Consider the following 57,671-nt stretch of genomic DNA (forward strand, 5'->3'; position numbering starts at 1 on the left):
ACCGGTGTCGTTGCCGCCTTCATCCTGCTCGGCGATCTGCGCCGGCAGTGGTTCACCGGCCCCCTGTTCAAATGGTTTCAGCGCGTGCTGCCGCCCATGTCGGCCACCGAGCGCGATGCTATCGAAGCCGGCACCGTGTGGTGGGATGGCGAGCTGTTCAGCGGCAAGCCGGACTGGGACAAACTGCTGGCCTATCCCAAGGCCAGACTCACCGAAGAAGAACAGGCCTTCCTCGACGGCCCCACCGAAGAACTCTGCGCCATGGTCAGCGACTGGCAGGTCGGCCAGCAGATGGACCTGCCGGAAAAGGCCTGGCAGCACATCAAGCAGCACGGTTTCTTCGCTCTGATCATTCCCAAGGAATACGGCGGCAAGGGCTTCTCCGCCTATGCCCACTCACAGGTGGCGATGAAACTGGCCACCCGCTGCGGTGACCTGGCCTCCACCGTGATGGTGCCCAACTCCCTCGGCCCGGCCGAACTGCTGCTGCACTACGGCACCGACGAACAGCGCCAGCATTACCTGCCGCGCCTGGCCAGCGGTGAAGACATTCCCTGCTTCGGTCTCACCGGCCCGTTGGCCGGCTCCGACGCCGGTGCCATGCCGGACAACGGCATCATCTGCAAGGGCCAGTGGAACGGCGAGGAAGTCATCGGCCTGCGCCTGAACTGGGAAAAGCGCTACATCACCCTGGGCCCGGTGGCCACCCTGCTCGGCCTGGCCTTCAAGGCCTATGACCCCGACCATCTGCTGGGCGACAAGGAAGAGCTGGGCATCAGCCTGGCGCTGATTCCCACCGATACCCCCGGGGTGGAAATCGGCCGCCGCCATCTGCCACTGGGCGCCGCCTTCATGAACGGGCCGAACTGGGGCAAGGACGTGTTCATCCCCCTCGACTACCTGATCGGTGGCCAGGAGTACCTGGGCAAGGGCTGGATGATGCTGATGAACTGCCTGTCGGTGGGCCGCTCCATCTCGCTGCCCGCCGTCGGCACCGGCGCCGCCAAGTTCACCAGCCTCACCACCGGCCAGTACGCCCAGTTGCGCGAACAGTTCAACGTGCCGCTGGCCGCCTTCGAGGGCATTCAGGAAGCCATGGCGCGCATCGGCGGCAACGCCTGGCTGATGGATAGCGCGCGCATCCTCACCGCCAATGCCGTCGACCTGGGCGAGAAGCCCTCGGTGCTCTCGGCGATCCTCAAGTACCACCTCACCGAACGCGGCCGCGAGTGCATTGGCCACGCCATGGACGTACATGCCGGCAAGGGCATCATCATGGGCCCGAACAACTACCTGGCCCGCTCCTGGCAAGGTGCGCCCATCTTCATCACGGTCGAGGGCGCCAACATCCTCTCGCGCAACCTGATGATCTTCGGCCAGGGCGCGATCCGCTGCCATCCGTACGTGCTCAAGGAAATGGCCCTGGCCGACCGTGACGACAAGGATCAGGCCCTGGCCGAGTTCGACGAGTTGCTGATGGGCCATATCGGCTTCGCCGTCGGCAATGCCGCCAGCAGCTTCCTCCTCGGGTTGACCCTGGGTCGCCTGGGTGCCGTGCCTGGCGACGACCTCAGCCAGCCCTACTACCGTGCCCTCAACCGCCTGGCGGCGGCCTTCGCCCTGTGCGCCGACAGCAGCATGATGCTGCTCGGCGGCGACCTGAAGCGCCGCGAGCGCCTCTCCGCGCGCCTCGGCGACGTGCTCAGCTACCTCTACCTGGGTTCGGCCGCGCTCAAGCGCTACCACGACCTGGACTACCCGGAAGCCGTTCGTCCGCTGCTGCGCTGGGCCATGGAGGAAAACCTCCACCAAGCCGAAAACGCTCTGGCCGAGTTGCTCAGCAACTTCCCCAACCGCCTGTTCGGTTGCCTGCTCAAGGTGCTGGTATTCCCGCTGGGCCGTCGCCATCGCGGCCCCAGCGACGCCCTGGACGCCGAAGTGGCCGAGATCATCGGCCGCCCGGCCGGCGACCCGGCGCTGGAATCGGTGCTCGAAGGCTGCTACCGCCCGCAGGACGAACAGGATCCCGTGGGCGCGCTGCAGCATGCCATCAACCTGGTACAGGCCAGCCAGGATGCACGCAAACGCCTGCACCAGGCACTCAAGGACGGCAGCCTGCAACCGGCACCGGGCCAGGATGCCATCGAAGCGGCCGTGGCCGCCGGCATCCTCGACGGCGAACAGGGCCAGCGCCTGCAAGCTGCCGAAGCGGCACGTCGACGGGTGATCGACGTTGACGACTTCGCCAAGGAAGAGCTCAAGCTCGGTCGCGGCAAGGTACGTTGAAACCTGGGGGGCAATCCGCAATGGATTGCCCCCTGCTGATCCCCTGTAGGAATTCATTCGCGATAGGGGGCGGGCGCGGAGCCCAAACGCTATCGCGCCGCACGGGGAAATCAGCCTTAACACAGGACTGGCAAGTTTGTGTGCTGATGGGTGTTCTGGACGCCGCTTCGGTGTATTCAGAAGCTCCTTGTTTCGCCCCCTCGGGCGACTCACTTTTCTTTGAACTGCGCAAAGAAAAGTAAGCAAAAGAAACGCACCCCCGCCATCCGGGTCTCGCTTCGCTCGACTCCCCTCACTTCGGCACCGCTCCGGGGTCGGCTTGCAAGGGCCATCCCTGGCCCTTCAAGCCTCTCGCGGCATCCATGCCGCTCGCCCCCTGCGCAATGCCTACGTTCGGCCTCCTGAAGGGGGAGTTAGCGCGCCTGAACGTACATCAGTTCCGGGCATGCCCGGCGTGCTCTGGTAGCAGTGGAACCATGACGTGGCCGCTGGGTTAAACCAAAACTTTCATTCGCGTAGTTTCATTCGCTTGAATAGCTTGCCGGCCTGCAGCCGGCATTCCGGTCAGCCCTAAGGCTGACTTCATGTGCAACCACTCCGCACTACTTCTGGGTTACCTCGGGTTCAGGCGCGTGCAGAGCCCGCCCAGGAGGGCGAACGGAATCGTCGTGGAAGAGGTTGAGCGGCATGGATGCCGCGAAAGCCACGATGGGCCAGGGATGGCCCACCGTGGCGGGCCTCTGGAGCGGCGATGGAGTGAGCGAACCCTCGCGCAGCGAGGGCCGGATGACCGGGCGGAGGGTTTTGGTTACTTTTGCCCTACAAAAGTGACTCGCCCGGGAGGGCGAAACCAAAAACATCAACAAAAACGCGGCAATTCGGAACAGACCAAGAACAACCAACAAGCCAACACACAAACTTGCCAGTCCGGTATCACCCCTAGAAATGCGATACCCCATAAATTCGCACTTATGCCTTTGAGGCCCCCTGCCCCTGCTAACCGAACAACTCCAGTTGCTCCTGCCGCCCCCGCAGATCATGCAGGCGCACGCCAACGCCGAGCAGGCGCACCGGCTTGTCGCCGCGGGCATGGGCCAGGCTGAGCAACTGCCGATAGCTGTCCAGGTCACGGCTGGCGCCGGCCTGCTCCAGGGTGGTCTGGGTGAAATCGTGGAACTTGACCTTGACGAAGGGTTTGTCCGGCCGGTAGCTAGCATCCAGCCGCTGCAGACGCTCGTTCATCTCCTCCAGCAACGCTGGCAACTTGTCCAGACAGCTTTGCAGATCCGGCAGATCCTGCTCGTAGGTGTGCTCGACACTCAGCGACTGACGGCGGCTGTCCACCTTCACCGAGCGCTCATCCAGCCCCCGTGCCAGGCTCCACAGGCGCTCGCCGAAACTGCCGAACTCACGCACCAGAGTCAGCTTGTTCCAGTCACGCAGATCCAGGCAGGTGCGTATGCCCAGGCGCGCCAGCTTCTGCGCGGTGACCTTGCCCACCCCATGCAGCTTGCTAACCGGCAAGGCCGCGACGAAATCCTCCACCTGATCCGGAGTGATCACGAACAGGCCATCGGGCTTGCGCCAGTCACTGGCGATCTTGGCCAAGAACTTGTTCGGCGCCACCCCAGCGGACACCGTGATGCGCAGCTCCTGGGCCACACGTCGGCGAATCTCCTGAGCGATGCGCGTGGCGCTACCGGCGAAATGCGGCGATTCGCTGACGTCGAGATAGGCCTCGTCCAGCGACAGCGGCTCGATCAGGTCGGTGAACTGACGAAAGATGCCGTGAATCTCCCGCGAGACCGCGCGGTACACCTCGAAACGCGGTTTGACGATCAGCAGATCCGGGCACAGCTTCAGCGCATGCCGCGACGACATCGCCGAGCGCACGCCATAGGCACGCGCCTCGTAGTTGCAGGTGGCGATCACCCCGCGCCGCTCGGCCGAGCCTCCCACCGCCAGCGGTCGGTTGGCCAGGCTCGGGTCATCGCGCATCTCGATTGCGGCGTAAAAGCAGTCGCAGTCAATGTGAATAATCTTGCGCACGACACCCTCGAAAGCCTTGCCCGGCCTGGCCTGGAGCACTGAAGTCTAACAGGTGTTTGAGGCTAAGCATCTGACTTGAAAACACTTTTATCGCAATCGACGGTTGACAGATGCGCCGCTGACTGTAGAATGTCGCCCCACAGACGCGGGATGGAGCAGTCTGGTAGCTCGTCGGGCTCATAACCCGAAGGTCGTAGGTTCAAATCCTGCTCCCGCAACCAGCTTCATGAAAAGACCACTCGATCGAGTGGTCTTTTTGTTTGGGCGAAAATTAGTTTTTTCGATCAAAAGCAAGAAATCGATTGACAAGGCTTTAAGCAAGCGTAGAATTGCCGGCGCGGGATGGAGCAGTCTGGTAGCTCGTCGGGCTCATAACCCGAAGGTCGTAGGTTCAAATCCTGCTCCCGCAACCACCTTCAGAAAAAGGCCACTCGATCGAGTGGCCTTTTTCGTTTCCGCTGTCGGCGCTCATTGCACCGGCCGCATCCCGGCAGTAGCCTGACCCTCCCCCTATCCGCCAGGGAGCCCGGCATGCCCACTCACGAAAAGATCGACTACGTCGAATACCCCAGCCGCGACCTGCCCGCCACCAAGGCTTTCTTTGCAGCAGCCTTCGGCTGGCGCTTCAGCGACTATGGCCCGGACTACACTGCCTTCAATGGCGAAGGCCTGGATGGCGGCTTCTTCAGCGCCGACGTTGCCGCGCGTACGGAAAACGGCAGCGCACTGATCGTTTTCTACAGCGACGATCTGCAGGCAACCCTGGCCAAGGTCGAGGCCGCCGGCGGCAAGATCGTCAAGCCGATCTTTTCCTTCCCTGGCGGCCGGCGCTTCCACTTCATCGAACCGGGCGGCAACGAGTTCGCGGTTTGGTCGCAGCCGTGCGCAGAATAAGCGCCTAACTGTATCTGTCAGCACCCAGGCAAGCGCGGCATGCTGATGGTTCCCTACCAGCGAGCCAGCCGCCATGCAACGTCTCGAACACCTGCGCCAGATGGCCAGCTACAACACCTGGATGAACGCTCGGCTGTACGAGGCGGCGCAGACGCTGCCCGATACCGAGATCAGCGTCGAGCGGGGGGCCTTCTTCGGTTCGATCCTGGGTACGCTCAACCACCTGGCAGTGGCCGACCTGATCTGGCTCGGCCGCTACACCGGACACCCGGCGGGATTCGCCGCCCTGCAAGCGCTCGACAGCCTGCCCCGGCCCAGCCGGCTGAACCAGCCGCTGGCTGCGGATATCCGTGAACTGGCCGACTTACGCACGCGCCTGGATGCCTGCCTGGAAGCCCTGGCCCAGGAGATTCGCGAGGAGCATCTGGATCAGGCGCTGAGCTATCGCAACACTCAGGGCGCGGAGGCGCGCAAGAACTTCTTCGCCCTGCTGATGCACCTGTTCAACCACCAGACCCACCATCGCGGCCAGGCCACCACGCTGCTCATGCAGGCAGGCGTGGACATGGGCGTAACCGATCTGCTGGCGCTGATCCCGAACCACCCCTGAAGCGTCAGGCCTGCTGCCGGGCTACCATGGCCGCGATCAGGCTGCCGGCTGGCGGACGCTCGCGGAAGTAGCCCTCGACACCGGCGAAGATGGCTTCGGCCACCTTGCGCTGATGACGGCCCTCGTGCAGACGCTTGCAGTCACCGGCATTGGAGATGAAACCGGTCTCCACCAGGATCGAGGGCACGGCAGCGGACTTGAGCACGGCGAAACCGGCCTGCTCGACCCGCGACTGATGCACGCCTGCCACCGCGCCCAGGTGCTGCAGCACCTGATGGCCAAGATCCAGGCTGGTGGAAATGGTGGCCGTCATCGACATGTCCAGCAGTACGCCGGCAAGCATTGGGTCGCTCTGCTGCATCGCTGCCGGCAAACCGCCACCGATGAAATCGGCCTCGTTCTCGCGCTGCGCGATCCAGCGCGCCATCGATGAGGTGGCGCCACGCTCGGACAGGGCGAACACCGAAGCGCCGGATGCCGAGCGCCGCGGCGCGGCATCGGCATGCACCGAGACGAACAGGTCGGCATTCAGGCGCTGGGCCAGCTCAGCCCGCTTGCGCAGCGGGATGAACACGTCGCTGCTGCGCGTCAGGCGCGCCTTGTAGCCCTTCTGCCTATCGATATGTCGCGCCAGCAAGGTGGCGATCTGCAGGGCGACGATCTTTTCCTTCTCACCCTTGGCGCCCACGGCGCCAGGATCCTTGCCGCCATGGCCGGCGTCGATCACGATCAGCAGGTCACGATTGCTCGGCCGCCCCGGCACAGGCGGCACAGCGGCGGCGACCGAGGCCAGTGCTGACGACACGGGCAACTGCAGGCGCAGGTCGTGTCCGACCTGCTGCATGGGGGGCATGCTGGCCAGCAGTTCGGCCGAGACCAGATCCAGCACGATGCGCAGATCACCCGACGGCGTCAGCCCGCTACGGATGGCATTGATCGGCGTACCGGCGAGCGACAGGCCGTCGAGCGAGGCAGCCAGCCTGGCATTGTGCAAATCGATCACCAGGCGTGGCGGCGCGTCCAGGCTGAAGCTGTTGGCCTTGACCGGTCCACTGAGCTCCAGCGTGAGAATGCTCTTGCCGCCTTGCTGGGAGAGGCGAACACGGCGCACCGACTGGGCCGCCTGAGCACTGAAGGAAGCTGGCAGGGCAACGCCAGCGACCAGCAATTGGAGAAATTTTCGTCTGTCCATGCGAGTTCAAAGCCGGAATTGCGGAGGCAGTAAGGCGACCGGATGAGAACCACCCGCACCGCGCAAGCGCTACTTTATAACATCTTGTTACCGGATCGCGACAAGTCCAGCCTGCTAAAGCCCGGCCAGCCTTAGCCAATGGGTATAGAAGCCGTCGGCCACCTGGTTCAGCGCCTTCACTTTCTGCGTGATTTGCTCGCGCATCACGGCAGGTGTCTGCTGGCTGGGCTGGCTCGGGTCGAGCAGATGCGACCAGTCATCGAGCCACTGCTCGATCAGCGCCTCGGTCATCTCCGGGTGGCCCTGCAGCGCCAGCACCTTGTCGCCCCAGGCGAAGGCCTGATTGGCGCACCAGTGGCTGGCCAGCAGCGGCTGAGCCCCTGGCGGAAGCGCGAAGGTGTCGCCATGCCATTGGAAGATCTCGAAGCGCTCCGGCAGATGCGTCAGCCAGGGGCTTTGCCCGGCGCCAGGCAAGCGCTGCATGGCCTGCCAACCCGACTCGGTGTAGGGCATGCGCGTAACCGCCGCGCCCAGCGCCCGGGCAAGCAACTGACCACCCAGGCAGTGCCCGATGATGGGGACGTCACGGGCGATCAGGCACTGCAGCGCCGCCACTTCTTCGGCAACCCAGGGCAACGCATCGTTGACGCTCATCGGCCCGCCCATCACTGCCACGGCCTTGGGGCGCTGCAGGTCGTAGCCTTGCAGCTCGCCCAGGTCGACGCGCAGCACGTCATGGGCGATGCCCCGCGCGTGCAGCACGTCGGCCAGGTGCGCGGGCGAGCAGTAATCGATATGGGTAAGGATGAGCACGTCTGACATGGCGCGCAGTGTGCGCGATGCCAGACGGCAAGTCGAGGCGGCGTGAACCGGCAGGGCCGATCCACGCCATATCGCTAGCTGGCTACTGCCTGTAGGTCGGCCTTGGTCGGGCGGACTTCCTGGGTGACGCCCCAGCCATCGAGCATGCCGCCAAGCGGTACGACGATGGACTCCAGGCTCTGCTCGAAGGCACCGATACCGGCCTGCGTGGCGTACATCACCTTGCTTACCTGCAAATGCCAGATACCGTCCTCGCGGGGGGTGATCTGGGCATTGAGCGATTCGCCACGAAAGTTGCTCGCCGCCATTCTGGCCCGCTCCTCATCGGGGAATATGGCGTAGAACTCGATGGGGTGGAATTGGGCGAAGTCGAAACCGCCCTCCTTCATCCGGCGCAGCACCGAGGTGCTGGCATCGTCATGCAAGGCTGTGCTCATGAAACGACCTCCTCTCCTGCGATGGATGGATTAACCGCTTTCCCATTGCAACCGTTTCTATCGAACGGTGGCACGGCAACCCAAGGTGCCGCGCCGAGAATCAAGCGAGCTTGATACGTGTTCCGAAGCGCAACGACGACCGCCCCAAGAACGGGGCGAACACCTACAGGCTAGACGCTTTTGTGACACTTCGCTCGTTTACTTGCACAGGGCACGACAGGCGGCTCAAGGCCGGCTCAACCAGGCCATCAACGCTCGGGTGATGAAGGCCGGGGTGATCTGCCCGAGGCCATACAGCAGGCGAAACTGCAAGCCGACCGGGCGATGCACACGGTTGACCTGCGCCTGTTGCCAGGCGGCCTCGGCAATGTGCTCGGCCAGCAGGCGCACCCCCATGCGCCGAATGATCGGCGGGCGCTGGGTTTGGCTAGCCACCATCGGCGTGTCGACGAATGGCGGCATGAGGTCACCCACGCGGATGCCATGGGCCCGCCACTCCAGCTCCAGGGCTTCGGTCAGGCCACGCACGGCGAACTTGCTGGCCGAGTAGCTGGCCATCAGCGGCACGCCGTACAGGCCGGAAGCCGAGCCCATGTTGAGCACCTGGGCATCGGCCGTGGCCTTGAGATAGGGAAAGGCCAGATGGGTGAAGGTCAGCAGCCCCTGCACGTTGATCTGCACCAGGCGCAGGTGCTCTTGCAGCGCGATCTGCTCGAAAGCCCCGGTACGCAGGATGCCCGCGCAATTGAACAGCAGGCGCAGGCGCCCTTGCTGCAGGGCACAGAACGCATCAATGGCCTCGCTGGCGGCTGCCACATCGGTAACGTCCAAGGCACGATGCCAGGCACCACCGAGCTCAGCGGCCAGGCTCGCCAGGGCCACGCCATCCACATCGAGCAGCCCGACCTGCCAGCCGCGCGCATGAAACAGGCGCGCCGTGGCCGCCCCGATGCCGGACGCCGCTCCGGTAATCAGAATGTTGTTCATCACCACCCCCGCACGCGTAGAAAGTCGACGACTCGGCCTATGGCCTGATCCGCCGCCTGCAACAGCCCGACATGGGCCTGGAATACATGCCAGAGCTGCGGATAGCGCTCCAGACGCACATCACCGCCCGTCGCTCGCACCCGCTCGGCCAGGCGCAGGCTGTCATTGCGCAACAGCTCATCTTCGCCCACCTGCAGCAACAATGGCGGCAGCCCGGCCAGGTCGGCATACAACGGTGATAACGAGGGGTCACGCTCAGACAGATGGGCCGGCCGATAGAGTTCGACCGCCTGCTCCAGCCAGCGCGGATGCAGCAGCGGGTCGCCGGCAGGAGGATCGTGTCGGCTTGCCCCGGACAAGTCAGCAACGGGCGACAGACACAGCAGCGCCGCAGGTGCGGGCAGCCCCTGTTGCTGGGCCTGCAGGCAAGCGACCAGGCACAGATTGCCACCGGCTGAGTCGCCGGCGAAGGCAATCTGCGCGGCGTGATATCCGCGCTCCAGCAAGGCGCGATAGGCCGCCAGCACATCATCCCGAGCGGCCGGAAAGGGATGCTCCGGTGCCAGGCGATAATCCAGCGCACACACCGCAAAGCCACCGCGCTTGGCCAGGCTGGCGCAGATACCGCGATGGGTATTCGGCGCGCCGATCATGAAGGCGCCGCCATGCAGATAGAGCAGCACCCGCTCATTCTGGCCGGGTGGTCGGTGCCATTCGCAGAGCACTCCGGCCAATGTCTCGCGGCTGCGCAGCACTCCGCGCGGCACCAGGGTGACGGCAGTGAGCGCGCGCAGGATCAGGCGCTGGGCGGCCACCGGCATGGGCGGTCGGATCAGCCCGCGAAACAGCACTCGCAACAGCCCACGCAGCAAGAGGCGCAGGGCTTTTTGCCCAGGCACGGGCGCGACGAAATCAGCGGATGCAGTCATAGTCGGCAAGCTCCGGGGCACGGGTCTGCTGGCGATAGGTGAAGGTGAAGCCCGGCCAGTTGTTGGTGTGCTTGCCAGCGGCCGTCTGATACCAGCTTTGGCACCCCTGGGCCCAGATGGTGCGCTGGGTCTGTGTCTGCAACGCCTCGTTGTAGCGGCGCTGGGGCGCGGCCTTCAGGTCGAGGTAGCGCAGCCCTTGCTCGCGTAGCGCCTGCAGGCAACCCAGAACGTAGGCGAACTGGCTCTCCAGCATGTAGAGAATGGAGTTGTGCCCCAGGTTGGTATTCGGACCATAAAGCAAAAACAGGTTGGGGAAGCCACTGACGCTGATGCCCTTGAAGGCTTCGGCGCCGTCCTTCCAGGCCTGGTTCAGCTCCAGCCCGCCGAGCCCGCGAATCTGCATCGGTGCGAGGAAATCGCTAGCGGTGAAGCCCGTGCCATAGATCAGCACATCGCAGGGATGCTCACGGCCATCGGCCGTTACCAACGAATGTTCACGCACTTCGAGAATCGGTGAGTCGACGATCTCCACATTGGCCTGCGCCAGTGCCGGGAAGTAATCGTTGCTGATCAGGATGCGCTTGCAGCCCATGGGATAATCCGGCTGCAAGCGGGCGCGCTTGTCGGCATCGGGCATCTGCCGCTCTAGATGCTGGGTGAAGATGCCGCGCAGCAATCTCATCAGCCAGGGCCAGTGCACGAAAGCCAGGGCCCGCGCCTCGTGATGCAGATACTGCAACAGGCGCACACCGCGCTGCAGAAGTGGCAAGCGGCGCATCAGGGCGATCTCCCAGGCGCGGTAGGCACGGTCGGGCTTGGGCAGAACATAAGCCGCCGAGCGCTGAAACAGGCTCAGCCTGGCCACCCTGGGCTGGATCTGCGGGACGAACTGGATAGCCGAGGCGCCGGTGCCGATCACCGCCACACGCTTGCCGCTCAGGTCGATGTCGTGCCGCCAGCGTGCGGAGTGAAAGGCCTCACCGCAAAAACTCTCCAGCCCCGGCAGTTGCGGGTAGGCCGGGCGATTGAGCTGGCCGCAGGCACTGACCAGCGCCTGTGTCTCCAGGCATTGACCGTCGCTCAGTTCCACTCGCCAGATGCCGCGTACCTCATCGAACTCGGCACCGCGCACCTCGGTGTTCAGGCGGATGTGCCGGCGCAGGTCGTACTTCTCCACGCAGCTCAGGATATAGGCCTGGATTTCCGCCTGCGGGGCGAACTTGCGCGACCAGTCCGGCTTGGGCTCGAAAGAAAAGGAATACAGGTAGGACGGCACGTCGCAGGCTGCGCCCGGGTAGCTGTTGTCCCGCCAGGTGCCACCGACCTCGGCAGCTTTTTCCAGGAGCAGGAAATCCTCCTCGCCCTGCTTGCGCAACTGCATGGCCAGGCCCAATCCGGCAAAACCGCTACCAATGATCAGCACTCGCCATGTACGGGGGTTGTTACGCATTGTGGTCTCCCCGACCCATTGATGACGCTTGCCATGCTACCGAGCCAAACAGCGCCGGGTTATGGCATAGTCGGCCAGCAGATTGTGCTTTTCGGACAACCTCATGCCTGCCTCCTGGCCCAAACGCCGCAGCGTCACCAGCTTGCAACTGCTGATTCAGCTAGGCCTCGACCTCGGCCTGGATCTGCCCACCTGCCTGGCCGGTACGGGCATCACCCCGGCGCGCTTGCCGACGCTGCAGGGTGAGATCGACGCCGACTGCGAGCTGAGGCTGATCGCCAATCTCGTTCAGGGCCTGCCCGACATCGAGCACCTCGGCCTGCTGGCCGGCGAGCGCTACCGCCTGATCAGCTACGGCGCCTGGGGCTACGCCCTGCTCAGCAGCGCCACGGTGCGCGAAGCTGCCGCGCTCGGCCTGCGCTACCTGGGCCTGACCTTTGCCTTCACCCATATCAGCCTGGCCGAACAGGGCCAGGACGCCTGCCTGCTGTTCGATGATAGCCAGACGCCGACGGCGCTGCTGCCGTTCATCGTGCAACGGGACATGCTCGGCGCCCTAGTGGTGATCCGTGAATTACTGGGCGACAAGCTGCCATTGCTACAGGTGCGCATGCGCCAGCCAGCCGCACGAATGCCCCAGACCTTCGCCAAGGCGTTCGGCCACGCCGTGCAATTCGCAGCCGACGACAACTCGCTCATGTTCCCTGCCACCCTGCTCGACAAGCCCCTGCCCTTTGCCAACCCGGCTCTGGTACAAGCCTGTGAACAGCAGTGCCAGGCGATACTGGCCCGCCACAAGTGGGACGAAGGCCTGACCGGGCAGGTGCGCCAGTTGCTGCTGCGCACGCCAGGGCAGCTCGACGACATGGAGCGGGTCGCGGCCAACCTGCACATGAGCAGCCGTACCCTGCGTCGTCGTCTGAACGAAGAAGGCATCGGCTTTCGCGCCCTGCAGGATCAGGTACGCCAAGCCCTGGCCGAAGACATGCTCGAGGCCGGCGGCCTGAGCCTGGAGGAGATCGCCGAACGCCTGGGCTATGGCGAGCTGTCGAACTTCATCCACGCCTTCAAGCGCTGGAAGGGCACCACACCGGGGCGCTACCAGCGTGGTGACGGCTGAACTTTGAAAGTCATCTTCGCGCTGACAACGACAGGCTCCGGGGCTATTTTGCAGGCATGGCTAATTTCACTCTCCTGTTGCCCTACCAGTCGCCCTGGCAATGGCAGCAATTTCAGCGGCATTTCGCCTTGCGTGCGGTTCCTGGCCTGGAAGCGCTGACGCCGGACAGCTACGCCCGCGGCTTCGCCATCGACGGCAGCAGCGGCTGGCTGAGGGTCACCCCACTTCCAGGTCAGAATGCCCTGGAGCTGCGCTGCAGCCTCGGTTCGCCTCGCCACCTGGATCATCTGGAACAACGGGTGCGGCGCATGTTCGACCTGGATGCCGAGCCGCAAGCCATCGCCCAACACCTGAGCGGCGACGCGTTGCTCGCGCCCCTGGTGCAACGCAATCCGGGCCTGCGCTTGCCGGTGGCCTTCGACCCGTTCGAGCAGGCGGTGCGCGCCATCGTCGGCCAGCAGGTGACGGTCAAGGCGGCGGTGACCCTGGTCGGGCGCCTGGTGCAGCGCGTCGGTACGCCTTTGCAGATGCCCGGAGCACCGGCCATCAGCCATCTGTTCCCGAGCCCACAAGCGCTAGCCGAGGCCGATCTGACCGGCATTGGCATGCCCGGCAAGCGCGTGCAGTGCCTGCAGCACTTCGCCGCGCGGGTCGCCGACGGCAGTCTGCAACTCGACCTCACCGACGGCAGCGCGAGTCTGATCGAGCGCCTGTGCAGACTGCCCGGCATCGGCCCGTGGACGGCCGAGTACATCGCCCTGCGCGCCTTTGGCGAGGCCGATGCCTTTCCCGCCAGCGACCTGGGCCTGCTCAAGGCCCCCGTATGGGGCACGGCGGGCATCGATGCGCGGCGCCTGACCGCCCGTGCCGAAGCCTGGCGCCCCTGGCGGGCCTATGCGGCGGCGCATCTGTGGCACAACTACGCAGGAGATTAGAGGCATGCACTATCGCTTTCACGACAGCCCGGTCGGCCCGCTGTTGCTGGCCGCCGACGACGATGGCCTGCAACTGCTGCTGATGGAGCTGGATAGCCGGCCCTGGCGCATCGAGCCGCACTGGCAGCCGGCCGGGCGCGAGCTGGACGCTGCCTGCCAGCAACTGGATCAATACTTCGCCGGCACCCGGCGCCACTTCGAGCTGCGCCTGGCGCCGCGCGGCACGGCGTTCCAGCAGCAGGTCTGGCAGGCGCTGCTGGCCGTGCCCTACGGGCGCACCTGCAGTTATTCAGAGCTGGCCGAGCGCATCGGTCGGCCCCAGGCGGTGCGCGCGGTGGGTACGGCCAACGGGGCCAACCCCATCTCGATCATCGTGCCCTGCCATCGGGTGATTGGCCGTGACGGCAGCCTTACCGGCTATGCCGGCGGCCTGCCACGCAAGCAGCTTCTGCTGGAACTCGAAGGCGCGTTGCAGACGAGCCAGACATCACTGGCGTGGTGACGGGCGGATCGCCCTGCCCCCCCCTATTTATTGGTTCTTCGCGGAATCTCGGGGAAATCAGTATTGGCACCGGAGTGGCAAGTTTGTGTTTTTCTGGTGTTTGTTCCGAATTGCCGCGTTTTTGCTGATGTTTCTGGTTTCGCCCTCCCGGGCGAGTCACTTTTGACGGGCAAAAGTAACCAAAACCCTCCGCCCGGTCATCCGGCCCTCGCTGCGCGAGGGTTCGCTCACTCCATCGCCGCTCCAGAGGCCCGCCACGGTGGGCCATCCCTGGCCCATCGTGGCTTTCGCGGCATCCATGCCGCTCAACCTCTTCCACGACGATTCCGTTCGCCCTCCTGGGCGGGCTCTGCACGCGCCTGAACCCGAGGTAACCCAGAAGTAGTGCGGAGTGGTTGCACATGAAGTCAGCCTTAGGGCTGACCGGAATGCCGGCTGCAGGCCGGCAAGCTATTCAAGCGAATGAAACTACGCGAATGAAAGTTTTGGTTTAACCCAGCGGCCACGTCATGGTTCCACTGCTACCAGAGCACGCCGGGCATGCCCGGAACTGATGTACGTTCAGGCGCGCTAACTCCCCCTTCAGGAGGCCGAACGTAGGCATTGCGCAGGGGGCGAGCGGCATGGATGCCGCGAGAGGCTTGAAGGGCCAGGGATGGCCCTTGCAAGCCGACCCCGGAGCGGTGCCGAAGTGAGGGGAGTCGAGCGAAGCGAGACCCGGATGGCGGGGGTGCGTTTCTTTTGCTTACTTTTCTTTGCGCAGTTCAAAGAAAAGTGAGTCGCCCGAGGGGGCGAAACAAGGAGTTTCTGAATACACCGAAGCGGCGTCCAGAACACCCATCAGCACACAAACTTGCCAGTCCTGTGTTAAGGCTGATTTCCCCGTGCGGCGCGATAGCGTTTGGGCTCCGCGCCCGCCCCCTATCGCGAATGAATTCGCTCCTACCAGGAACGTTCGGCGTCAGGCAGGTTTCTTCTTGGCTTGCAGCAGGTGCGAGAACACCGCGTGCAGATCGTCCGAAGCACCGTCCTCGTCGAGATTGAGCTTGCTGTCGATATGATCCATGTGGTGCATCATCAGCTCCACGGCCTTGTCGACATCGCGTGCCTCGACGGCATCGATCAGCTCGTTGTGCTCGTCGTAGGAACAGTGCGAGCGGTTGCCATTCTCGTACTGGGCGATGATCAGCGAGGTCTGTGACACCAGGCTGCGCTGGAAGCTCACCAGCGGTGCGTTACCCGCCGCCTCGGCCAGCTTGAGATGGAACTCGCCGGACAGGCGAATGCCCGCGCCACGGTCGCCACGGGCGAAACTGTCGCGCTCCTCCTTGACCATCTGCCGCAGCTCGTTGAGTTGCTCGGCGCTGGCATGTTTGACCGCCAGCTCGGTAATGGCACGCTCCACCAGACGCCGCGCATAAAAGGTCTGTCGCGCCTCCTCGACGCTGGGGCTGGCCACCACCGCACCACGGTTGGGCCGCAACAGCACCACGCCTTCATGCGCCAGGCGCGACAGCGCGCGGCGGATGATGGTGCGGCTGACGCCGAAGATCTCCCCCAACGCCTCTTCGCTCAGCTTGGTGCCGGGCGCCAGGCGCTGCTCGAGAATGGCATCGAAGATGTGCACATAGACGATATCGTCCTGAGTCCCGCTGCGGGTGCCCTTGCTCGCACGCGGCTGCTTCTTTAGGGGCTGCAATTGATCGTTCATGCTGGCTCGTATGAATGAGAGGCGCGATGGCGCGACTCTACTGCGTTCTGTCGGGAAAGAGGCAGGGGTGACAGGCCTTTTCCCGGAAAATGTCGTTCTGATTGTACACAAGCCATACAACCCCAACATCTGTCCATCTCCTCCCTGGACGAAGGCACCACCGATGCCATCGCCAGTACTGCCATGCGCAGCTCGCAGCACCACGAGTCCGCCCATAGCAGAGGGCGATAAGCGCCACGGCAAAACATGAATTGCATTTTTTGTATACACCCCCATAATCGCAGCCAGGCAATTCCTGACCGAAAGATCAAGAATCTGTCTCAGCTTCGCATGCAGCCAGCCTTGCAGATCGGCCAGCGCCGCCTCTCGGCCACATACAAGAAAAACAATGGGAGCCTCCTGTGGAAAGCATCGAACAAGAACGACAGGCTGCGCACGTGACGGGCCAGGCACCGAGCGGCCTGCTCGATCGTTTCTTCAAGCTCAGCGAGCATCGCACCAGCATCAAGACCGAATTGCTCGCCGGCCTGACCACCTTCGTCACTATGGCCTACATCATCTTCGTCAACCCCAACATCATGGCCGGCGCCGGCATCGACCACGGGGCGGCCTTCGTCGCCACCTGCCTCGGCGCCGCGCTGGGCTGCTTTCTCATGGGGTTGTACGCCAACTGGCCGGTGGGCCTGGCGCCGGGCATGGGACTCAATGCTTTCTTCACCTACACGGTGGTCGGCGAGATGGGCTATAGCTGGCAGGTGGCGCTGGGCGCGGTATTCATCTCCGGCGTGCTGTTCATGATCATGAGCCTGTCGAGAATCCGCGAATGGTTGCTCAACAGCATCCCCATGAGCCTGCGCTTCGCCATGGGTGCGGGGGTCGGCCTGTTCCTCGGCCTGATCGGCCTGAAGACCGCCGGTATCGTGGTCGACAGCCCAGCCACCCTGCTGACCATGGGCTCGTTCAGCGACCCTTCGACGCTGCTGGCCGCAGTGTGCTTCCTGCTGATCGCTGTGCTCAGCCATCGCCAGGTGTTCGGCGCCATCCTGCTGAGCATGCTCGGCGTCACCGCGCTCGGCTGGGCGCTCGGCCTGGTGCACTACCAAGGACTGGTGTCGATGCCGCCGAGCCTGGCACCGACCTTCATGGCCATGGATATCGCCGGGGCCTGCAACCTGGCCATGGTCAGCGTCATCCTCGCCTTTCTCTTCGTCAACATGTTCGACACGGCCGGCACGCTGATGGGCGTGGCCCATCGCGCCAACCTGGTGGACGATGACGGCAGGATTCAGAACCTGTCACGGGCACTGAAAGCCGACAGCACCTCCAGCGTGGTCGGTGCCGTGGTCGGTTGCCCGCCGGTGACCAGTTACGTGGAGAGCGCCTCCGGCGTCGCCGCAGGCGGGCGCACCGGCCTGACCGCCGTCACCGTCGGCCTGCTGTTCCTCGCCGCGATGTTCTTCGCCCCGCTGGCCGGCATGATTCCGGCCTATGCCACGGCTGGCGCGCTGATCTACGTGGCCATGCTGATGATGAGCGGCCTGGCGCACATCGACTGGCAGGATCATACCGACACCATTCCCGCCATCGTCACCGTGGTGATGATGCCGCTGACCTTCTCCATCGCCAATGGCATCGCTCTGGGCTTTCTCACCTACGCCACGCTGAAGCTGCTGACCGGCCAACGCGACAAGGTGTCATTGAGCTTGTATGTGCTCTGCGCCATCTTCATCGCCAAGTTCGCCTTCCTCTGAATCGCGAGGCGCTTGGGCCAGAAACAGTGCAAAGAGACATGAAAAAGCCCGCAACCAGTGCGGGCAAGGAGCAGAAAGGAGATGCTCAGCTACCACGATAGGTGGAGTAGCTGTAAGGGGAAAGCAACAGCGGTACGTGGTAGTGCTCCTGCCCGGCGTCGATACCGAAGCGCAACACCACCACGTCGAGGAAGGCCGGCTCGGGTAATGCGACACCGCGCGCCCGGTAATAGTCCCCGGCATGGAAATGTAGCTGATAGACGCCGTTGCGATAATCGTCGCCCTGTAGCACCGGCGCATCGCAACGGCCATCGTGATTGGTTCTGAACCGGTTGATCAGCGTCAGTTGAGTGCCTTCGACACGATACAGCTCGACCTCGATGTCACTTCCGGGGCAGCCATGAGCAGCATCCAGTACGTGGGTAGTCAAACGTCCCATGATCACCTCGTTGATTGAGTTCACCGGCCCCTGGGGCCTGTCAGGGGTTGGCAGCAACGCAGCGAACCCGGGCGCAGAATAGCATGCCCCGCAAACCACGAAACAATCATGCAAAAAACTGTACACAAGAATACTGAAATGAATTTTTCACCAGCGCCGCAGTAATGCCGACCAGATAAGGTTTTCCGCTGTAGAAGAGAATGTATTCGCGATCATGCTTGGCCACTGAGAAACCCCATCGCGAAGAAAGGCTGGGCGCCCCTTCGTTCACATAGAAAGATTGGCGTGGCAGAAATGCCCTGAGCAAGCGCTTCAAGAAGAAATAAACTGACCAAATGGGCAAGTTTCTTGCCTGTTCAAAAAGGCCAGAACATGATGCAGTGCCGACTGACAAAGCGATAAAAACTTTGTATACAATTCCTTACCTGGTCTCGCTTGCGTAGCTTCATGCCATGACCACCACAATCCAGACAGGAAGACTGCAGTGAACGCTGATTACCCACGCGACTTGATCGGCTACGGCGCCAACCCTCCCCATCCGCACTGGCCGGACGACGCCCGCATCGCGCTGTCCTTCGTGCTCAATTACGAGGAAGGCGGCGAGCGCAACATCCTGCATGGCGACAAGGAGTCGGAGGCCTTCCTTTCTGAGATGGTCGCCGCCCAGCCGCTGCAAGGCCAGCGCAACCTGTGCATGGAGTCGCTCTACGAATATGGCAGCCGCGCTGGCGTCTGGCGCCTTCTCGATCTGTTTAAGAAGCACGACATTCCGCTGACCATCTTCGCCGTGGCCATGGCCGCCCAGCGTCACCCCGAGGTGATCCGCCAGATGGCTGCTGCCGGTCACGAGATCTGCAGCCACGGGCTGCGCTGGATCGACTACCAGAACGTCGACGAGGCCACCGAGCGCGAGCACATGCTCGAAGCCATCCGCATCCTCAGCGAGATCACTGGCGAACGCCCATTGGGCTGGTACACCGGCCGCCTCGGCCCGAACACCCGGCGCATCGTGCGCGAGGAAGGCGGTTTCCTCTACGACAGCGACACCTACGACGACGATCTGCCCTACTGGGATCCGGCCAGCACGGCGGAGAAGCCCCATCTGGTGATCCCCTACACCCTGGACACCAACGACATGCGCTTCACCCAGGTGCAGGGCTTCAACAAGGGCGACGACTTCTTCGAGTACCTCAAGGACGCCTTCGACGTGCTCTATGCCGAGGGCGAGGCCGGCGCACCGAAGATGCTCTCGATCGGCATGCACTGCCGCCTGCTGGGGCGCCCGGCACGCCTGGCCTCGCTGGCACGTTTCATCGAATACGTGAAGCGCCACGACAAGGTCTGGTGCGCCCGCCGCGTCGATATCGCCCGCCACTGGCATGCCACCCATCCCTTCCGCGCGAGCGAGTGAGAGAACCGTTCATGAGCCGTTTCCAGACCCTGACGCCCTCCTCGCTGAGCCGCGACGCCTTCGTCGAGGCCTTCGCCGATATCTACGAACACTCGCCCTGGGTCGCCGAGCAGGCCTATGACCAGGGCCTGGATGCTTCGCTCGACGAGGTCGAGACGCTGCACCAGCGCATGGCCGCGATCCTCCTGGATGCGAGCCGCGAGGCCCAGCTCGCGCTGATCAAGGCCCACCCGGACCTGGCCGGCAAGGCCGCCATCCGTGGCGAGCTGACCGCCTCCAGCACCTCGGAGCAGGCCGGCGCCGGCATCCACGAATGCAGCGCCGAGGAGTTCACCCGCTTCACCGAACTCAACGACGCCTACAAGGCCCGGTTCGGCTTCCCCTTCATCAAGGCGGTCAAGGGCAGCAACCGCCACCAGATCCTCGCTGCCTTCGAGCAGCGCATTCACAATACCCCGGAGCAGGAGTTCGCCACCGCCCTGGCGGAGATCAACCAGATCGCCCTGTTCCGCCTGCAGCAGCTCTGATGCCGCACCACCCATTCGAGAACAAGTAGAACAGCCATGCGTAGCCTGACCATCGAGCCCTTGAGCAAGGAAGCCTTCGCCCCTTTCGGTGACGTGATCGAAACCGAAGGCAGCGACTTCTTCATGATCAACAACGGCTCCACCCGCCGCTATCACAAGCTGGCCAGCGTGGAGACCGCACAGCCGGAGGATCGGGCCATCATCAGCATCTTTCGCGCCGAGGCGCTGCAGATGCCGCTGACCATCCGCATGCTGGAACGCCATCCGCTGGGCAGCCAGGCCTTCATGCCGCTGCTCGGCAACCCCTTTCTGATCGTGGTCGCGCCACTTGGCGATGTACCTGTATCAGGCTCCGTCCGTGCCTTCCTCAGCAATGGCAGGCAGGGCGTCAATTACCATCGCGGCGTCTGGCACCATCCGGTGCTGACGATCGAAAAGCGGGATGACTTCCTGGTGGTTGATCGCAGTGGTTCGGGTAACAACTGCGACGAACATTTCTTCGCCGAGGACGAGCTTCTTCTCCTCGATCCCCACCAATAAGAGAAGCCTGCAGCCGCTCTGCTGGTTGCAGGGAGAGGTACGGAACGTGGAAGCACATTTCACCGAATGGCTAAACCTGGGCATCCGCTGGATCCACATGATCACCGGCATCGCCTGGATCGGCGCATCCTTCTATTTCGTCTGGCTGGAGAACAACCTCGACCGGCGCAACCCGCGCGAGGGGCTGGCGGGCGATCTCTGGGCCATTCACGGCGGCGGCATCTACCACCTGGAAAAGTACAAGCTGGCACCGCCGAAAATGCCGGAGAACCTGCACTGGTTCAAATGGGAGGCCTACTTCACCTGGCTCTCGGGTGTGGCCCTGCTGCTGGTGGTGTACTACCTCAACCCCAGCCTGTATCTGGTCAAACCGGGTGTCGATCTGGCACCGGCCGCCGCCATCGCCATCGGCCTCGGCTCCATGGCTGTCAGCTACCTGATCTATCACCTCCTCTGCGACTCGCCACTGGGCAAGCGCCCGGCCCTGCTCGGTGCCGTATTGTTCGTGCTGATCATTGCCGCAGCCTGGGGCTTCTCCCAGGTGTTCAGCGGCCGCGCGGCCTATATCCATGTCGGCGCCATCATCGGCACCATCATGGTCGGCAACGTATTCTTCACCATCATGCCGGCGCAGCGTGCTCTGGTTAAGGCCATCGAAACCAACACCACGCCCGACCCACTGCTGCCGGCCAAGGGCCTGCTGCGCTCGCGACACAACAATTATTTCACCCTGCCGGTGCTGTTCATCATGATCAGCAACCACTTCCCCAGCACCTACGGCAGCCACTACAACTGGCTGATCCTCGCCGGCATCGCGGTTCTGGCGGTGCTGGTGCGTCACTACTTCAACACCCGCCATGCCAGCCAGCGCTTCGCCTGGACGCTGCCGGTCGCCGCCCTGGGCATGATCTGCCTGGCCTATGTCACTGCGCCGAAGCCACCTGCTGTCGTCGCCACGCCACTGGCTCAGGCCGAGCAAACCGCCACGGCAAGCGAGCAAGCACCAAGCACCGCAGCCACCGAACGGCCCGCTGCCACGCAGGCCGACGGCACCCGCTTCGCCCAGGTCGAAAAGGTCATCCACGAGCGCTGCACCGTGTGCCACTCGGCCAACCCGAGCAGCCCGATGTTCAGCGCCGCACCGGCCGGCTTCATGCTCGATACGCCCGCGCAGATGCAGGCACAGGCGGCGAAGATCCAGGCTCAGGCCGTGGCCTCGCAGATCATGCCGCTGGGCAACATCACCCAGATGACCCAGGACGAACGTGACCTGATCGGCCGCTGGATAGCAGAGGGTGCGCATATAGCGCGCTAGAAGGCATAGTCAGGGTATGGCTGAGTCAGCGGAACTCAGCCAATGCACAGGTCGATCACTCGGCCACCAATGCCGCAGGATGATTAGGGTAGGTCTGCAAGAACTCGGTAGCGATCGCTCGAATGCGCGATGCGCACTGGGTTCGGCTGGTAATTTCTCTACTCGTGCCAAGAAAGTCCCTGAGGAAGGTCTTGGTGATATGCGGGTTGTTGATCGTAGAGCCTCGCTCGGCAATGTATTGCGCGCGCCGCTTGAGAATCTCCAACATGCGGCCCTGAGAGATGCGTGGCAAACCATCCACCAGCAGATCAGCGGCCTCACTGTATTGCTGGGCGCTGTACTGCAACTTGTGCAAACGCTTGGCGTCTTCGATGGAATAGTGGGCCTGCTCTCCACAAACGGCAAACAAATCCGCTAACTGCAGATGACTCGATACTCTTGCAGCCAAACGGAAGTCGATCTGCATCTGCTCTTCCTTCGCCTGCAACCAGGGCTCCATATCCACCGGAGTCAGGCACAAGCTGCGTTGCAACTCAGGCCTGCCGCGCTCCCTGGAGTAGAAACCGAACACGAAAAACATTTTCCGCCAGCGCTCAATGTGCGCCATGCCGAAGTCACGCGCCGTACCGACATCGAGACTCGTGGAGGATTTAACCTCCACCTCAAGCTGATAGGTCACGCCATTTACCTGGATATCGGTCAGCAGCGCATCTACCCCATGGCGTTCGTGCGCAGCGTCCCACTCCAAACCGAACAAAGCGGACAGCTCACGTTCGCGCTCATCATCCTGAACCGTCACCGCAGCACTCCCAATGCCAATGCGACTTGCCGTGCCACGGCATAGGCGACCGGCGGGCACACGCTATTGCCAATCTGCCCAAGCGCCTGATAGACCGCACCGGAAAAACGCCAATCAGCGGGGAAGCCCTGCAGTAACGCGCAGTCGGCCACGCACAGCCGAAAATGGTTGTTTTCAGGTGGATAGGCCATGGCCAACTCATGCGTTAGCTGAACCCCATTGGGCCAGAGCTGCAACTCGTTCCAGACCTTCAACGACGCCTTGCTATTGACCACCCCTGTGGTATTTCTCGGTCCGGTGAAGCCAGAACGCAGCGTCGGTGCGACAACATCGAACCCGATATCGGGCAAACCCAGACTCCGCCGTGCCGTGTTGTGCGGTAGCAGCTCGCCCGTATCGCCGTGAGTCGGCTGCGGCTCGTGAAACCGTACAGCATCGCGTGCTGCTCTGAACCCGACGAAGAAAACCCGGCGGCGCGCCTGCGGCACACCGAAATCATGAGCTGCCAACTTGAACTTGAAGATTACGTACTGATCGCTCAATGGATCGAGGATCGTCTCGCGCACGAATGACTCGAACTTCTTGTCCAGCAGCCCCACGACGTTCTCAGCGATGAAAGCACGTGGTCGCGTCTGCCTCACACAACGAACGAACTCACCCCACATGTTCCTGGGGTCATCAGCGCCCGCTTGCTTACCGGCAACGGAAAACGGCTGACAAGGCGGCCCACCGTGGACGATGTCCACCCCCCGAAAGGCAGAGAAGGAGGCGTTACAGACGTCTCCCGCGAGAACGCCTGAGCGGATGTCCCACGCCGGACGATTGCTGCGCAGTGTTTCACCGCATACCTCGAGAATTTCAAAGGATGCGACATGTTGGAAACCTGCTCTCTCGAAACCAACATCCAAGCCGCCACCACCCGAGAACAGGGAGAGGCAAGTCAAACCATGGCTCGGGCACTCTGGCATCAAATCCAGAGTATTGAGTCTCCAGTCCTCAATAGGCGACGGCAGCGATTGGCTAGGGTCTGCGAGCAGCGCCAGCTTGCGCTTCTGGGAGCGAATCGAGGTCGCCCGGTAGCGCTCTCGTTGTTCCTGCGTAAGCTCGTATCCCATCTGTTCCTCACCAACAGCCAGCAAATACTGTTCAAAAATACAGTATCAGTACAGCGAAATCTATTTTCAGGGGGCGATTATGGGGACTCTCCCCTCTCATGCCTAGCGCGGAGCATGCATCCAAGCTGAGTCGCAGCAACGCTCCGCATTAAAAACGACCAGGCCCCGCAATCGCGGGGCCTGGTCGTTTCAGCTTCGCGATCCTCGCATCAGGCGCTCTGCGCCAGATCCATCAGCTCGCGGTTGGCCACGGCGTACATGGCATAGTCGCTGCCAGTGGCGGCACGCAGCTCGGTGAGCATGGCCTTCCAGCGATCCACCAGGCGCTGGTGCTGCTCCAGCCATAGGGCCAGACGTGCTTCCAGTTCCTGCGGGCCGTCGGCCATCTGCAGCACCGACACGGTAACGGCACGCTGCTGCCAGTCCAGATCGTCGCGGAAAGCCTCGCGGGCCAGCGCCTGCCAGTTGCTCTCCACCGCCAGGTTGGTGATCTGCTGCAGATACCAGGACAGATCCAGCGCACTGCCGACGGCGAAGTAGACCGCAGCCACTTCGCTGGCGTCCTTTCCGGTGACGTCCGCCGCCTCGATGATCGGCAACAGCGTGTACAGATGACTGGTACCGGCGACCACACGGGCCAGCTCTTCCGGCGCGCCAGCTTCGACATAGCTCTGATAACGCGCCAGCCATTGCTCGCGGGCCGGCCCTTCGAGCAATTCGTCCAAACGCCCTACCAACGCCTCGATACGCGGTGCGAAGTGCGCCACATCACGCGCGGCGTCCAGGTCGTTGCGCCGGCTGCGCAGGAACCAGCGGGTGGCACGGCGGCCCAGGCGCATCAGTTCGTCCATCAGTTGCAGTTGCAGCTCGGCCGGCACCTGGTAATCCAGCGCCTCGATCTGCGCCCACCAGTGCGGCAGGCGGAACAGGTCACGAACGATGACGTAGGCACCGGCGACGTTGGCCGCACTCATGCCGGTGGACTCCTTCAGGCGCTGCACGAAGGTGATGCCCATGTGGTTGACCAGATCGTTGGCGATCTGCGTGCTGACGATCTCGCGCTTGAGGCGGTGACGGCGCATGGCGTCGCCGAACTTCTCGGTGAGGATGGCCGGGAAGGCGGTTTCCATCTCGCGCGCCAGGTAGTCGTCGTCCGGCACCTGGGACTTGAGCAGCGACTCCTTGAGGTCGATCTTGCTATAGGAGATCAGCACCGACAGTTCCGGCCGGGTCAGGCCCTGGCCGCTGGTGACACGCTCGTTGAGCGCCTCGTCCGAAGGCAGGAACTCCAGGGCCCGATCCAGCTTGCCGGCGCTTTCCAGAGCATTCATCAGGCGCTTGTACTCGCCGATGCGCTCGCGCGCGCGGCGCTCGGCCAGCGACAGCGCCTGGGTCTGCTTGTAGTTGTTGGCCAGCACCAGTTCGGAGACGTCATCGGTCATCTCGGCCAGCAGCTTGTTGCGCTGCTTCTCGGTCATGTCGCCAGCGGCGACGATCTCGCCGAGCAGGATCTTGATGTTCACTTCATGGTCGGAGCAGTCCACACCACCGGCGTTATCGATGAAGTCGGTGTTGCTGGCACCGCCATGCAGGCCGAACTCGACGCGGCCGAGCTGGGTCATGCCCAGGTTGCCGCCCTCGCCCACCACCTTGGCACGCAACTCGCGGCCATCCACGCGCAGGGCGTCGTTGGCCTTGTCGCCGACGTCGCCGTGGCTCTCCTGGCTGGATTTGACGTAGGTGCCGATGCCACCGTTCCACAGCAGGTCGACCGGTGCCTTGAGCAGCGCATTGAGCAGCTCGGTGGGCGCCAGCCTGTCGGCGGCGATGTCGAAGCGCGCCTTCATCTGCGGACTGATGGCGATGCTCTTGGCGCTGCGCAGGAAGATGCCGCCACCCTCGGAGATCAGCTTGCTGTCGTAGTCGGCCCAGCTCGAGCGCGGCAGCTCGAACAGGCGCTTGCGCTCGGCGAAGCTCTTGGCCGCATCCGGATTCGGGTCGATAAAGATGTGCAGGTGGTTGAAGGCGGCCACCAGTTGCAGCTTGTCCGACAGCAGCATGCCGTTGCCGAACACGTCGCCGGCCATGTCGCCGACGCCGATGACGGTGACGTTGTCCTTCTGCACGTCGATGCCGCGTTCGCGGAAATGCCGCTGCACGGAAACCCAGCCGCCCTTGGCGGTGATGCCCATGCCCTTGTGGTCGTAGCCGGCCGAGCCGCCGGAGGCGAAGGCGTCGCCGAGCCAGAAGCCGTATTCGGCGGCGATGCCGTTGGCGATATCGGAGAAGGTCGCGGTGCCCTTGTCCGCCGCCACCACCAGGTAGGGGTCATCGGCGTCATGGCGCACCACGCCCACCGGCGGCAGCACTTCGCCATCCTTGAGGTTGTCGGTGATGTCCAGCAGGCCGCTGATGAAGATGCGGTAGCAGGCGATGCCCTCGGCCATCACCTCGTCACGCGAGCCGCCAACCGGCATCTTGCGCGGCACGAAGCCACCCTTGGCGCCCATCGGCACGATCACTGCGTTCTTCACCTGCTGTGCCTTGACCAGGCCGAGCACTTCGGTGCGGAAGTCCTCTTCGCGATCCGACCAGCGCAGGCCGCCCCGGGCGACGTCGCCGAAACGCAGGTGCACGCCCTCGACGCGCGGGCTGTAAACGAAGATCTCGAACTTCGGCACCGGGCGCGGGATGTCCGGGATCAGCCGTGGGCTGAGCTTGAAGCTGAAATAGCTCTTGCCCTGACCGTTCTCGCCCGGCTGGTAGAAGTTGGTGCGCAGAGTCGCCTTGATCAGATCCAGGTAGCGCCGCAGGATGCGATCCTCGTTGAGCACGGCAACGTCGTCGAGGGCGGCGAGAATGGCCTGCTCGAGCTTCTGCTGCTTGTCTTCCAGGTCTTCGGCGCTGAGCTTGCGCGCCAGGTAGAAACGGGTGCGGAACAGGCGCACCAGCTCCTTGGCAATATCCGCGTGGTTGACCAGGGTGGCGGCGATGTAGCTGAGCGAGAAGCCCAGACGAATCTGTTTGAGATAGCGCGCATAGGCCCGCAGCAGCGCCACGTCGCGCCAGGGCATGGCAGCGGTCAGCACCAGGCGGTTGAAGGCGTCGTTCTCGGCATCGCCGCCAACGATATGGATAAAGGCATCCTGCAAGGTGTCGTTGAGCTGCTGGATGTCGACGTCCAGGCCTTCGGCATAGGTGAAGGCGAAATCGTGAATCCAGAACTCGCGGCCGTCGGCACGGCGCAGCTTGTAGGGGAACTCGCCGAGCACGCGCAGGCCCAGGTTCTCCAGGATCGGCAAGACGTCAGACAGCGGCAGCGGCGTGTCGGCGTGATACAGCTTGCAGTGCAGTTGCTGCTCGTTCTGCGCCAGCGGCTGGTAGAAGCTCATCACCAGCGGCTTTTCCGCGCTCAGGCTGAGCAGGTGCTGCATGTCCACCACCGCTGAATGGGCGGCGAAGCGCTCGCGGTAGCCGGCCGGGAAGCCTTCCGGGAACTCGGCCAGCACGTTGGTGCCCTGGGCTTCGCCGAGGCTTTCCACCATCAGGCTGACGTAGTCGTCCTTCCACGAACGGCAGGCCTGGATGACTTCCTTCTCCAGGCGCACGGGATCGATGTGCGACTTGTTCTTCGGGTCGACGCGCAGGATGAACTGCACCCGCGCCAGCACCGATTCGGAGAAGAAGGTCCAGAACTCGCAGTCGGTCGCCTGCAGGCGCTCCATCAGCACCTGTTGGATCTTCACGCGGGTTTCCGTGGAATACACGTCACGCGGCACGTAGGCCAGGCAGTAGCAGAAGCGGCCATAAGGGTCGCGCCGCAGGAACACGCGGATCTTGTTGCGCTCCTGGATCTGCACGATGGCGATGGCGGTGCTGAGCAGGTCGTCCACCGGGGTCTGGAACAGGTCATCGCGCGGCAGCACTTCCAATACCTGGGCCAGTTCCTTGCCTAGGTGCGCGCTGCTCTCGAAGCCGGAATGCTGCTTGATCACCGCCACCTTGCGGCGGATGTAGGGGATGTTCCACACGCTCTCGGCGTACACCGCCGAGGTGTACAGGCCCATGAAGCGGCATTCCTTGACCACGCGGCCCTTGGCGTCGAGCTCGCGGATGGAAACGAAGTCCGGGTAGGCCGGGCGATGCACGCGACTGGGCACGGCGGCCTTGGCGAAGGACAGCAGTTGCGGCTCGCGCAGGTAGGCCACCGCGTCCGGCTCGATCTGCAGTTCTTCGGCGCTCAGCCCCGGGCGCAGGCGCTTGGACAGCCCCAGCAGGGACTTCTCGTCATACTGCAGTTGGCCGCCCTCGGCGTTGTCGGCCACGGTGAACTCCTCGTAGCCGAGGAAGGTGAAATGGTTGTCCAGCAGCCAGCCGAGGAACACCTTGATCTCTTCCAGCTCGCTCTTGTCCACCTTGAGCTTGGCGCGGTCGAGCCAGGCCAGCAGCTCGCGGGCCTTGGCCTTCATCGGCTGGAAGTCGGTGACCGCCAGGCGCACGTCGCTGAATACCTCGTCGATGGCCTTCTCCAGCGTCTTGAGTTCGCTGGTGCTGGAGCAGCGGTCGATCTCCAGGAACATCAGCGCTTCCTGCAGCACGCCGTCGCCCTGGGTGCCCTTGGGCAGGATTTCCTTGAGGTCGCCGTTCTTGTCACGGCGCACGCTGAATACGCTGTTCTGCAGGGTATGGATGCTGTAGCCGCGACGGTTGAGCTCCATGCGCACCGAGTCGACCAGAAACGGAATGTCGCCATGGAGGATCTCCACGGCCGTATGGGTCGATTGCCAGCCGTGCTTCTCGTAGTCGGGGTTGAACGCCCGCACCTGCGGCCTGGCCTGGTCGAAGCGCTCGAGCATGCGCCAGGCCGACAAGGTGCAGCCGACCAGATCGGACAGGCGCCGCTGGGTCAACTCATCAAGGGCGACGATACCGAAGAACTGTTCGGCGAAGAGGGAAACTTGTGCTAACGCCTGCTCACTCACGTGCTGCGCCAGGGCCGCTTGCAGTTGCTGCTGGAAGTCGGCTTTGCTGGCCGCCGTAAAGAACGCCATGGTTTTGCTCCATTGGGCTGGTGGTTCGACAGATGGCGCCCGGAAAAACCAGCGGTTTTTCATTGGCGTCTCTGGTAGAGGCAGTCGCGAGACTTGATCGTGCCATCCACCCGTTAGTTCAACGTTAGCCCATGAAACGACGATGACACGGGCTGAAGCCGGACGATCATGGCGGAAACTGGCGACCGATGGGTCACGCTTGGCGGGCCAGCTTAACGAGGCTTGCCCCTCTGCGGCTTGCGGAGCTGCGACATTTTCTTTCAAGGGCGCACCGTTACGGTGCAAGTTCTGTTCTGGCGTTGCCCATCCAGTGTCGACCCTCGCTCGTCACTGCAGTCGAACCTCGGCGGCTTGCGGCCATCGCCGTGATGCCCGACATAGCAGCTGACACGGCAAATGGATTAAAGTCGACGACCTGCCCACGCCGGGCAACCGCACTCGCCTACCGCCATTAAGAGTCCGCCGATGGAACACCGTGAAGCGCTGGTCGCGTTACGCCAATTTCTCTCCACTCAGATTCTCGGCCAGGATCGCCTGATCGACCGTCTGCTGGTGGCCCTGCTCGCCGACGGCCATCTGCTGGTGGAGGGTGCGCCCGGCCTGGCCAAGACCAAGGCGATCAAGGAACTGGCCGAAGGCATCGAGGGCGAGTTCCACCGCATCCAGTTCACCCCCGACCTGCTCCCGGCGGACATCACCGGTACCGAGATCTACCGCCCGGAAACCGGCAGTTTCGTGTTCCAGCAGGGGCCGATCTTCCACAACCTGGTGCTGGCCGACGAGATCAACCGCGCACCGGCCAAGGTGCAATCGGCACTGCTTGAAGCCATGGCCGAGCGCCAGGTGTCGGTAGGCCGCTCCACCTATGACCTGTCACCACTGTTCCTGGTGATGGCCACGCAGAACCCCATCGAGCAGGAAGGCACTTACCCGCTGCCCGAGGCCCAGCTCGACCGTTTCCTGATGCACGTGAAGATCGGCTTTCCCGATGCTGCCGTGGAGCGCAAGATTCTCGCCCAGGCCCGTGGCGATGCGCTCAACGGCGAAGCCAAGCCCGAGCACCGGGTCAGCCAGCACGCGATCTTCGCCGCACGCAAGGAAATCCTCGGCCTGTACATGGCCGATGCCGTGGAGGAGTACCTGGTGCAACTGGTGATGGCCAGCCGCACCCCGGCCAAGTTCGACGCCGAACTGGCCGAGTGGATCGCCTACGGCGCCAGCCCCCGTGGCTCCATCTCCCTCGACCGCTGCGCGCGTGCCCACGCCTGGCTGGCCGGGCGCGACTTCGTCAGCCCCGAGGACATCCAGGCGGTGCTGTTCGACGTGCTGCGCCACCGCATCATTCTCTCCTTCGAGGCCGAAGCCTCGGGGGTCGACCAGGATCGCGTGATCCAGCGCATCCTCGATGTGGTCGCGGTGGCCTAGATGCAGCCGCAAGCTGCAAGCCACAAGCTGCAAGCTGGCATTCAGCCCCGCGTAGCCCGGATGCGATCCGGGAAAGCTCGCGCGCAGTTCCTTACGAGCTGCACGCATGTCTCCCCTCTCCCGCTTGCGGGAGAGGGGCCGGGGGAGAGGGCAACGAAACGTCCAATCCTCTCCCCAACCCTCTCCCATGAATGGGAGAGGGCGCACGGCATGGCAGTCTGAGGTCGCCATGCACCTACACCCCACCCCCGGCATCCATATCGCCCTCGGCGAGCTGATCGACATGCGCCACAAGGTGCATGAAGTGCCGCTGTTCTCCACTCCAGCACGGCGCAGCCCACTGATCGGCCTGCACCACTCGCGTCTGCGCGGGCGTGGTGTGGACTTCGATCAGGTGCGCGTGTACCAGCCCGGCGACGACGTGCGCACCATCGACTGGCGCGTCACCGCGCGCACCCAGGAGCCGCACACCAAGCTGTTCCACGAAGAACGCGAGCGGCCCATCTTCATCATCGTCGAGCAGAGCCAGCGCCTGTTCTTCGGCAGCGAACAGTGCTTCAAGTCGGTGCTCGCCGCCCAGGCCGCCGCCTTGGTCGGCTGGGCCGCCCTGGATCACAACGACCGCATCGGCGGCCTGGTGTTCGCCGATCAGGAGCACCATGAGGTCAAACCCAGGCGCAGCAAGCAGAGCCTGTTGCAACTGCTCAACCTGCTGGCCCGCGCCAACCAGGCGCTGACTGCCGAGGTCGCCGCCGCCAGCACCCGCGATACCCTCGGCCTGGCCCTGCGCCGCGCCCGCGAGGTGCTGCGCCCCGGCAGCCTGGTGATCGTGCTGTGCGACGAGCGCGCGCTGAACGACAACGCCGAACAGCAACTGACCCTGCTCGCCCGGCATACCGACCTTCTGCTGTTGCCGCTGTCCGATCCGCTCGACCATGCCCTGCCGGCAGCCGGCCTGCTGCGCTTCACCCAGGGCGGCGCCCGGCTCGAGCTCGACAGCCACAACGACGCCTTGCGCCAGGCTTACCGCAGCCAGGGACAAGCCCGTGAAGCGCGCTGGCAGCGCCTGGCACAGAAACTCGGTGTGCCCCTGCTGCCACTGAGCACCCAGTTCGAGCTGGTGACGCAGTTGCAGGAGCAACTCAGCGCCCTGCACCCGAGGAAGGCGCCATGAATCCCCTCGATCAGTTGCAGCCGCTGATCGACCCGCCACCGGTGCCCTGGTGGCCGCCGGCGCCTGGCTGGTGGCTGCTGGCCGCTCTGCTGCCGCTGCTGCTCTGGGGCCTCTGGCGGCTGCTGCGCCGCTGGCGCCGCCGGCCCCGCCAGGTGGCCGCCGAGCAGCCGCTCGATGCCCTGCGCCAGGCTGCCCTGGATGAGCTGGCCACCTTACGCAAACCCTATGACGGCGCGCTGGCCGGCCCCTGGCTGCAACAGCTCAACGCCCTGCTCAAGCGCCTGTGCCGCGAGCACTACCCGGACAGCGCCAGCCACACCCTGAGCAGCCGTGCCTGGCTGGCCTTCCTCGACAACCGCTGCCCGGCTGCCGGGCTGACGCGCTGGATGATCCTGGTCGAAGGCGCCTACAAACCGCAGTGCAGCCTCAGCGACAAGGCCATCGAGGAACTCGAGCAGGCCATCGCCACCTGGATTCGCAAGCATGTTTGAGTTCGCCTGGTGGTGGGTCTTCGCCTTCGCGCCGCTGCCCTGGCTGCTGCGCCTGCTGCTGCCGCCCGCCGACAGCGGAGATGCGGCGCTGCGCGTCGGCTTTCTCGACGAGTTGCAGGCGCTCAGCGGTCGCCGCGCCCGTGCTGCCCTGCCCGGTTGGCGCCAGCAGGTACCGCTGGCGTGCATCTGGCTGTTGCTGCTGTGCGCGGCGGCACGCCCGCAATGGGTCGGCGAGCCCCTGCCGCTGCCGGCCACCGGCCGTGACCTGCTGCTGGCGGTGGATGTCTCCGGCTCCATGGATTACGCCGACATGCAGTGGGATGACGAGCCCATCAGCCGCCTGGAGCTGGTCAAGCGCCTGCTCGGCGACTTCATCGAAGGCCGCCGGGGTGACCGCGTCGGCCTGATCCTGTTCGGCAGCCAGGCCTACCTGCAGGCGCCGCTGACCTTCGACCGCCACACCGTGCGCACCTGGCTGGACGAAGCGCTGATCGGCATTGCCGGCAAGAACACCGCCATCGGCGATGCCATTGGCCTGGCCGTCAAGCGCCTGCGCCAGCGCCCAGCCGACAGCCGCGTGCTGGTGCTGGTCACCGACGGCGCCAGCAACGGCGGCACACTGGAGCCGATGACCGCGGCACGCCTGGCTGCCGAGGAAGGCGTGCGCATCTATACCATCGGCATCGGCGCCGATCCGCAGCAAAGCGATGTGCTGGGGTTGTTCGGCTTCAGCAGCGGGCTGGATCTGGATGAACCGACCCTGCGTGGTATCGCCGACACCACCGGTGGCGAATACTTCCGCGCGCGCGACCAGGCCGAGCTGCAGCAGATCGAAGCGACCCTGGATCGTCTCGAACCGGTCAGCCAGCAGCCCATTCTCGCCCGCCCGGCCCAGGCCCTGTACGCCTGGCCGCTGAGCCTGGCCCTGCTCGGCAGCCTGCTGCTGGCCGGCCACACGCTCTGGCCGCAGTGGCCGCAACGCCTGCGGAGGCAAGGATGAGCCTGCTCTGGCCCGACTGGTTGCGGCCCTGGTGGCTGCTGGCGCTGCCCCTGCTGGCCTGGCTGCTGTGGCGCCTGTGGCACCGCGAACGGCAGAGCGGGCGCTGGCAGCAACTGCTGCCACCGGCCTTCCATGCCGTACTGCTCAGTGGCAGCGGTCAGCGCAGCAACCGCCTGCCCCTGCTGGCGCTGGCCCTGGCCTGGCTGCTGGCCGTGCTGGCGCTGCTCGGCCCCAGTTGGCAGCAGGTGCAGCAGAGCAGCCAGAAGCCGGCCGACCCGCTGGTGGTGATGCTCGAACTCACCCCGCGCATGCTCGCCGGTGACACACCGCCGACGCGCCTGGAACAGGCCCGACGCAAGCTGCTCGACCTGCTCGAAGCGCGTCGCGATGCACAGACCGCCATCGTCGTTTACGCCGGCAGCGCCCACAGCCTGGTGCCGCTGTCCGACGACCTGGCCACCAGCCGCAACCTGCTGGAGGCGCTCAAACCCTCATTGATGCCCGAGGCCGGGCAGCGTGCCGACCTCGCCGTGCAACGCGCTCTGCAACTGCTGGAGCAAGCGCAACTGGGCCAGGGCCGCCTGCTGCTGATCACCAGCAGCCTGGACGAACAGGAGCGCAGCGGCATCGCCCAGGCCCTGGCACGCCGCGCCACCCCCTTGCTGATCCTCGGCGTCGGCACCCGCGAAGGTGCGCCGGTCACTCAGGAGGACGGCAGCTTCCTCAAGGATCGCGACGGCGGCATCGTCATTCCGCGCCTGGACGCCCAGGGCCTGCGCCAGTTCGCCGAGGCGCAGGGCGGGCGCTACGCCCAGATTCGCCTGGACGACGGCGACCTCAAGCGCCTCGGCCTGCTCGACGCCCCCGTGGTGATGCGTGATGCCGGTGAACCCACCCAGCTCGACGCGCGTATCGACCAGGGCTACTGGCTGCTCCTGCCGCTGTTGCTGCTGGCCGCCTGCGCCGGCCGGCGCGGCTGGCTGCTGGTGCTGCCCCTGCTGCTGATACTGCCGGCGCAGAACAGCTACGCCTTCGGCTTCGACGACCTCTGGCTGCGCCCGGATCAGCAAGGCCAGCGCCTGCTCGAGGCGCAGCGCCCGGCCGAGGCGGCGCAACGCTTCGAGAACCCACAGTGGCAAGGCAAGGCGCTCTACGAAGCCGGTGAATATGGCGCCGCCGCCGAGCGCTTCGCCCAGGGCGACGAGGCCCGCGACCACTACAACCGCGGCAATGCCCTGGCCAAGGCCGGTGAACTGGAAGCCGCACTGGACGCCTATGAACAGGCGCTGGAACGGCAACCCGATCTGGCCGCCGCGCAGCACAACAAGGCCCTGGTGGAAGAGGCCTTGCGCCAGCGACAGGCCGAACAGAAGGACGGCGGGCAGACGCAGAAACCGCAGCAGTCAAACAACGACCAGGCGCAAGCCGGTGAGCAGGCCAATCAGAGCCAGCCCGCGCAGTCGGGTGAATCTGCAGACAACGCCGCCAAGCCCAGCGATGACGCCAGGGCCGGCGCTGACCAGCCCCAGCCCGCGCCGAACGAAGATACCCCCGACAGCGACCAGAGCGCCGATGGCGAGGCCCAGGCCGATGGCCAAGCCACCCCGCAAACGCCCATGAGCGATGCCAACCTGGGCACCACCCAGGAGCGCCGGCAGGCGCTGGAACAATGGCTGCGGCAGATTCCCGATGACCCGGGCGAGCTGCTGCGGCGTAAATTCTGGTACGAACAGCAACAGCGTCAGGAACGATCCCGATGAAGCGTCTCGTCAGCCTGCTTTTTCTCTTGCTCCTGGGCGGCCTGGCCCACGCCGACGCCTTCGTCGCCAGCGTCGACCGCACGCACCTGAGCGAAGGCGAGACCGTAGTGCTGACCCTGGAGTCCACCGACCCCACCCGCTTCGGTCGCCCCGACTTCAGCCCGCTGGATGCCGACTTCGAGATTCTCGGCAGCAGTCAGGTCAATCGTCTGACCACCCTCGGCGACACCCCACGCACCACGACGCGCTGGATTCTCACCCTGCAACCCAAACGTAGCGGCCAGGTCGAGATTCCACCGATCCGCCTGGAAGACGCCGCCAGCCTGCCCATCACCCTGCACGTCGAGCCAGCCAGGCAAAGCGGCAAGAGCGAGAAGCTGGCGCCCGTGTTCATCGATGCCAGCCTCGATCAGGAAAGCGTCTACGTGCAGGCCCAGGCCATGCTCACCCTGCGCATCTACCACTCGGTCTCGCTGTATGACGACAGCAGCCTGACGCCCCTGCAGATCGACGATGCCCGCGTCGAGCGCCTGGGCGAGCCGCGCACTTACGAGAAGGACATCGGCGGCGTGCGTCATGGCGTGATCGAAGTGCGCTATGCCATCTACCCGCAGCGCAGCGGCCAGCTCATCATCCCCGGCCAGGTATTCAGCGCCACCCTGGTCGAGCGCAGCGGTAGCGACTTCAACCCCTTCGGCCCGCGCCCTGGGCGCGTGACGCGGGTGAAGTCACCCGACATCCCCTTGCAGGTGCGCCCCAAGCCCGCCGATTACCCGGCCGACGTGCCCTGGCTACCGGCACGCGCCCTGGGCCTGGCGGAAAGCTGGAATCCGCAGCCGGAGCAGGCCAAGGTGGGCGAATCCCTGACCCGTAGCCTGACCCTGAAGGTAGATGGCCTGTCCAGCGCCCAGTTGCCGCCACTACCCGCCACCCAGGTCGACGGCCTGCGCCGCTACCCGGATCAGCCCCAGCTCAGCGACCAGCCCAGCGAAAATGGCATGCTCGGCAGCCGCGAGGATCGCGAAGCGCTGGTGCCGAGCCGCAGCGGCAGCTTCGAGCTGCCGGCCCTGCAAGTGGTGTGGTGGAACACCAAGACCGACAGCCTGGAACGCACCACCCTGCCGGCGCGCACCCTGCAGGTAGCGGAGAACCCGGCGCTGCAGGTGGACGAGCCGGTCACGCCGATTCCCAGCGAAGTACAGCGCATGGAAGGTGCCCCGTTGTGGCCCTGGCAACTGGCCTGCGCCCTGCTCGCCCTGACCACCCTGCTCGGTTTCGGCCTGTGGTGGCACGCGCGTCGCCAGCCGGCGATCCAGCGGGCGGCGCAGAGCGGCCCGAGCCCACGTACCCTGCTCGACGATCTCAAGCGCGCCTGCCTGATGGGCGATGCCCAGGCCACCCGGCATGCCCTCGACGCCTGGGCACGCCAGCAACCGGAAACCCTGGCGGACATGGCCGCGCGCGACGTGCCGCTGTCCGACGCCCTCGATGGCTTGAATGCTGCGCTGTACAGCGAAACCAGCCAGCAATGGCAGGGCGAGGAACTGTGGAAAGCCATCCGCAGCCTGCCCGCCGCCCAAGAGCCGAGCAGCGCAACACCGGAGAACAGCGCCCTGCCACCCCTCTACCCACGCTGACGGCAAGCCTCACGGCCAAACACCGCACCAAGACAAGGCGCAAGCCTGCTCTGCGCCCTTAAAAGGCGCAGCCAGCGCCTTATTCTCCTTCCTCTAGCCCATGCCGCCCGGTCAATCCGGCGGCATTCATGTGCTCAATAAAAATTCATTTTGTACACAAAACACAAACAAAACATGTTCATAAGCAGCATTTATGTGTACAAATTCACTCATAAAAATCCTTTCAGTTAGTCGACCGCCTGTATACAGCAACCTTTTCAGCCGGAAGCGACAAAACGGAACGGAAACTGCAGACAAACCTCCTAAGGGCACCTCTAAAAACGTAGGCGAGGCAGGCAGCGCAAGGCAAAAACAGGCGAAGAAGCGCAGTTTACGTGTTGTAAATGAGCATTCTGAGCCTGTTTTTAACGCAGCGATGGCAACGCAGGTAGTTTTTTGAGGTGGCCTAAACGCCCTTGGGCACAACAATAATCAGGGAGCTGCCATGTCCACCGCCGAAGAGTTCCGCATCCAGCACATCGACCCGACGCTGCACAATGAGGATCTCGCCCCGCTCGCCCCGGAGAAACGCACCTGGGGCTGGTTCGAGATCTTCAACGTCTGGTCCAACGACATTCAGAGCCTGTTCGGCTACACCCTGGCCGCCACCCTGTTCATCTCCTACGGGCTCAATGGCTGGGCGGTGCTGGCCGGCATCGTGCTCGCCGGCTTCATCGTCATGGGCCTGGTGCAACTCACCGGCAAGCCCAGCGTCAAGTACGGCATTCCCTTCCCGGTGTTCGCCCGCGCCAGCATGGGCGTGCGCGGCGCCAACTTCCCCGCGCTGATCCGTGGCATCGTCGCCATCTTCTGGTATGGCGTGCAGACCTATTTCGCCTCCACCGCCGTGGCGCTGCTGCTCAACTCGCTGCTGCAACCCGAAGCACCGGCCATGTACCTGGGCCTGACCGCCATCGGCTGGCTGTCCTACGTGATCGTCTGCCTGTTCCAGGTTGGCTTGTTCGTCTGCGGCATGAGCTGGATCACCCGCTTCCTCAACTGGGCCGGGCCGCTGGTGTACGTGGTCATGATCGCGCTGATGCTGCTGATCTGGTACAAGGCCGGGCCGAGCCTGCTCAGTGAACTGGGCAACATCTTCGCCGGTACCGGTGAGTACAAGGCGGGTCCGGTGGCGGCGTTCTTCGCCGTGGTCGGCACCATGGTCGCCTACTTCGCCGCAGTGGTGATCAACTACGGTGACTTCGCCCGCTTCGTCAGAAGCGAGAAACAGATGACCCTGGGCAACTTCCTCGGCCTGCCGGTGAGCCTGGCGTTCTTCTCGCTGATCGCCCTGGTGATCACCGCCGGCACCGTGGTGGTGTTCGGCGAGACGCTGACCAACCCCACCGACATCGTCGCGCGGGTGGACAACCTGACCCTGACCATCATCGCCGCGCTGACCTTCTTCGCCGCCACCGTGGGCATCAACCTGGTGGCCAACTTCATCCCGCCAGCCTACGACCTGGCCAACCTGGCACCGGCCCACATCAGCGCGCGCACCGGCGGCTTCATCACCGCCGCCATCGCCTTCTTCATCGGCGCGCTGTGGGTAGCCTTCATCAGCAATGTCGGCATCGCCGCCTTCGTCGACACCCTGGGCGCGGTGCTGGCGCCGCTGTACGGCATCATCGTCGCCGACTACTACCTGGTGCGTCGGCGCAAGCTCGACCTGCAACAGCTATTCAGCGCCGATGCCGACAGCGCCTACCACTTCGATGGCGGCTGGAACCGCAAGGCGCTGATCGCCTTCGCCGCCGCCTCGCTGTTCTCCGTCTCCACCGTCTGGCTGCCGGCACTGGCGCAGCTCTCGGGCTATGCCTGGCTGCTCGGCGCCCTGCTCGGAGCCCTGCTGCACTACGGCCTGATGCACGGCCAGGCACGCGCCCTGAAAAACGCCGACGCCCCGGTCTGAAACCGGCGCCGCACGCCCACTCACCGAAACGAGAGCCCTCATGAAGATTCGCGTCATCAACCCCAACACCACCGCCAGCATGACCGAGAAGATCGGCGAGGCGGCCAGCCGTATCGCCGCACCGGGCACGCAGATCGTGGCGAGCAACCCGGTCAGCGGGCCGGTCTCGATAGAAAGCCATTTCGATGAGGCCATCAGTGCCGTCGGTGTGCTCGAGGAGGTGCGCATCGGCGAGCGCGAGGGTACCGACGCGTACATCCTCGCCTGTTTCGGCGACCCCGGCCTGCTCGCCGCGCGCGAGCTGACCCGTGCCCCGGTGATCGGCATTGCCGAGGCGGCCTTCCACATGGCCACCCTGATCAGCACGCGCTTCTCCATCGTCACCACCCTGGGCCGTACCGGCATCATCGCCGAGCACCTGCTGCAGAACTACGGCTTTGCCCATCACTGCCGACGCGTGCGCGCCGCCGAGATTCCGGTGCTGGATCTGGAAGATGACGGTGACAGCGCGCTGCAGCGGATCATCGATGAATGCCTGCGGGCCAAGGCCGAAGACAACATCGGCGCCATCGTCCTCGGTTGCGGCGGCATGGCCGACCTGACCGCACAGATCAGCGACGCCGTCGGCCTGCCGGTGGTCGAGGGCGTGACGGCGGCGGTGAAGCTGGCCGAATCGCTGGTCAGCCTGGGCCTGGGCACCAGCAAGCATGGCGACCTGGACTTCCCACGGCCGAAGGCCTTCAGCGGGCAGTTCGAGTACCTCTCGGGCAGTTGATGACAGACACGCGCCTCGGCTCATCGAGCCGCAGGCGCATGGCCCCTGCCGAGATAGGGCACGACAAGACAACTACAAGAAAAAACGGTTCTGATCCCTCCTGAGAGGCTCCTGCAATGAACAGTGAAAACGTCGTCTCGCAAGCACTCGATTGCCCTGAGCAACCAATCGCCAGCAAGGCTGCTGGCGCGGAGTCCCTGGCACCACAGCAGACCCGCATCATGGGCCGGATGTCCTACCTGCTGGCCTGGTTCGGCGGCTGTGTGTCCATCGGCACCTTCGCCATGGGCTCGAGCATCGTCGGCACCCTCAACCTGCTGCAGGCGACCCTGGCCATCGCCATCGGCTGCTTCATCATCGGCATCGCCCTGGCCATCAACGGCGCCGCCGGCTACAAGTACGGCATCCCCTTCATGGTGCAGGCGCGCAGCGCCTTCGGCTTTGCCGGTACGCGCTTTCCCGGCCTGGTACGGGCGGTGCCGGCCATCGTCTGGTACGGCTTCCAGAGCTGGATCGGCGCCGCAGCGATCAACACCGTGTCGGCCTCCATGTTCGGCTTCGACAATCTGGTGTTCTACTTCATCGTCTTCCAGTTCCTGCAGATCGGCCTGTCGATCTTCGGCTTCCAGGGCATCAAGTGGCTGGAGAATGTCGGTAGCGTGTTCATCCTGTTCTCCCTGGTGTACATGTTCTACAGCGTGATCAACCGCTATGGCGACGAGATCATGGTCAATCTGGTGAACATCGAGGGCACCTGGGGCCTGCCCTTCTGGGGTGCCACCATGCTCTTTCTGGGCATCTACAGCACCATGATGCTCAACGTCAGCGACTATTCCCGCGAGCTGAAGAAAGGCAGCGGCCCGGGCCTACTGACCACCCTCTACGCCATGTCGATCCTGCCCTGCACCCTGTTCATGGGCCTGATCGGCCTGATGGTGTCCGGCGCCACCGGGGTCAACGACCCGATCCAGGTGTTCGCCAACGCGGTGGACAACACGCCCCTGCTGATCATCACCCTGCTGTTCATCGCCTTCGCCCAGGTGACCACCAACGTGCTGAACAACGTGGTGCCACCCACCTACATCCTGATGGACGTGTTCAAGCTGCCGTTTCGCAGCGCCACCGTCATCGTCGGCCTGCTCGCCTTCGCCACCTTCCCCTGGGAGCTGGTCAAGGATGAGTCCTCGGCGGGCCTGCAGATCTTCGTGCAGACCTACTCGGCGTTTCTCGGCCCGATCTTCGCGGTGATGGTGGTGGATTACTTCATCCTGCGCCGCCGGCAACTGGACATCGCCAAGCTGTACGACGAGAACGGCCCCTACCGCGGGGTGAACTACGCGGCCATCGCCGCCTCGCTACTCGGCGCCGGCGTCGCCCTGAGCCTGCCGGCGGTGTCCTGGTACGCCAGCCTGCTGCCCGCCGGGCTGAGCTACTACCTGATGATGCAGTACCTGCCCGCCTGCGCTCGCTTCCGTAGCTGAAGCAGGCCTGCGCCGGGTCTGGCGACCCGGCGCCTCAGGGCACCTCTAAAAACTTAGGCGACGACTGCATGGATGCAGGAGGTAGAGCGAAGCAGGAAGCCCGAGCCGAGGCAGGCAGCGCAATACCGATGGCGGCCCCGCAAAAACAGGCGAAGAAAGCACTGGGCCCGCATTCGGGTTTACGTGTTGTAAATGAGCATTCTGATGGGGGCGCCTAGATCGGACTCGCGCACGAGCCTGTTTTTAACGCCGCGATGGCAACGTAGGTAGTTTTTAGAGGTGCCCCTTAGCCGCCGGTGACGCTCATGAAGCGCACCACCTGCACCTGCTCGTCGCTGGCGAAGTGGTGCTGCTGCGGCTTGAGGCGCAAGGCATCGATCAAGGCCTGACGCAGGCGCTCGCTGTCGCCCGGATGGCTGCGCAGCAGGCGCTTGAGATCCAGCGCATCGTCATGCCCCAGGCAGAGCACCAGCTTGCCTTCGGCGGTGACCCGCACGCGATTGCAGTCGCCACAGAAGTTGTGGCTGTGCGGCGAGATGAAACCGATGCGCGTATCGCTGCCCGCCACCTGCCAATAGCGCGACGGCCCGCCGGTGCTGGCGCTGCTGCGCACCAGGGCATGGCGCTGTTCGATACGCTGGCGCACCTCGTCGCTGCTGCAGAAGGTCTGCTCGCGGCTATGGCTGACCACGCTGCCCAGCGGCATCTCCTCGATGAAGCTGATATCCAGGCCACGGGCCATGGCGAACTCGACCATGTCCTGCACTTCGTCGTCGTTGCGCCCAAGCTGCACCACGCAGTTGAGCTTGATCCGCGCGAAGCCTGCCGCACGCGCCGCCTCGATGCCCGCCAGCACCTGTGGCAGGCGGTCACGCCGAGTGAAGGCGGCGAAGCGCTCGCGTTGCAGCGAATCCAGGCTGATGTTCAGGCGCTTGACCCCGGCCGCACGCAACTGCGGCGCCAACTCGCTGAGCTGCGAACCATTGCTGGTGATGGCCAGGTCTTCCAGCTCCTCGCGTTGCCCCAGGCGTTGCAGCAGGCTGAGCAGGTTCTTGCGCACCAGCGGCTCGCCCCCGGTGATGCGGATGCGCTTCACCCCCAGGCCGATGAAGGCGTCGGCCACCGTGTACAGCTCCTCCAGGGTGAGGATCTGCGCGCGCGGGGCGAAGACCATGTCCTCGCTCATGCAGTAGGTGCAGCGAAAATCGCAACGGTCGGTCACCGACAGACGCAGATAGGTGATGCGACGACCGAAGGGGTCGACGAGCTGGGTGCTGGACAAAGCCGGACTCCAGAGAATGCGAGGTAGAAAGCACAGAGTTTAGAGGCTATCGCCCCATCGTGGCGAGCCGGCAACGGCACTCGGCCATAGCCGAAACGGCATCTCGAGGAAAACGCAAAGCCTCTGCGGCGGTTGACCGAATGCGGCCTAAGCTGCCGCACGCCCCCTCGCCTTGAGGCGGCGCAAAGGCCAGTGCTACCATGCCCGACCACCCTTCGGGGCGCCTCTAAAAACGTAGGCGACGACTGCATGGATGCAGGAGGTAGAGCGAAGCAGGAAGCCCGAGCCGAGGCAGTCAGCGCAAGGCAAAAACAGGCGAAGAAAGCACTGGGCCCGCATTCGGGTTTACGTGTTGTAAATGAGCATTCTGATCGGACTCGCGCACGAGCCTGTTTTTAACGCCGCGATGGCAACGCAGGTAGTTTTTAGAGGTGCCCTTCGGTGGCCAGGGAAATCAAGGGTTTATGACCAGCATTCGCGAGCGTAACAAAGAGCTGATCCTGCGCGCCGCCAGCGAGGAATTCGCCGACAAGGGCTTCGCCGCCGCCAAGACCAGCGACATCGCCGCCAAGGCCGGGCTGCCCAAGCCCAACGTCTACTACTACTTCAAGTCCAAGGAAAACCTCTACCGCGAGGTGCTGGAAAGCATCGTCGAGCCCCTGCTCGCCGCCTCGGCCCCGTTCAACCAGCCGGGCCAGCCTGGCGAAGTGCTCACCGCCTACATCCGCTCGAAGATCCGCATTTCCCGCGAACTGCCGCATGCCTCCAAGGTATTCGCCAGCGAGATCATGCATGGCGCACCGCACCTGTCGCCTCAGCAGACCGAACAGCTCAACGCCCAGGCCAGCCACAACATCGCCTGCATCCAGCGCTGGATCGACCAGGGCCTGATGGCCAGTGTGGATCCGCACCACCTGCTGTTCAGCATCTGGGCGGCTACCCAGACCTACGCCGATTTCGACTGGCAGATTTCCGTGGTCACCGGCAAGGCCAAGCTCGACGATGCCGATTACGAAGCCGCCGCGCAGACCATCATCCGCCTGGTGCTCAAGGGCTGCGAGGTCGCACCTGCGCCGGCGTCCAGCGAGCGGGTAAGCGGCGATTGATGGCCTGACGAGCAGCCCCGTCTCACCCTGGAGATGACAAAGCGTATGGATAGCAAACGACTCAACGAAACCAGCAAGTTTCTCAGCTACGTGCTCAGGCATGAGCCACAAGCCATCGGTCTGCGACTCGACAGCGAAGGTTGGGCCGATCTCGAATCGCTGATAAGCGGGGCAGCCAAGGCTGGGCGAGCCCTGGACAAGGCCCTGATCCAGGCGGTGGTCGACAGCAGCGACAAGAAGCGCTTCAGCATTTCCGCCGATGGCCTGCGCATCCGTGCAGTCCAGGGCCACTCAACCAGCAGCGTGAGCCTGCAACATGTCGAAAGGACGCCACCGGAGTTTCTCTACCACGGCACGGCAACCCGTTTTCTCCAATCGACTCGACAACAGGGCCTGATCCCGGGCTCGCGCCACCATGTCCACCTGTCGCAAGACATCCCCACCGCCGTTGCGGTCGGCCAGCGTTATGGAAAACCTGTGGTGCTGAAGGTTGCGGCGCAACGCATGCATGCGCAGGGTTTCTGCTTCTATCAGGCGGAGAACGGGGTGTGGCTGACCAACCATGTACCCACGGATTTCATCGCAGAAGAAACCCTGTAAACACAGGCTTCGGGCCGCTGCCCCGCTCAATCCCCCAAAGGCTTCAGAAAGTCACGCCAGCGATCAGGGCGATATTGCTGTAGGGCTGGCACTCACCCGTGCGGATCTGCACGCGCGCCGTGCGGCAGGCCGCCTTGAGTTCGTCGTGGCTGAGTAGTTGCCGCGCGCCCAGCTCGCCACCTGCCGTCAACGCCTCGATCTCCGCCAGCGCCGGTGGCGCCACCTCCAGTGTCTCGTGGGCCAGCAGATGGCCCTGCACCTGCATTTCGCTGAGCAGCACCTTCAGGGTGGTGACGAAATCCGGCACGCCGGCGGTCAGCGCCAGGTCGATGCAGGGCGTGCCAGGCGGCACCGGCATACCGGCGTCGCCGATGACGATGACATCGCCATGGCCGAGACGGGCGATGGCGGCGGAGAGTTCGGCGTTGAGCAGCGGGGTCTTCTTCATGCGGGCAACTCGTGACGATAAGGGATCGAAGGCTGGGCACCTGGCCGGGTCACCGCCAGAGCTGCGGCTTGCTGGCCCAGAGCGATGGCCGCCGACAGCGGTTGGCCGGCCGCCAGGGCAGCGGCGAAACCGCCGACGAAGGTGTCGCCGGCTGCCGTGGTGTCCACGGCCTGCACCGGCGTCACGCTGAAATGCCTATGTTGCTCGGCATCGGCATAAAGCACGCCCTGCGCGCCAAGGGTGATCAGCACGCGGCAAGCGCCGGCCTGCAACAGGCTATGCGCGGCAAGCTGCGCCGACTGCGGCGAATCCACCGGCATGCCGGTCAGGGCGGCGGCCTCGCTTTCATTGGGGATCAGGTAATCGGCCATGGCGTACCAGTGCGCCGGCAACGGCCCGGCCACGGGCGCCGGGTTGAGGATGACCGTACAGCCGGCCTCGCGGCCCATGCGCATGGCGGCCTCGACGCAAGCATCTGGCACCTCCAGTTGCACGATCAATACCTGCGCTGCGGCCAGCAAGTGCTGCTGGGCCTCCAGATGCGCAGGCGTCAGCGCGCCATTGCCACCGGCGACGATGACGATGGCGTTCTGCCCGGCATCATCCACCAGAATCGAGGCGATACCCGTGGGCACGCCATCAACCGTTTCGACACCCGCGCAATCGATACCCTCTTCGATCAGCCCGCTGCGCAGTTGCTGCCCGTAGGCGTCAGCCCCGACGCAACCGATCATCGCCACCTGCGCGCCAAGCCGCGCGGCGGCCACGGCCTGGTTGGCCCCCTTGCCGCCAGCGGCGGTGGAGAAATCGTGCCCGGCCAGGGTCTCGCCGCCACGCGGCAGGCGTGGCGCCCGCACGATCAGGTCCATGTTCAAGCTGCCGACCACCAGCACTTTGCCTTGCATCTGCCTCTGCCTCAGGGCGCCTTGCGCCCACTGGAATAATGTTCAGCGCTGGACTCGCGGACGATCAGGGTCGGTTCGACCACATGCTGTTCGGCCGGCAGCCCAGGCTCGCGCACCCGCGCCAGCAACCGCTCGGCGGCCTGCTCGCCAAGTTGGCCGATGCGCTGGCCAACGGTGGTCAGCGCCGGATGCAGGTAACGGCTGACCTCGATATCGTCGAAGCCCACCAGCGAGAGCTGCTGCGGCACCCTCACCCCACGTTCGGCAGCGGCGCGCAGCACGCCGAGGGCGATCATGTCGTTGCCGGCGAAGATCGCCGTGGGTGCATCGGCGCTGTTCAGCAGCGCCTGCGCAGCGGCGTGCCCACCCGGGCTGGTGAAGGCGCAGTCCACCACCGGCAACGCCTCGATGTCCGCCTCGTTCAGGGCGCGTCGGTAACCGGCCGCGCGCAACTGCACCACCTGGGTACTGGCGGGCCCGCCGATGCAGGCGATACGCCGGTGCCCCAGTTCCAGCAGATGCCGGGTCGCCAGATAACCGCCGAGTTCATGGTCGACCTGCACGCGATCGGCCTGCACCCCGTCCAGGGAACGGTCGACCAGCATCAGCGGCACCTTTACCGCCGCCAGCGCCTGGACGAAGGCCGGGTCGCTGGCCACGGTGGCGACGATCAGCCCGTCGATACGTCGCTCCAGCAGCACCCGCAGGTAACGCAGTTGCTTGTCGCCGTCATCGTCGGAGTTGCACAGGATCACGCTGTAACCGTTGCGCTCGGCGTGGTCTTCGATGCCCCGCGCCAGCTCGGCGAAATAGGGGTTGCTGGCGTTGGGCACCAGCAGACCGATGGTGCCGGTGGCGCGCACGCGCAGCGAGCGCGCCACGCCGCTGGGCACGTAGCCCAGTTCGGCGATGGCCGCCTCCACCTTGCGCCGCACCTGATCGCTCACCGGGCGGGTGCCGTTGACCACGTGGGACACCGTGGTGAAGGAAATACCGGCCAGTGCGGCGACGTCCTTGATGGTGGCCATGCGCGCTCAGGCCCGACGCTTGGCGCGGTAGCTGCGATAGGTGTCGAGGATCACCGCCACCACGATCACTGCCCCGGTGATGATGCGCTTGGTCGGCTCGCTGGCGCCGATCTGCGCCAGGCCGGCGGCCAGCACGGAAATGATCAGCACGCCGAAGAAGGTGCTGATCACCGAGCCACGGCCGCCCATCAGGCTGGTGCCGCCGATCACCACGGCGGCGATCACTTGCAATTCCAGGCCAGAACCGGCGTTCGGGTCAGCCGCTTCCAGACGGGAAATCTGAAACAGCGCAGCCAGGCCGGCGAGCAGGCCCATCAGGGCGAATACGGAAATCTTGTAGGGTTTGGGGTTGATGCCGGCCAGGCGTACGGCCTCTTCGTTGGTGCCGATGGCCACCAGGTAACGGCCGAACACGGTGCGCGTCAGCAGCAGGTGGGCGGCCGCGATCACCAGCAAGGCGATCACGAACGACGGCGAGATACCCGCCGCAAATGGCGTCGACAACCAGGCATAGGCATCGCCGATATAGGCGGTGCGCGAGTCGGTGAGCTGATAGGCCACACCGCGCGCCATCTCCAGTACGCCGAGGGAGACGATGAACGAGGGAATGCCCCAGGCCACGGTAATGATGCCGGTCACGCTGCCGGCCAATGCCGCGCAGGCCATGCCCAGCAGCGCGGCGGGCAGGATGCCCCAGCCGAGGCCAAGGGTGGCGACGCTGACCACGGCTGCCGCCAGGGCCAGCACCGAGCCCACCGACAGGTCGATGCCGCCGATGATCAGCACCAGGGTCATACCCACCGCCAGCACCATCAGGTCGGGAATCTGGTTGGCCAGGGTGGTGAAGGTGGCGTAAGAGAGAAAGTGGCTGCTCAGGGTCGAGAACAGCACGATCATCGCCAGCAACGCGCCAGCCAGGCCCAAATAAGTGCCCAGCCCCTGGTGAGTACCACTGCGCTTGCTGGCAGTGGCGGACGAAGTGGTCATCGGGAAAGCTCCTGTAACGGGGGAACGGCCTCGCCGAGCAAGGCCTCGCGGCTGCGATAGCCGGCAAATGCGGCAGCCAGCAGACGATCCTGGCTCCAGTCATCGCGGTCGAAGGTTTCAATCAGGCGACCGGCCGACATCACGCCGATACGGTCGCAAATCAGCATCAGCTCACGCAGATCGCTGGACACCACCACCAGTGCCTTGCCCTGGCGCGCCAGCTCGCCAAGCAGGCCGTAGATCTCGAACTTGGCGCCAACGTCGATACCACGGGTCGGCTCGTCGAACAGCAACACCTGGCAGTCGCGCTCCAGCCAGCGGCCAATCACCACCTTCTGCTGGTTGCCACCGGACAGCTCGACCACGGCTTGCTGGCCACCATTGCAACGGATGCGCATGGCATCGATCTGCCGCTGCGCCAGCGCCTGCTCCGCCGCCGGGCGCAGCACGCCGTGCCGGGAAACCGCCGGCATGTTGCCCAGCGCCAGGTTGGCGGCAATCGGCTGGCCGAGAAGCAGACCTTCGCCCTTGCGGTCTTCGGTGATCAGGGCGATGCCGTTGCGCACCGCTTCGGCGGGCGAACGCACCTGCACCGGCACAGGAGGGTTACCGATGGCCACCTGGCCGCTGTCGGCACGGTCGGCGCCGTAGATCAGACGCAGCAGTTCAGTACGACCGGCGCCAATCAGCCCGGAAATGCCGTAGATCTCCCCTGCCCGCACGCTGAACGACACCTCGTCCACCTTGCCGCGCCGGCTGAGCTGGCTCACCTGCAACAGTGGCGCGCCGATCTGCCGCTCACCCAGGTCGATGACGTCGCCGACCTCACGGCCCACCATCAGGGTGACCAGCTCGTCGCTGCTGTAGCGGTCGATGGCCTCCACCGCCACCAGTTGCCCATCGCGCAGCACGGCCACGCGCTGCGCCACCTTGGCCAGCTCTTCCAGGCGATGGGAGATGTAGACGATGGCCACACCGGCGGCACGCAGGCGCTGGATCTGCTCGAACAGCAGATCCACCTCGCGGGCGGTGAGCATGGCCGTGGGCTCATCGAGCACCAGCACGCGGCAGTCACCGATCAGGTTGCGGGCGATCTCCACCATCTGCTGATGGCCGACGCCCAGCGCCGACACCGGTGTGTCCGGGTCGATGGCCTCCAGGCCGACCCGGGCCATGGCCTCGCGCGCCATCTCGCGCAGGCGACCACGGGCAATCCAGCCAGCGCGGCTGGGCAGGTTGTCAAGAAACAGGTTCTCGGCCACGGTCAGGGTGGGCAGCAGGTTGAGTTCCTGCAGCACCATGCGCACGCCGAGGCGCTCGGCCTCGCGGCGGCTGGCCGGCGCGTAGGGCTGGCCGAGAAAGCTCAAAGAGCCGGTGGTCGGCTGCTCCAGCCCGCAGAAAATCTTGGAAAGGGTACTTTTGCCGGCGCCGTTCTCGCCGGTCAGCGCCAGCACTTCACCGGCGCGCAGCTCCAGCTCGACCCCGCCCAGCACGGGCTGAGCGTAGGTCTTGCCGATATTGCGGGCGGCGAGAACGGTCTCGCCGGCCACTACCGCGTGGGTCACGGTTTGGTCACGAGTTCGACCGGAGTTTCGATCACGCCGTCTTTCGCGCCGGTGGGCTCACCCTTGACCAGCTTGAGTGCTGCCTGAATGCCGAACACCGCCTGGCGCGCGGCGAACTGGTCGGCTGTGGCTAGCACGCGGCCGTCCTCAAGCATCGGTTTGATGGCGTTGATGTTGTCGTAACCCACCACCTGCACCTGGCCCTTCTTGCCCGCCGCACGCACGGCGGACACCGCGCCGAGGGCCATGCTGTCGTTACCGGCCAGCAGCGCCTTGAGGTTCGGGTATTCGTTGAGCATGGCCGAGGCCACGGCGTTGCCGCGGTCGATCTCCCAGTTACCGGACTGCACGCTGACGATCTTCATGCCAGCCGCTTCCATCGCATCCTTGAAACCAGCAGTGCGCTGCTGGGCATTGGTGGTGGTGGAAACGCCTTCGATGATGCCGACCTCGTCACCGGCCTTGAGCTTTTCCTTGGCCAGGTATTCACCCACCAGGCGCGCGCCCTTGCGGTTGTCCGGGCCTACGAACGGCACGTCCAGGCCTTTGCTCTTGACCACTTCGGGGTCGAGGCGGTTATCGATGTTGACCACCTTGATGCCCGCGTCGCTGGCCTTCTTGATCACCGGCACCAGGGCCTTGGAGTCGGCCGGCGCAATGACCAGGGCATCGACCTTGGACACGATCATCTGCTCGACGATGCGAATTTGCGCCGAGGTGTCGGTTTCATCCTTGATGCCATTGGCGACCAGCTCGAACTGATCGGGATGTTCCTTCTGATAGGCCTTGGCGCCGTCCTCCATGGTGCGGAAGAACTCGTTGGCCAGGGACTTCATCACCAGAGCCACACGCGGCGGCTCGCCTTCGGCTGCATGCACGGTGGAAAAACTGACAAGGGCAGCGGCACCAAGGGCGATGGCAGCGCAGAGACGGGCAGGACGGAAACCGGACATGAGGGAGTACTCCGTGGTTATTGTCGTTCTTATCGATACGCAAACGTTTGCGAGAGGCAGAAATTATGAAATGGACGGTGCCTTGTCAAATTTTCGTGAGGGGGACAACAGGGCGCATCGGAGCGCGCGAACGCCAGGGAGCAATGGGGGCTCCGTGTAACATTGCCATGGCCTGCGTGGCTGAACCCGCGGCACTAGCAGGCCGTTGAAAAACGTAGGCGAGGCAGCCAGTGCAAGGCAAAAACAGTCGAAAAAGCGCAGTTTACGTGTTGTAAATGAGCATTTTGACTGGGCTCGCACGCGAGGCTGCTTTTAACGCAGCAATGGCAACGCAGGTAGTTTTTCAACCGCCTGCTAGCTGCATACCGACTTTCGGCACATGCACACTGATGCTCACCACCGCTGAACGACAGCAGGAGTTCGTCAATGAGCGCTCGAATGCTGGCTATCCAAGCGGATATCACCACGCTGAAGGTCGATGCCATCGTCAATGCCGCCAATTCATCGCTGCTGGGTGGCGGTGGCGTGGACGGCGCCATCCACCGCGCGGCCGGCGGCGAACTGCTGCACGAATGTCGGCTACTCGGCGGTTGCAAAACAGGGGAAGCCAAGCGCACACGCGGTTATCGCTTGCCCGCCGCGTTCATCATCCATACCGTCGGCCCAGTCTGGCGCGGCGGCAGCGAGGGCGAACCCGCCCTGCTCGAAGCCTGCTATCGCAACGCATTGCGCCTGGCTGCCGAATGCAACGCACGCTCCATTGCCTTTCCCAGCATCAGCACCGGCATCTACGGCTACCCCATCGAAGCTGCGGCCCACCTGGCCGTGACCAGGGTTCACGAGGAACTGCCCCGCCATCCAGGGATCGACGAAGTGCTGTTCTGCTGCTTCTCGGCCAGCGATCTGGCGATCTACCAGCAGGTACTGGCAGAGCTGTGCAGGTGAGCCATCATGCAAGCTTTTCGCTACCATGCAGTGCCGCAAACCAGGCGGCAACTCAACGCATCGCACCCTGTAAGTCTCTGGATCAAGGAATGTCACCATGCTTAAACCACTTCTGCTCGGCGCCAGCCTTGCCGCTATCCTCGCTGGCTGCTCCAGCCACTCCCCCCAACCCCTAGATCAACGCCTGCTCGGCGAATGGCAGGGTACGCGCGACAGGAACGGCCCTTGCCAGTTCTTCACCTGGAATACCAGCTTTCATGCCGACGGCCGCTTTGCCATCAGCTTCTTCGCTGACGAAGGGAGAACACGGCTGATCCAGACCGAGCGCGGCACCTGGACGGCTCGGGACGGCAAGAACTACCTGACCACCGAAGGCGTGAAGACCACGGAAGTGTACGACTATCGTTTCATCGATGCGGACATGGTCGAATACGTCAACGTCCAGGCCGATCCGACTGCCGACTGCCAGGCCGACTACCGCTTTACCGAGCACCGCGTCGGGCGCTAGGAAACCGGGCGCTGACAAGATGACCGGACAGTGCCCCCCTTCATAAGGGCGCCTCTAAAAACGTAAGCGAGGAACAATAGGGGACAGACCACGTTTTACTAAATATCCGGCGCATTCTTGGGACGCCCTGGCTTGCCTCTTGTGACTCGCCTCCCCAACGCTGCCTCAACTTCGGCAGAAAACTTCGGACTTCCCAGTGCGTAGTTTCCATTTGTCGCGGCACGTATCTGATCAACAAGCCCTGGATCTAGCTGATAACGGAACAATTCTCTATAAGCCTCAGCCCTGAGCACCTCATCTCGACCCAGGGTCTGATAGAGAGGGTGTGGACAGCGCAGCACTGAGGACTCACCTTGCGCGTTGGCCCGGTAGCTCGACCAGCGATATTCAGCCGGGTGCTCAACCATGCCTGCGCGGATAGGATTCATCTCAATGTAACGGTAACAAGCCAACACATAAGCCTCCTCCTGCATGAGGCAAGAGCGGAAACGACCTTCCCACAGCGTCCCGCTACGGCGGTATGTCCGATTCACATACTGCACGTAACGCTGCCCTAGCCCCTTCATCATGAGTCCTGCACTATCAGGGCTTTCGGGCGTGGCCAACAAATGAACATGGTTGGTCATCAGACACCAGGCATGGATCGCACATCCATGCTTCTTTGCTTGCTCCATCAAGACATCCAGATAAAAAAGATAGTCCTCGTCAGCGTAAAAACAGGCTGAGCGATTGTTCCCTCTCTGAATCAGATGAACTGAAACGCCTGCCAGTGATATGCGCGCTCGACGTGGCATACAGACCTCCTTCCATGGAATTCCATAACCCTAGACTAATAAACGTGGTCTGTCCCCTATTGTTCCAAATCCCAGCAATGAATCCAACCAAAAAGATGAATAGTGAAAATTCCAAATAGCAAAACAACACGACAAAACAACAACCAATACGAGTAAATTCCCCTTTACAGTCGAGACATCAAAAAAACCGCCACGGCGCATTTCCTTAGGCAAACTATTTTTCATTAATTCTCTTTCCGTATCTTATTAAGAAAAAGGGGACAGACTTATTTTCCGGAATTACGCCTCGGCCTGCCCTGACCTCGTAATTCAACTCGCTGCCCTAGGATTCTTTCTATTTCACCCACGAAACGAGCACTCCCGGTTAGCTGGCCCCTCTGCAGTGCTGCACGAATCAAATCAATCTCACTTGATGGCACGGCTTGGCGCAAGAGTATCCATATAACGGATACGACGCCTTTCAGGTGAAAAATAAATCTGTCCCCTTTTCCGTCCGTCCCCTTTTCGGCGTTCAGCCGCTTGCTGTGGATCGTGGGGGAGTGCTTGGGAAAATGCCTTGTGTAAGAATCGTACTGCCTACATGAGTCTCGGGGGTTGGTTTGTTTGGCGACTACCAAACTGCCCGACTCATGCAGGTATCTTCAAGCTATCTGTTTGATCTTCATGGGCATTTTGTGGGGATTCCTCAGGGTCTGTCCCCTATTGCTCTGTTCTCATGCTCTGTATCGCGCATCCTCTCTCATGCCCCTTAGAACCTCAGACCAATTCCATAAAATCCCTGGAATATGCCTTTCAGGTACAAGCTTCGCTCTTTCTGAAAGCGAAAATTCCTCCATTGCCTTTTTACAATGAGCATAAAATAGGTTAAAGCAACACTCATCCACATAGTCCAAAACTATGAAATTCTGCCCCTGCTCATCAAGCGGCCTGTAAATTTCTTTCATACAGAAGCATTCATCATCCTTAAATTTCCTCCGTGTCTCCTCAACAACACAATCAAACACCCCACCAGATATGGATAACCCTGCCCCTAGCGCCCCATCACCTTTACCAACAGAAATAAACATCACCATAACCTACCTCAAAATAATAATCTTACTCTGCTGCTCGGGTGCTAGGCCCTTAATCCACAAATTAACCATAGCCTGGTTCGCCGGCGTCAAATTTCTATAATCCAACGGAACAATATCAGCCTTTTCGATATGAAAAATTAACTGACGTTGGTTTTGCACAGCATTATTCGAGAAAAATTTATTTATCTGCGCCGACTTTGCACTGTCAGTCCACATAAAATCCACAGTTTTACCTGCATAGGGGCCATCAACAAATACGAAGTCTGGATTTTTCAGTCCTTGTACCGGCTCTGTTCTCTTTAGGGTTCCGCCTAACGTATTCTCCAACTGCACGGCAGCCTGACCTTCATGCAAAGCCACCTTCCCTTTTTCCTTCATTTCGGCTGCCTGCGGCTGCCTGCATGGCTTGATAATCACTCAGCCCTGCCTTGACGCCTTGCAGCGCCGCCATGCGGCTGCCCCCCCTGCTCGGACTCGCGGGCGGCCTGGGCGCTTTCATAATGCTTTTAAAGAGCGGGAGATATTCGTGATCTGTCCCCGAATATCTGCCCCCGAATATCACTTTTTGCAGCTATTCAGGAAATTTTATAAAGCGTTTCGTGAGAAATGGCTTATATGACTCAGGAGATGCTGAAATTAAACTCCTCACATCGTCTCCTAAAGCCGAGCGTACATCCACAATAGACTCTACAAAATAGTATAAAAAATCTGACCTCAAAGAGAGAAAAGAGGAGTTAATCTTTAGAAAACCCTCAAGAAAATGCAAATCTCTATTCTTGGCAAGCCCTCTTCCTAGCTCTTCAAAAGCAGATATATAGAAGCCATCCTCAATAACGCCATCCACACCATCAAGACAACTCAAAAAATCATCAATTTCTTCTGAAGAAACAATAGACAAACCCATCAACCAATCAATGAACTCTTTAAAAAAATCAACGTCCGATAGCATCATCAAGATCCCTCACCAACTCTTTAGCAAACTCTACATCCCTCTTGCTGTATGAGTTACTTGGATTACCCCCTGCCTTTCTAATGAACTTCTCAAGTCTACTTTTCATTTCCACGGCCTTTATAGAGTGCCCTGCGGCTGTCTGCGACAAGGACTCCTTAGTAGCCTTCTCATACCTTACCGCATCAGCTAGACCACCATTACCGACTCTATTTTCGCCAGTTTTATCAACACCATAATAAGACTCAAGAATAGACTCAAGCTGCTTACTATCTGCCGGCCGGTAAGTTGGCCCAAAGCCACCTGCTGGAGCCTTAGGATTCGCTTTTTCCCCACAAGAGCGAAAAGGGGACAGATTTATTTATTGGCTAACACTATCGACCAAAAATGAATCTGTCCCCTTTTCCATAAATGTTGAGCCGCAAGTCGCCCCAGATAAGGTCGTGGTGGGGGGTGATACAGCCCAGACGCGCCAAGCAGCAAGCCACGCATAGGTCAGTGACCGGGCGAAGTGGCTGGCTCAATAACAGTTCTTACAGCGGCACTGCGTGAGCGCAGCCACTGGCAAGCTGCATAGGCGACGGATACGCGAACTTCAATCTCAACGCGTTGCAGCCAAAACTTGCCTCGCGTAGATCCACTCCATGTTGCCGTACGGAGCCAGTTCGTTCAGGCTCTCGAACAGAGCCTTGGCAGCGTTCGGATCCCGCTCCACATACCTGACGTAAGCCATTCGGTGAAACAGAGCCTCGCCAAAAGCGTCCTGCTGCGCCGTGCCCTTCAGGGCTTTCAAACTGGCGGCCAGTTCGGCGCTATCGAAATGCCCCTGCCACATGCGGATCAAGGCGCCGTAATGCCCGGTATGCTTGGCCGCCGAGAACTCAATCTGCGCATCCAGCCATTCATCGGCCACCGGCCCGGCAGCTCTGGCTTTGATATAGGCATAGGTCAGTGCCGCATAGGCAGCGAGATCATCCTCTGGCCCCGATGGCTGGATAAGGGAAAGAGCCCGCACCGCATCGGGCCAGCGCTCCAGCCTCATGTAGCAGAACGCAGCCACGATGTACTCATGGGAGAGATCATCTTCAGCGGCCGGTGCCTGTTTGGGCGCAGCAGGATGCTCCAGCTTGAGCATGGGAACCAGAATCGCCAGCGCATCAGGCGCCCGATCCAGGCTGAACAGAATCGATGCCTTGGTCGAAAGCAACTCCTGCTGCTCCACTTCCGGCGTCAGAGCCAGCGCTCGGTCGATGGCCTCCAGCGCGGCCTGCGATTGGCCAAGTGTATCCAGTGAAGCGGCCTTGCTCTTGAGCGCGCGAGCCAACTCAGCATCATTGGTTGCGCGTTCCTCCATCCGCACAGCCAGAGAAAGGAAGAGTTTGTTCGTACCCTGCAACGGGTTTATCGCTTGCTTCGGCACTTCGGTGCTTTTGCCGGCACACCCGCCAATCAGCAATGCAAACAACAGGAAGGCAAGACTACGCATCCAGAAAACACCATTCTGGGTATGCTCAACTCCAGCAGTACCACCTTGCATCGCAAAACTCCGTCTCATCTGCATAGCGTCATAAATTGAACAACAGACCTGCCCGACTCTCGCATGAATTAGCTGCTCACCAACATATGGGCACTTCAGCTTAGCCGATCAGGTGAAAAATAAATCTGTCCCCTTTTTCTCGGCCCCCTTTTTCTCGTATGTCCCCTTTTTCTCTTTCGGGGGTTGGTTTGTTTGGCGACTACCAAACTGCCCGACTCATGCAGGCATCTTCAAGCTATCCGCCTAATCTTCATGGATATTTTGTGGGGATTCCTCAGAATCTGCCCCCTTTTTCGTTTTAGACAACCGAATGGCCTCACCAGGAAACAAAGACTGCATCACTACATCAGCATTAAAGATAAACAACTTGGGAGACAATGCCAAAACATCATAAATATTATCAGCAATCAAATTTATATTAGTCTTAAAAACCGGAACATCCAAATCATCAGCCAAAACAAACACACCACCATCTTCAAAAACATTAAACCTCAACAACTCATCTATATTTTTATAATCCACATACTCAACCCCCCCCCACAAAATATTACCATTTTCAAATGGAAATTCATGCAAAAGACCGATAACAGCATCCAAATCACAATGTTCAACCAAACTAAAATCAGCGCGAAGCAAATATTTACATTCTTCAAACAACCCCATAGAAATCACCTATTCAGTAGATTCAAAATTGACTGAAAATCTTTTTCATTCCCCGCAAACGGTACAACTTGCTTCACTGCCTTACCAGGCCCCTTACCCTGAGTATAATCCCATATATTTATGTGCGTACCTTTCTCAGGGTCGTAATCGACACGCCACCCAACTTTTCCATCGCTCGACTGCCTTCCAATAACCCTACCGTTTCCAGCACTCACCTCTAACCGCCCGACAACAGGTTTAGAACCAGCCCCCAAATCACCAACAATATCTAATGCTTTATTTCTAGCAGTTTCCCAATTTTTTTCGGGCTTAAGTATTTGTTCAATACGATTAGTCGGCAGCCTACCAGAGATTCCCGATGCACTAGGTGGTTTGCCATTTCCACCTACAAGCGCACGAACTATCTCAACAGACACCGTCATGGCATCGTATCTTTCAGATGCGTCCTCCCAGCTTAACTTTCCGCCATTAGCGTCCACTATGCCCTTTATAACTGCATCACGAGTAATACTATCTTGATCGAGCCCCTTAAGAATACTCTCAACATTTGCAGCATCATCCGGATATAAATCTTTATATATCAACCTGTAGCCAGCAGCACTTTCCTCATAACTTTCTTGAGCATCTCTTGCCGCTGCAATCAGCGCCAAACAAGCCGAGCCTGATTTATTACCCTGAGTGCAGATATCCTTGATAGCTTGATCACGCTCTTTATCTACCTGATTAATATCAGACAACTCCCTCTGTTCATCTAGGGTGATGGTACCTGCTTTGTCCTTACGCTCCAGAACGACTTTTCTTTCCGCCTCCTCAGAGCTAAGCCAATTATTCTCTACCGCATTCTTCCCAGACTCAGCCCCTGCCACCGCATTAGCAGCATCCCCACCCACCACAGTACCGGCCAAGCCAGATGCAAGGGTAGAAAGTGCCGAAACGGTCTGCTTCTGCTCTTCAGTCAAGTCCTGCGAGTCAACGTCACCATATAGCTGCTTGATAATCACCCCGGCAATCAGCTCGCCAGTCACAGCCCCAGCAGCACCTGCCCCAGCCGAATTACCCTGGGCTTGAGCCACTACGGCGCCCAGTACGGCATGCGCCATGATGCGGGCGGTATCGTTGTCACCCGCAACCTGCTTGATGGTGTTAGCCACATAAGGCGTCGCCGCCCCAGCTATCGCGCCGTTGATATTGCCGCCTGCCAACCCCTGCAGGGCTGCGGTGACAGCCTGTGCCACTCGCTGGTATTCACCACCTGTGCCATAAGGCGCCATCGCGTCCTTATAGGCCTTGGTGTTCATGAGTGCCGTTTGATACGCCTTGCGCTCTTTTGGGGAGGCTCCAGCGCCTGGCTCAGGGATGCCCTTTCGCTCCAGCTCTGCCTTGCCTGCGCGGTTGGCCTTGATCTGGCCCTCGGTACGCACCACATCCATGACCTGACCGCCGATCTCGGCAATGGCCTGCACTTCGCGCAGCCGGCGCTGTTCCTTCTCCTTGTCGAAGATGGGGCTGAGCGCTTCGTGGGCATGCTCGACGTCGCGATTGAGGCTGGCGACATCCTGCTGCTGGTTCTGCGTGTCGCGGATTTCGACGGTGCCTTCGGATACCGCTGCCAATGTGGAACTGCTGTCCTTGCCACCACGGCTCAAGCCACTGAGCACGCCACCGGCCATGTTGCCCAGGAACTGACTACCCACGCTGCCGCTGGAACTAAGACTCACACTTTGCTGCTGGCTGCTGAACTCGGCCTTGTTGCGGATATCGC

At 62.7% G+C, this 57,671-nt stretch carries 50 protein-coding genes and 2 tRNA genes (2 of these 52 cut by a window edge); 26 read left to right on the forward strand and 26 right to left on the reverse strand.

Annotation, left to right across the window (positions count from 1 at the left end; genetic code table 11):
- Window positions 1-2,286, forward strand: the 3' portion of a protein-coding gene (locus OU800_RS15280; RefSeq protein WP_268178159.1) for an acyl-CoA dehydrogenase. 162 nt of this gene lie to the left of the window's left edge; only the last 2,286 of its 2,448 coding nucleotides appear in the window; its start codon lies off the left edge, out of view; it ends in the stop codon at window positions 2,284-2,286.
- A 996-nt stretch (window positions 2,287-3,282) separates the two neighbouring features.
- On the opposite strand, the gene dinB is transcribed toward OU800_RS15280, so the two are convergent.
- Window positions 3,283-4,335, reverse strand: a complete 1,053-nt coding sequence (dinB, locus tag OU800_RS15285) for a DNA polymerase IV (RefSeq protein WP_268178160.1) — start codon at window positions 4,333-4,335, stop codon at window positions 3,283-3,285.
- Window positions 4,336-4,479: 144 nt separating this feature from the next.
- Here dinB and OU800_RS15290 point away from each other — a divergent pair.
- The 4 genes from OU800_RS15290 (at window position 4,480) to OU800_RS15305 (ending at window position 5,839) form a co-directional block, all read left to right on the forward strand.
- Window positions 4,480-4,556, forward strand: a tRNA-Met gene (locus tag OU800_RS15290).
- A gap of 115 nt (window positions 4,557-4,671) precedes the next feature.
- Window positions 4,672-4,748 (forward strand) — tRNA-Met (locus OU800_RS15295).
- A 118-nt stretch (window positions 4,749-4,866) separates the two neighbouring features.
- Window positions 4,867-5,229 carry a VOC family protein gene (locus tag OU800_RS15300; RefSeq protein ID WP_268178161.1) on the forward strand — a complete coding sequence of 121 codons (363 nt, stop codon included), beginning with the start codon at window positions 4,867-4,869 and terminating at the stop codon, window positions 5,227-5,229.
- Between the two features lie 73 nt (window positions 5,230-5,302).
- On the forward strand, window positions 5,303-5,839 hold the full coding sequence (locus tag OU800_RS15305) for a DinB family protein (RefSeq protein ID WP_268178162.1): 537 nt from the start codon (window positions 5,303-5,305) through the stop codon (window positions 5,837-5,839).
- A 4-nt stretch (window positions 5,840-5,843) separates the two neighbouring features.
- Here OU800_RS15305 and OU800_RS15310 read toward each other — a convergent pair whose 3' ends face one another.
- From OU800_RS15310 to OU800_RS15335, 6 genes are all read right to left on the reverse strand, one after another.
- Window positions 5,844-7,031 carry an N-acetylmuramoyl-L-alanine amidase gene (locus tag OU800_RS15310; RefSeq protein WP_268178163.1) on the reverse strand — a complete coding sequence of 396 codons (1,188 nt, stop codon included), beginning with the start codon at window positions 7,029-7,031 and terminating at the stop codon, window positions 5,844-5,846.
- A gap of 114 nt (window positions 7,032-7,145) precedes the next feature.
- On the reverse strand, window positions 7,146-7,853 hold the full coding sequence (locus tag OU800_RS15315) for a type 1 glutamine amidotransferase (RefSeq protein ID WP_268178164.1): 708 nt from the start codon (window positions 7,851-7,853) through the stop codon (window positions 7,146-7,148).
- Window positions 7,854-7,927: 74 nt separating this feature from the next.
- Complete coding sequence (locus tag OU800_RS15320) at window positions 7,928-8,290, reverse strand: ribonuclease E inhibitor RraB (protein ID WP_268178165.1); 363 nt, start codon at window positions 8,288-8,290, stop codon at window positions 7,928-7,930.
- Window positions 8,291-8,515: 225 nt separating this feature from the next.
- The gene (locus tag OU800_RS15325) at window positions 8,516-9,277 is read right to left on the reverse strand and encodes an SDR family oxidoreductase (RefSeq protein WP_268178166.1); all 762 of its coding nucleotides are present in this window, start codon (window positions 9,275-9,277) and stop codon (window positions 8,516-8,518) included.
- A complete protein-coding gene (locus OU800_RS15330) occupies window positions 9,277-10,206 on the reverse strand; it encodes an alpha/beta hydrolase (RefSeq protein ID WP_268178167.1) in 930 nt (309 codons plus the stop codon). The genes OU800_RS15325 and OU800_RS15330 overlap by 1 nt, the downstream gene beginning before the upstream one ends.
- A complete protein-coding gene (locus OU800_RS15335) occupies window positions 10,190-11,656 on the reverse strand; it encodes a flavin-containing monooxygenase (protein ID WP_268178168.1) in 1,467 nt (488 codons plus the stop codon). Before OU800_RS15335 ends, OU800_RS15330 begins: the two co-directional genes overlap by 17 nt.
- A gap of 103 nt (window positions 11,657-11,759) precedes the next feature.
- On the opposite strand from OU800_RS15335, the gene OU800_RS15340 reads away from it, so the two are divergent.
- Genes OU800_RS15340 through OU800_RS15350 form a run of 3 tightly spaced genes read left to right on the forward strand, consistent with a single transcriptional unit; the run spans window position 11,760 to window position 14,213 of the window.
- On the forward strand, window positions 11,760-12,776 hold the full coding sequence (locus OU800_RS15340) for an AraC family transcriptional regulator (protein ID WP_268178169.1): 1,017 nt from the start codon (window positions 11,760-11,762) through the stop codon (window positions 12,774-12,776).
- A gap of 56 nt (window positions 12,777-12,832) precedes the next feature.
- A complete protein-coding gene (locus tag OU800_RS15345; RefSeq protein WP_268178170.1) occupies window positions 12,833-13,711 on the forward strand; it encodes a DNA-3-methyladenine glycosylase family protein in 879 nt (292 codons plus the stop codon).
- Between the two features lie 4 nt (window positions 13,712-13,715).
- On the forward strand, window positions 13,716-14,213 hold the full coding sequence (locus OU800_RS15350; RefSeq protein ID WP_268178171.1) for a methylated-DNA--[protein]-cysteine S-methyltransferase: 498 nt from the start codon (window positions 13,716-13,718) through the stop codon (window positions 14,211-14,213).
- A gap of 961 nt (window positions 14,214-15,174) precedes the next feature.
- On the opposite strand, the gene OU800_RS15355 is transcribed toward OU800_RS15350, so the two are convergent.
- The gene (locus OU800_RS15355; protein WP_268178172.1) at window positions 15,175-15,924 is read right to left on the reverse strand and encodes a GntR family transcriptional regulator; all 750 of its coding nucleotides are present in this window, start codon (window positions 15,922-15,924) and stop codon (window positions 15,175-15,177) included.
- 401 nt (window positions 15,925-16,325) lie between these two features.
- On the opposite strand from OU800_RS15355, the gene OU800_RS15360 reads away from it, so the two are divergent.
- Window positions 16,326-17,675, forward strand: coding sequence for an NCS2 family permease (locus OU800_RS15360; RefSeq protein WP_268178173.1), 1,350 nt, complete (start codon window positions 16,326-16,328; stop codon window positions 17,673-17,675).
- Window positions 17,676-17,760: 85 nt separating this feature from the next.
- Here OU800_RS15360 and uraH read toward each other — a convergent pair whose 3' ends face one another.
- Window positions 17,761-18,114, reverse strand: a complete 354-nt coding sequence (gene uraH, locus OU800_RS15365; RefSeq protein ID WP_268178174.1) for a hydroxyisourate hydrolase — start codon at window positions 18,112-18,114, stop codon at window positions 17,761-17,763.
- Window positions 18,115-18,598: 484 nt separating this feature from the next.
- Between uraH and puuE the strand changes: the two genes are divergently transcribed.
- The 4 genes from puuE to OU800_RS15385 are packed head-to-tail and all read left to right on the forward strand — an operon-like array spanning window position 18,599 to window position 21,907.
- A complete protein-coding gene (puuE, locus tag OU800_RS15370; RefSeq protein WP_268178175.1) occupies window positions 18,599-19,525 on the forward strand; it encodes an allantoinase PuuE in 927 nt (308 codons plus the stop codon).
- 11 nt (window positions 19,526-19,536) lie between these two features.
- Window positions 19,537-20,052, forward strand: a complete 516-nt coding sequence (gene uraD, locus OU800_RS15375) for a 2-oxo-4-hydroxy-4-carboxy-5-ureidoimidazoline decarboxylase (RefSeq protein ID WP_268178176.1) — start codon at window positions 19,537-19,539, stop codon at window positions 20,050-20,052.
- Between the two features lie 36 nt (window positions 20,053-20,088).
- Complete coding sequence (locus OU800_RS15380; RefSeq protein ID WP_268178177.1) at window positions 20,089-20,592, forward strand: ureidoglycolate lyase; 504 nt, start codon at window positions 20,089-20,091, stop codon at window positions 20,590-20,592.
- A 46-nt stretch (window positions 20,593-20,638) separates the two neighbouring features.
- A complete protein-coding gene (locus OU800_RS15385; protein WP_268178178.1) occupies window positions 20,639-21,907 on the forward strand; it encodes a urate hydroxylase PuuD in 1,269 nt (422 codons plus the stop codon).
- 55 nt (window positions 21,908-21,962) lie between these two features.
- Here the strand turns inward: OU800_RS15385 and OU800_RS15390 are convergent, their stop codons facing one another.
- The 3 genes from OU800_RS15390 to OU800_RS15400 form a co-directional block, all read right to left on the reverse strand.
- Window positions 21,963-22,706 carry a hypothetical protein gene (locus tag OU800_RS15390; RefSeq protein ID WP_268178179.1) on the reverse strand — a complete coding sequence of 248 codons (744 nt, stop codon included), beginning with the start codon at window positions 22,704-22,706 and terminating at the stop codon, window positions 21,963-21,965.
- Window positions 22,703-23,821 (reverse strand): DNA cytosine methyltransferase, encoded by a 1,119-nt coding sequence (locus tag OU800_RS15395; protein WP_268178180.1) that lies wholly within the window; start codon window positions 23,819-23,821, stop codon window positions 22,703-22,705. Before OU800_RS15395 ends, OU800_RS15390 begins: the two co-directional genes overlap by 4 nt.
- A gap of 209 nt (window positions 23,822-24,030) precedes the next feature.
- The gene (locus tag OU800_RS15400) at window positions 24,031-28,872 is read right to left on the reverse strand and encodes an NAD-glutamate dehydrogenase (protein ID WP_268178181.1); all 4,842 of its coding nucleotides are present in this window, start codon (window positions 28,870-28,872) and stop codon (window positions 24,031-24,033) included.
- A 465-nt stretch (window positions 28,873-29,337) separates the two neighbouring features.
- Between OU800_RS15400 and OU800_RS15405 the strand changes: the two genes are divergently transcribed.
- From OU800_RS15405 to OU800_RS15445, 9 genes are all read left to right on the forward strand, one after another.
- Window positions 29,338-30,297 carry an AAA family ATPase gene (locus OU800_RS15405; protein ID WP_268178183.1) on the forward strand — a complete coding sequence of 320 codons (960 nt, stop codon included), beginning with the start codon at window positions 29,338-29,340 and terminating at the stop codon, window positions 30,295-30,297.
- A 229-nt stretch (window positions 30,298-30,526) separates the two neighbouring features.
- Entirely contained in the window at window positions 30,527-31,471 is a 945-nt protein-coding gene (locus tag OU800_RS15410; RefSeq protein ID WP_268178184.1) for a DUF58 domain-containing protein, read from the forward strand.
- Complete coding sequence (locus OU800_RS15415; RefSeq protein ID WP_268178185.1) at window positions 31,468-31,962, forward strand: DUF4381 domain-containing protein; 495 nt, start codon at window positions 31,468-31,470, stop codon at window positions 31,960-31,962. The genes OU800_RS15410 and OU800_RS15415 overlap by 4 nt, the downstream gene beginning before the upstream one ends.
- Entirely contained in the window at window positions 31,955-32,962 is a 1,008-nt protein-coding gene (locus OU800_RS15420) for a vWA domain-containing protein (RefSeq protein ID WP_268178186.1), read from the forward strand. Before OU800_RS15415 ends, OU800_RS15420 begins: the two co-directional genes overlap by 8 nt.
- Window positions 32,959-34,722 carry a VWA domain-containing protein gene (locus OU800_RS15425; RefSeq protein ID WP_268178187.1) on the forward strand — a complete coding sequence of 588 codons (1,764 nt, stop codon included), beginning with the start codon at window positions 32,959-32,961 and terminating at the stop codon, window positions 34,720-34,722. Before OU800_RS15420 ends, OU800_RS15425 begins: the two co-directional genes overlap by 4 nt.
- Window positions 34,719-36,359 (forward strand): BatD family protein, encoded by a 1,641-nt coding sequence (locus OU800_RS15430; protein ID WP_268178188.1) that lies wholly within the window; start codon window positions 34,719-34,721, stop codon window positions 36,357-36,359. Before OU800_RS15425 ends, OU800_RS15430 begins: the two co-directional genes overlap by 4 nt.
- Window positions 36,360-36,843: 484 nt before the next feature.
- A complete protein-coding gene (locus OU800_RS15435; RefSeq protein WP_268178189.1) occupies window positions 36,844-38,310 on the forward strand; it encodes an NCS1 family nucleobase:cation symporter-1 in 1,467 nt (488 codons plus the stop codon).
- Between the two features lie 40 nt (window positions 38,311-38,350).
- On the forward strand, window positions 38,351-39,085 hold the full coding sequence (locus tag OU800_RS15440; protein WP_268178190.1) for an aspartate/glutamate racemase family protein: 735 nt from the start codon (window positions 38,351-38,353) through the stop codon (window positions 39,083-39,085).
- Window positions 39,086-39,201: 116 nt separating this feature from the next.
- Window positions 39,202-40,566 (forward strand): NCS1 family transporter, encoded by a 1,365-nt coding sequence (locus OU800_RS15445; protein ID WP_268178191.1) that lies wholly within the window; start codon window positions 39,202-39,204, stop codon window positions 40,564-40,566.
- A gap of 286 nt (window positions 40,567-40,852) precedes the next feature.
- On the opposite strand, the gene moaA is transcribed toward OU800_RS15445, so the two are convergent.
- A complete protein-coding gene (gene moaA / locus OU800_RS15450; RefSeq protein WP_268178192.1) occupies window positions 40,853-41,848 on the reverse strand; it encodes a GTP 3',8-cyclase MoaA in 996 nt (331 codons plus the stop codon).
- 464 nt (window positions 41,849-42,312) lie between these two features.
- Here moaA and OU800_RS15455 point away from each other — a divergent pair, with 464 nt between their 5' ends.
- Both OU800_RS15455 and OU800_RS15460 read left to right on the forward strand, forming a co-directional pair.
- Complete coding sequence (locus tag OU800_RS15455; RefSeq protein ID WP_268178193.1) at window positions 42,313-42,954, forward strand: TetR/AcrR family transcriptional regulator; 642 nt, start codon at window positions 42,313-42,315, stop codon at window positions 42,952-42,954.
- 45 nt (window positions 42,955-42,999) lie between these two features.
- Window positions 43,000-43,554, forward strand: a complete 555-nt coding sequence (locus tag OU800_RS15460) for an RNA 2'-phosphotransferase (protein WP_268178194.1) — start codon at window positions 43,000-43,002, stop codon at window positions 43,552-43,554.
- Between the two features lie 43 nt (window positions 43,555-43,597).
- On the opposite strand, the gene rbsD is transcribed toward OU800_RS15460, so the two are convergent.
- Genes rbsD through OU800_RS15490 form a run of 6 tightly spaced genes read right to left on the reverse strand, consistent with a single transcriptional unit; the run spans window position 43,598 to window position 49,440 of the window.
- On the reverse strand, window positions 43,598-44,002 hold the full coding sequence (gene rbsD, locus OU800_RS15465) for a D-ribose pyranase (protein ID WP_268178195.1): 405 nt from the start codon (window positions 44,000-44,002) through the stop codon (window positions 43,598-43,600).
- Window positions 43,999-44,907: a ribokinase gene (rbsK, locus tag OU800_RS15470; protein WP_268178196.1), complete on the reverse strand. Its 909-nt coding sequence runs from the start codon at window positions 44,905-44,907 to the stop codon at window positions 43,999-44,001. The genes rbsD and rbsK overlap by 4 nt, the downstream gene beginning before the upstream one ends.
- A gap of 11 nt (window positions 44,908-44,918) precedes the next feature.
- Window positions 44,919-45,935 carry a LacI family DNA-binding transcriptional regulator gene (locus tag OU800_RS15475; protein WP_268178198.1) on the reverse strand — a complete coding sequence of 339 codons (1,017 nt, stop codon included), beginning with the start codon at window positions 45,933-45,935 and terminating at the stop codon, window positions 44,919-44,921.
- A gap of 6 nt (window positions 45,936-45,941) precedes the next feature.
- On the reverse strand, window positions 45,942-46,922 hold the full coding sequence (locus tag OU800_RS15480; RefSeq protein WP_268178199.1) for an ABC transporter permease: 981 nt from the start codon (window positions 46,920-46,922) through the stop codon (window positions 45,942-45,944).
- A complete protein-coding gene (locus OU800_RS15485) occupies window positions 46,919-48,472 on the reverse strand; it encodes a sugar ABC transporter ATP-binding protein (protein WP_268184342.1) in 1,554 nt (517 codons plus the stop codon). The genes OU800_RS15480 and OU800_RS15485 overlap by 4 nt, the downstream gene beginning before the upstream one ends.
- Before the next feature lie 11 nt (window positions 48,473-48,483).
- Window positions 48,484-49,440 (reverse strand): sugar ABC transporter substrate-binding protein, encoded by a 957-nt coding sequence (locus OU800_RS15490; RefSeq protein ID WP_268178200.1) that lies wholly within the window; start codon window positions 49,438-49,440, stop codon window positions 48,484-48,486.
- Between the two features lie 426 nt (window positions 49,441-49,866).
- Between OU800_RS15490 and OU800_RS15495 the strand changes: the two genes are divergently transcribed.
- Window positions 49,867-50,385, forward strand: coding sequence for an O-acetyl-ADP-ribose deacetylase (locus OU800_RS15495; RefSeq protein ID WP_268178201.1), 519 nt, complete (start codon window positions 49,867-49,869; stop codon window positions 50,383-50,385).
- Between the two features lie 97 nt (window positions 50,386-50,482).
- Window positions 50,483-50,893, forward strand: a complete 411-nt coding sequence (locus OU800_RS15500; protein WP_268178202.1) for a hypothetical protein — start codon at window positions 50,483-50,485, stop codon at window positions 50,891-50,893.
- 98 nt (window positions 50,894-50,991) lie between these two features.
- Here the strand turns inward: OU800_RS15500 and OU800_RS15505 are convergent, their stop codons facing one another.
- The 7 genes from OU800_RS15505 to OU800_RS15540 form a co-directional block, all read right to left on the reverse strand.
- Window positions 50,992-51,687 carry a transposase gene (locus OU800_RS15505; RefSeq protein ID WP_268178203.1) on the reverse strand — a complete coding sequence of 232 codons (696 nt, stop codon included), beginning with the start codon at window positions 51,685-51,687 and terminating at the stop codon, window positions 50,992-50,994.
- A 713-nt stretch (window positions 51,688-52,400) separates the two neighbouring features.
- Window positions 52,401-52,754 (reverse strand): hypothetical protein, encoded by a 354-nt coding sequence (locus OU800_RS15515; protein WP_268178204.1) that lies wholly within the window; start codon window positions 52,752-52,754, stop codon window positions 52,401-52,403.
- Window positions 52,755-52,763: 9 nt separating this feature from the next.
- The gene (locus OU800_RS15520) at window positions 52,764-53,177 is read right to left on the reverse strand and encodes a hypothetical protein (RefSeq protein WP_268178205.1); all 414 of its coding nucleotides are present in this window, start codon (window positions 53,175-53,177) and stop codon (window positions 52,764-52,766) included.
- Between the two features lie 154 nt (window positions 53,178-53,331).
- Window positions 53,332-53,712: a hypothetical protein gene (locus OU800_RS15525; protein ID WP_268178206.1), complete on the reverse strand. Its 381-nt coding sequence runs from the start codon at window positions 53,710-53,712 to the stop codon at window positions 53,332-53,334.
- A 598-nt stretch (window positions 53,713-54,310) separates the two neighbouring features.
- Window positions 54,311-55,246 carry a hypothetical protein gene (locus tag OU800_RS15530; RefSeq protein WP_268178207.1) on the reverse strand — a complete coding sequence of 312 codons (936 nt, stop codon included), beginning with the start codon at window positions 55,244-55,246 and terminating at the stop codon, window positions 54,311-54,313.
- Window positions 55,247-55,489: 243 nt separating this feature from the next.
- Window positions 55,490-55,909, reverse strand: coding sequence for a CDI toxin immunity protein (locus OU800_RS15535; protein ID WP_268178208.1), 420 nt, complete (start codon window positions 55,907-55,909; stop codon window positions 55,490-55,492).
- 5 nt (window positions 55,910-55,914) lie between these two features.
- Window positions 55,915-57,671, reverse strand: partial view of a hemagglutinin repeat-containing protein gene (locus OU800_RS15540; protein ID WP_268178209.1) — the 3' end only. 6,121 nt of this gene lie beyond the right edge of the window; 1,757 of the gene's 7,878 nt are visible here — the last part of the coding sequence; its start codon lies off the right edge, out of view; its stop codon occupies window positions 55,915-55,917.

The organism is Pseudomonas sp. GOM7 (assembly GCF_026723825.1).
Taxonomy (GTDB): domain Bacteria; phylum Pseudomonadota; class Gammaproteobacteria; order Pseudomonadales; family Pseudomonadaceae; genus Aquipseudomonas.

Bases quoted from the DNA above. Each gene is read 5' to 3' on its own strand.
- OU800_RS15325 (WP_268178166.1), bottom strand. From the start codon at position 9,277: ATGAACAACATTCTGATTACCGGAGCGGCGTCCGGCATCGGGGCGGCC.
- OU800_RS15480 (WP_268178199.1), bottom strand. From the start codon at position 46,922: ATGACCACTTCGTCCGCCACTGCCAGCAAGCGCAGTGGTACTCACCAG.
- rbsK (WP_268178196.1), bottom strand. From the start codon at position 44,907: ATGCAAGGCAAAGTGCTGGTGGTCGGCAGCTTGAACATGGACCTGATC.
- OU800_RS15300 (WP_268178161.1), top strand. From the start codon at position 4,867: ATGCCCACTCACGAAAAGATCGACTACGTCGAATACCCCAGCCGCGAC.
- OU800_RS15305 (WP_268178162.1), top strand. From the start codon at position 5,303: ATGCAACGTCTCGAACACCTGCGCCAGATGGCCAGCTACAACACCTGG.
- OU800_RS15435 (WP_268178189.1), top strand. From the start codon at position 36,844: ATGTCCACCGCCGAAGAGTTCCGCATCCAGCACATCGACCCGACGCTG.
- OU800_RS15335 (WP_268178168.1), bottom strand. From the start codon at position 11,656: ATGCGTAACAACCCCCGTACATGGCGAGTGCTGATCATTGGTAGCGGT.
- OU800_RS15460 (WP_268178194.1), top strand. From the start codon at position 43,000: ATGGATAGCAAACGACTCAACGAAACCAGCAAGTTTCTCAGCTACGTG.
- OU800_RS15420 (WP_268178186.1), top strand. From the start codon at position 31,955: ATGTTTGAGTTCGCCTGGTGGTGGGTCTTCGCCTTCGCGCCGCTGCCC.
- rbsD (WP_268178195.1), bottom strand. From the start codon at position 44,002: ATGAAGAAGACCCCGCTGCTCAACGCCGAACTCTCCGCCGCCATCGCC.
- OU800_RS15495 (WP_268178201.1), top strand. From the start codon at position 49,867: ATGAGCGCTCGAATGCTGGCTATCCAAGCGGATATCACCACGCTGAAG.
- OU800_RS15475 (WP_268178198.1), bottom strand. From the start codon at position 45,935: ATGGCCACCATCAAGGACGTCGCCGCACTGGCCGGTATTTCCTTCACC.
- OU800_RS15425 (WP_268178187.1), top strand. From the start codon at position 32,959: ATGAGCCTGCTCTGGCCCGACTGGTTGCGGCCCTGGTGGCTGCTGGCG.
- OU800_RS15525 (WP_268178206.1), bottom strand. From the start codon at position 53,712: ATGATGCTATCGGACGTTGATTTTTTTAAAGAGTTCATTGATTGGTTG.
- OU800_RS15310 (WP_268178163.1), bottom strand. From the start codon at position 7,031: ATGGACAGACGAAAATTTCTCCAATTGCTGGTCGCTGGCGTTGCCCTG.
- OU800_RS15415 (WP_268178185.1), top strand. From the start codon at position 31,468: ATGAATCCCCTCGATCAGTTGCAGCCGCTGATCGACCCGCCACCGGTG.
- uraH (WP_268178174.1), bottom strand. From the start codon at position 18,114: ATGGGACGTTTGACTACCCACGTACTGGATGCTGCTCATGGCTGCCCC.
- OU800_RS15535 (WP_268178208.1), bottom strand. From the start codon at position 55,909: ATGGGGTTGTTTGAAGAATGTAAATATTTGCTTCGCGCTGATTTTAGT.
- OU800_RS15395 (WP_268178180.1), bottom strand. From the start codon at position 23,821: ATGGGATACGAGCTTACGCAGGAACAACGAGAGCGCTACCGGGCGACC.
- OU800_RS15340 (WP_268178169.1), top strand. From the start codon at position 11,760: ATGCCTGCCTCCTGGCCCAAACGCCGCAGCGTCACCAGCTTGCAACTG.
- OU800_RS15440 (WP_268178190.1), top strand. From the start codon at position 38,351: ATGAAGATTCGCGTCATCAACCCCAACACCACCGCCAGCATGACCGAG.
- OU800_RS15345 (WP_268178170.1), top strand. From the start codon at position 12,833: ATGGCTAATTTCACTCTCCTGTTGCCCTACCAGTCGCCCTGGCAATGG.
- OU800_RS15315 (WP_268178164.1), bottom strand. From the start codon at position 7,853: ATGTCAGACGTGCTCATCCTTACCCATATCGATTACTGCTCGCCCGCG.
- OU800_RS15515 (WP_268178204.1), bottom strand. From the start codon at position 52,754: ATGTTTATTTCTGTTGGTAAAGGTGATGGGGCGCTAGGGGCAGGGTTA.
- OU800_RS15405 (WP_268178183.1), top strand. From the start codon at position 29,338: ATGGAACACCGTGAAGCGCTGGTCGCGTTACGCCAATTTCTCTCCACT.
- uraD (WP_268178176.1), top strand. From the start codon at position 19,537: ATGAGCCGTTTCCAGACCCTGACGCCCTCCTCGCTGAGCCGCGACGCC.
- OU800_RS15500 (WP_268178202.1), top strand. From the start codon at position 50,483: ATGCTTAAACCACTTCTGCTCGGCGCCAGCCTTGCCGCTATCCTCGCT.
- OU800_RS15455 (WP_268178193.1), top strand. From the start codon at position 42,313: ATGACCAGCATTCGCGAGCGTAACAAAGAGCTGATCCTGCGCGCCGCC.
- OU800_RS15530 (WP_268178207.1), bottom strand. From the start codon at position 55,246: ATGCAAGGTGGTACTGCTGGAGTTGAGCATACCCAGAATGGTGTTTTC.
- OU800_RS15320 (WP_268178165.1), bottom strand. From the start codon at position 8,290: ATGAGCACAGCCTTGCATGACGATGCCAGCACCTCGGTGCTGCGCCGG.
- OU800_RS15400 (WP_268178181.1), bottom strand. From the start codon at position 28,872: ATGGCGTTCTTTACGGCGGCCAGCAAAGCCGACTTCCAGCAGCAACTG.
- OU800_RS15380 (WP_268178177.1), top strand. From the start codon at position 20,089: ATGCGTAGCCTGACCATCGAGCCCTTGAGCAAGGAAGCCTTCGCCCCT.
- OU800_RS15410 (WP_268178184.1), top strand. From the start codon at position 30,527: ATGCACCTACACCCCACCCCCGGCATCCATATCGCCCTCGGCGAGCTG.
- OU800_RS15355 (WP_268178172.1), bottom strand. From the start codon at position 15,924: ATGAACGATCAATTGCAGCCCCTAAAGAAGCAGCCGCGTGCGAGCAAG.
- OU800_RS15445 (WP_268178191.1), top strand. From the start codon at position 39,202: ATGAACAGTGAAAACGTCGTCTCGCAAGCACTCGATTGCCCTGAGCAA.
- OU800_RS15330 (WP_268178167.1), bottom strand. From the start codon at position 10,206: ATGACTGCATCCGCTGATTTCGTCGCGCCCGTGCCTGGGCAAAAAGCC.
- OU800_RS15430 (WP_268178188.1), top strand. From the start codon at position 34,719: ATGAAGCGTCTCGTCAGCCTGCTTTTTCTCTTGCTCCTGGGCGGCCTG.
- OU800_RS15350 (WP_268178171.1), top strand. From the start codon at position 13,716: ATGCACTATCGCTTTCACGACAGCCCGGTCGGCCCGCTGTTGCTGGCC.
- OU800_RS15505 (WP_268178203.1), bottom strand. From the start codon at position 51,687: ATGCCACGTCGAGCGCGCATATCACTGGCAGGCGTTTCAGTTCATCTG.
- OU800_RS15490 (WP_268178200.1), bottom strand. From the start codon at position 49,440: ATGTCCGGTTTCCGTCCTGCCCGTCTCTGCGCTGCCATCGCCCTTGGT.